Source organism: Acinetobacter sp. GG23 (assembly GCF_057766365.1).
Genome location: NZ_JBYMDJ010000002.1, coordinates 346,030 through 403,700 on the forward strand (window position 1 = coordinate 346,030; position 57,671 = coordinate 403,700).

The 57,671-nt window shown below is 40.8% G+C and carries 55 protein-coding genes (2 of these 55 only partly in view); 29 read left to right on the forward strand and 26 right to left on the reverse strand.

All coding sequences use genetic code 11. The annotated features are described in order from the left end of the window. Positions 1 to 415 carry the 5' portion of a guanylate kinase gene (gmk, locus tag AC3CAU_RS04730; protein ID WP_447053697.1) on the reverse strand. It extends 209 nt beyond the left edge of the window, so 415 of the gene's 624 nt are visible here — the first part of the coding sequence; the start codon lies at positions 413 to 415; the stop codon falls past the left edge of the window. Between the two features lie 134 nt (positions 416 to 549). On the opposite strand from gmk, the gene ispH reads away from it, so the two are divergent. The 12 genes from ispH (at position 550) to rplS (ending at position 11,650) form a co-directional block, all read left to right on the forward strand. After that, positions 550 to 1,500 carry a 4-hydroxy-3-methylbut-2-enyl diphosphate reductase gene (gene ispH / locus AC3CAU_RS04735; RefSeq protein WP_447053696.1) on the forward strand — a complete coding sequence of 317 codons (951 nt, stop codon included), beginning with the start codon at positions 550 to 552 and terminating at the stop codon, positions 1,498 to 1,500. Between the two features lie 162 nt (positions 1,501 to 1,662). Further along, a complete protein-coding gene (locus AC3CAU_RS04740) occupies positions 1,663 to 2,112 on the forward strand; it encodes a pilus assembly FimT family protein (RefSeq protein ID WP_447053695.1) in 450 nt (149 codons plus the stop codon). Next, on the forward strand, positions 2,112 to 2,615 hold the full coding sequence (gene pilV / locus AC3CAU_RS04745) for a type IV pilus modification protein PilV (RefSeq protein ID WP_447053694.1): 504 nt from the start codon (positions 2,112 to 2,114) through the stop codon (positions 2,613 to 2,615). The genes AC3CAU_RS04740 and pilV overlap by 1 nt, the downstream gene beginning before the upstream one ends. 1 nt (position 2,616) lies before the next feature. After that, positions 2,617 to 3,729, forward strand: a complete 1,113-nt coding sequence (locus AC3CAU_RS04750) for a PilW family protein (protein WP_447053693.1) — start codon at positions 2,617 to 2,619, stop codon at positions 3,727 to 3,729. Beyond that, complete coding sequence (locus AC3CAU_RS04755) at positions 3,729 to 4,511, forward strand: pilus assembly PilX family protein (RefSeq protein WP_447053692.1); 783 nt, start codon at positions 3,729 to 3,731, stop codon at positions 4,509 to 4,511. The genes AC3CAU_RS04750 and AC3CAU_RS04755 overlap by 1 nt, the downstream gene beginning before the upstream one ends. A gap of 16 nt (positions 4,512 to 4,527) precedes the next feature. Then, positions 4,528 to 8,376, forward strand: a complete 3,849-nt coding sequence (locus AC3CAU_RS04760; RefSeq protein ID WP_447053691.1) for a pilus assembly protein — start codon at positions 4,528 to 4,530, stop codon at positions 8,374 to 8,376. 13 nt (positions 8,377 to 8,389) lie between these two features. Beyond that, positions 8,390 to 8,887, forward strand: coding sequence for a type IV pilin protein (locus tag AC3CAU_RS04765; RefSeq protein ID WP_447053690.1), 498 nt, complete (start codon positions 8,390 to 8,392; stop codon positions 8,885 to 8,887). Then, a complete protein-coding gene (locus tag AC3CAU_RS04770; RefSeq protein ID WP_447053689.1) occupies positions 8,881 to 9,342 on the forward strand; it encodes a type IV pilin protein in 462 nt (153 codons plus the stop codon). Before AC3CAU_RS04765 ends, AC3CAU_RS04770 begins: the two co-directional genes overlap by 7 nt. A gap of 146 nt (positions 9,343 to 9,488) precedes the next feature. Continuing rightward, positions 9,489 to 9,749 carry a 30S ribosomal protein S16 gene (gene rpsP / locus AC3CAU_RS04775; protein ID WP_067868778.1) on the forward strand — a complete coding sequence of 87 codons (261 nt, stop codon included), beginning with the start codon at positions 9,489 to 9,491 and terminating at the stop codon, positions 9,747 to 9,749. 29 nt (positions 9,750 to 9,778) lie between these two features. Then, positions 9,779 to 10,327 (forward strand): ribosome maturation factor RimM, encoded by a 549-nt coding sequence (gene rimM, locus AC3CAU_RS04780; RefSeq protein ID WP_447053688.1) that lies wholly within the window; start codon positions 9,779 to 9,781, stop codon positions 10,325 to 10,327. A 57-nt stretch (positions 10,328 to 10,384) separates the two neighbouring features. Then, a complete protein-coding gene (gene trmD / locus AC3CAU_RS04785) occupies positions 10,385 to 11,125 on the forward strand; it encodes a tRNA (guanosine(37)-N1)-methyltransferase TrmD (protein WP_131217325.1) in 741 nt (246 codons plus the stop codon). Between the two features lie 150 nt (positions 11,126 to 11,275). Further along, entirely contained in the window at positions 11,276 to 11,650 is a 375-nt protein-coding gene (gene rplS, locus AC3CAU_RS04790; RefSeq protein ID WP_131217323.1) for a 50S ribosomal protein L19, read from the forward strand. A 229-nt stretch (positions 11,651 to 11,879) separates the two neighbouring features. On the opposite strand, the gene AC3CAU_RS04795 is transcribed toward rplS, so the two are convergent. The 4 genes from AC3CAU_RS04795 to AC3CAU_RS04810 form a co-directional block, all read right to left on the reverse strand. After that, on the reverse strand, positions 11,880 to 12,086 hold the full coding sequence (locus AC3CAU_RS04795; protein ID WP_131217321.1) for a hypothetical protein: 207 nt from the start codon (positions 12,084 to 12,086) through the stop codon (positions 11,880 to 11,882). Between the two features lie 414 nt (positions 12,087 to 12,500). Next, positions 12,501 to 13,466 carry an esterase/lipase family protein gene (locus AC3CAU_RS04800; RefSeq protein ID WP_447053687.1) on the reverse strand — a complete coding sequence of 322 codons (966 nt, stop codon included), beginning with the start codon at positions 13,464 to 13,466 and terminating at the stop codon, positions 12,501 to 12,503. A 199-nt stretch (positions 13,467 to 13,665) separates the two neighbouring features. Then, a complete protein-coding gene (locus tag AC3CAU_RS04805) occupies positions 13,666 to 14,649 on the reverse strand; it encodes an esterase/lipase family protein (RefSeq protein WP_424619382.1) in 984 nt (327 codons plus the stop codon). Positions 14,650 to 14,741: 92 nt separating this feature from the next. After that, on the reverse strand, positions 14,742 to 15,770 hold the full coding sequence (locus AC3CAU_RS04810; protein ID WP_424619384.1) for a lipase secretion chaperone: 1,029 nt from the start codon (positions 15,768 to 15,770) through the stop codon (positions 14,742 to 14,744). Positions 15,771 to 15,925: 155 nt separating this feature from the next. Here AC3CAU_RS04810 and truB point away from each other — a divergent pair, with 155 nt between their 5' ends. The 3 genes from truB to AC3CAU_RS04825 all read left to right on the forward strand — a co-directional run bounded on the left by truB (position 15,926) and on the right by AC3CAU_RS04825 (position 18,225). Beyond that, entirely contained in the window at positions 15,926 to 16,831 is a 906-nt protein-coding gene (gene truB, locus AC3CAU_RS04815; RefSeq protein WP_424619386.1) for a tRNA pseudouridine(55) synthase TruB, read from the forward strand. Positions 16,832 to 16,860: 29 nt separating this feature from the next. Then, the gene (locus AC3CAU_RS04820) at positions 16,861 to 17,631 is read left to right on the forward strand and encodes a sulfite exporter TauE/SafE family protein (protein ID WP_131217310.1); all 771 of its coding nucleotides are present in this window, start codon (positions 16,861 to 16,863) and stop codon (positions 17,629 to 17,631) included. Positions 17,632 to 17,766: 135 nt separating this feature from the next. Beyond that, positions 17,767 to 18,225, forward strand: coding sequence for a hemerythrin domain-containing protein (locus AC3CAU_RS04825; RefSeq protein WP_424619388.1), 459 nt, complete (start codon positions 17,767 to 17,769; stop codon positions 18,223 to 18,225). A 67-nt stretch (positions 18,226 to 18,292) separates the two neighbouring features. On the opposite strand, the gene AC3CAU_RS04830 is transcribed toward AC3CAU_RS04825, so the two are convergent. The 3 genes from AC3CAU_RS04830 to serA all read right to left on the reverse strand — a co-directional run bounded on the left by AC3CAU_RS04830 (position 18,293) and on the right by serA (position 21,899). Beyond that, positions 18,293 to 19,168 carry an EamA family transporter gene (locus AC3CAU_RS04830; protein ID WP_424619390.1) on the reverse strand — a complete coding sequence of 292 codons (876 nt, stop codon included), beginning with the start codon at positions 19,166 to 19,168 and terminating at the stop codon, positions 18,293 to 18,295. Positions 19,169 to 19,347: 179 nt separating this feature from the next. Then, entirely contained in the window at positions 19,348 to 20,229 is an 882-nt protein-coding gene (locus AC3CAU_RS04835) for an EamA family transporter (RefSeq protein WP_424619392.1), read from the reverse strand. 437 nt (positions 20,230 to 20,666) lie between these two features. Next, entirely contained in the window at positions 20,667 to 21,899 is a 1,233-nt protein-coding gene (gene serA, locus AC3CAU_RS04840) for a phosphoglycerate dehydrogenase (protein ID WP_447053686.1), read from the reverse strand. 356 nt (positions 21,900 to 22,255) lie between these two features. On the opposite strand from serA, the gene AC3CAU_RS04845 reads away from it, so the two are divergent. From AC3CAU_RS04845 to craA, 4 genes are all read left to right on the forward strand, one after another. Next, positions 22,256 to 23,665, forward strand: a complete 1,410-nt coding sequence (locus AC3CAU_RS04845) for an FAD-binding oxidoreductase (RefSeq protein WP_447053685.1) — start codon at positions 22,256 to 22,258, stop codon at positions 23,663 to 23,665. A gap of 109 nt (positions 23,666 to 23,774) precedes the next feature. Beyond that, entirely contained in the window at positions 23,775 to 24,155 is a 381-nt protein-coding gene (locus AC3CAU_RS04850; RefSeq protein ID WP_424619398.1) for a hypothetical protein, read from the forward strand. A 94-nt stretch (positions 24,156 to 24,249) separates the two neighbouring features. Beyond that, complete coding sequence (locus AC3CAU_RS04855) at positions 24,250 to 25,749, forward strand: AbiH family protein (protein ID WP_447053684.1); 1,500 nt, start codon at positions 24,250 to 24,252, stop codon at positions 25,747 to 25,749. A 246-nt stretch (positions 25,750 to 25,995) separates the two neighbouring features. After that, positions 25,996 to 27,225 (forward strand): chloramphenicol efflux MFS transporter CraA, encoded by a 1,230-nt coding sequence (craA, locus tag AC3CAU_RS04860; protein ID WP_447053683.1) that lies wholly within the window; start codon positions 25,996 to 25,998, stop codon positions 27,223 to 27,225. 75 nt (positions 27,226 to 27,300) lie between these two features. Here the strand turns inward: craA and AC3CAU_RS04865 are convergent, their stop codons facing one another. The 5 genes from AC3CAU_RS04865 to AC3CAU_RS04885 form a co-directional block, all read right to left on the reverse strand. Then, entirely contained in the window at positions 27,301 to 27,597 is a 297-nt protein-coding gene (locus tag AC3CAU_RS04865; RefSeq protein WP_131217283.1) for a DUF3817 domain-containing protein, read from the reverse strand. Positions 27,598 to 27,719: 122 nt separating this feature from the next. Next, positions 27,720 to 29,870 (reverse strand): YccS family putative transporter, encoded by a 2,151-nt coding sequence (gene yccS, locus AC3CAU_RS04870; protein ID WP_424619588.1) that lies wholly within the window; start codon positions 29,868 to 29,870, stop codon positions 27,720 to 27,722. Positions 29,871 to 30,034: 164 nt separating this feature from the next. Next, the gene (sodC, locus tag AC3CAU_RS04875) at positions 30,035 to 30,586 is read right to left on the reverse strand and encodes a superoxide dismutase family protein (protein WP_131217275.1); all 552 of its coding nucleotides are present in this window, start codon (positions 30,584 to 30,586) and stop codon (positions 30,035 to 30,037) included. A gap of 109 nt (positions 30,587 to 30,695) precedes the next feature. Continuing rightward, positions 30,696 to 31,826, reverse strand: coding sequence for an AI-2E family transporter (locus AC3CAU_RS04880; protein ID WP_165494051.1), 1,131 nt, complete (start codon positions 31,824 to 31,826; stop codon positions 30,696 to 30,698). Between the two features lie 139 nt (positions 31,827 to 31,965). Continuing rightward, positions 31,966 to 32,610, reverse strand: a complete 645-nt coding sequence (locus AC3CAU_RS04885) for a ParA family protein (protein WP_131217271.1) — start codon at positions 32,608 to 32,610, stop codon at positions 31,966 to 31,968. Positions 32,611 to 32,730: 120 nt separating this feature from the next. On the opposite strand from AC3CAU_RS04885, the gene AC3CAU_RS04890 reads away from it, so the two are divergent. After that, on the forward strand, positions 32,731 to 33,198 hold the full coding sequence (locus AC3CAU_RS04890) for a Holliday junction resolvase-like protein (RefSeq protein WP_424619590.1): 468 nt from the start codon (positions 32,731 to 32,733) through the stop codon (positions 33,196 to 33,198). A 48-nt stretch (positions 33,199 to 33,246) separates the two neighbouring features. Here AC3CAU_RS04890 and AC3CAU_RS04895 read toward each other — a convergent pair whose 3' ends face one another. Further along, a complete protein-coding gene (locus AC3CAU_RS04895; RefSeq protein WP_424619592.1) occupies positions 33,247 to 33,870 on the reverse strand; it encodes a class I SAM-dependent methyltransferase in 624 nt (207 codons plus the stop codon). Between the two features lie 172 nt (positions 33,871 to 34,042). Here AC3CAU_RS04895 and AC3CAU_RS04900 point away from each other — a divergent pair, with 172 nt between their 5' ends. Continuing rightward, positions 34,043 to 34,603 (forward strand): hypothetical protein, encoded by a 561-nt coding sequence (locus AC3CAU_RS04900; RefSeq protein WP_131217264.1) that lies wholly within the window; start codon positions 34,043 to 34,045, stop codon positions 34,601 to 34,603. A gap of 128 nt (positions 34,604 to 34,731) precedes the next feature. Here the strand turns inward: AC3CAU_RS04900 and AC3CAU_RS04905 are convergent, their stop codons facing one another. Next, positions 34,732 to 35,064, reverse strand: a complete 333-nt coding sequence (locus AC3CAU_RS04905; protein WP_131217262.1) for a HopJ type III effector protein — start codon at positions 35,062 to 35,064, stop codon at positions 34,732 to 34,734. Between the two features lie 176 nt (positions 35,065 to 35,240). Between AC3CAU_RS04905 and crcB the strand changes: the two genes are divergently transcribed. Beyond that, positions 35,241 to 35,621 carry a fluoride efflux transporter CrcB gene (gene crcB / locus AC3CAU_RS04910; RefSeq protein ID WP_424619595.1) on the forward strand — a complete coding sequence of 127 codons (381 nt, stop codon included), beginning with the start codon at positions 35,241 to 35,243 and terminating at the stop codon, positions 35,619 to 35,621. A gap of 118 nt (positions 35,622 to 35,739) precedes the next feature. Here crcB and AC3CAU_RS04915 read toward each other — a convergent pair whose 3' ends face one another. The 4 genes from AC3CAU_RS04915 to AC3CAU_RS04930 form a co-directional block, all read right to left on the reverse strand. After that, positions 35,740 to 35,994, reverse strand: a complete 255-nt coding sequence (locus tag AC3CAU_RS04915) for a type B 50S ribosomal protein L31 (protein ID WP_131217257.1) — start codon at positions 35,992 to 35,994, stop codon at positions 35,740 to 35,742. 103 nt (positions 35,995 to 36,097) lie between these two features. Further along, positions 36,098 to 37,396: an ABC1 kinase family protein gene (locus AC3CAU_RS04920; RefSeq protein WP_424619597.1), complete on the reverse strand. Its 1,299-nt coding sequence runs from the start codon at positions 37,394 to 37,396 to the stop codon at positions 36,098 to 36,100. Between the two features lie 223 nt (positions 37,397 to 37,619). Further along, on the reverse strand, positions 37,620 to 38,978 hold the full coding sequence (locus AC3CAU_RS04925; protein ID WP_424619599.1) for an MATE family efflux transporter: 1,359 nt from the start codon (positions 38,976 to 38,978) through the stop codon (positions 37,620 to 37,622). A gap of 38 nt (positions 38,979 to 39,016) precedes the next feature. Further along, a complete protein-coding gene (locus AC3CAU_RS04930) occupies positions 39,017 to 39,478 on the reverse strand; it encodes a DMT family transporter (RefSeq protein ID WP_131217250.1) in 462 nt (153 codons plus the stop codon). 123 nt (positions 39,479 to 39,601) lie between these two features. On the opposite strand from AC3CAU_RS04930, the gene hemW reads away from it, so the two are divergent. Further along, positions 39,602 to 40,756, forward strand: a complete 1,155-nt coding sequence (gene hemW, locus AC3CAU_RS04935; RefSeq protein WP_447053682.1) for a radical SAM family heme chaperone HemW — start codon at positions 39,602 to 39,604, stop codon at positions 40,754 to 40,756. A 740-nt stretch (positions 40,757 to 41,496) separates the two neighbouring features. Here hemW and AC3CAU_RS04940 read toward each other — a convergent pair. Both AC3CAU_RS04940 and AC3CAU_RS04945 read right to left on the reverse strand, forming a co-directional pair. Next, positions 41,497 to 42,456: a phage baseplate protein gene (locus AC3CAU_RS04940; RefSeq protein ID WP_424619194.1), complete on the reverse strand. Its 960-nt coding sequence runs from the start codon at positions 42,454 to 42,456 to the stop codon at positions 41,497 to 41,499. A 124-nt stretch (positions 42,457 to 42,580) separates the two neighbouring features. Then, positions 42,581 to 44,404 (reverse strand): acyl-CoA dehydrogenase C-terminal domain-containing protein, encoded by a 1,824-nt coding sequence (locus AC3CAU_RS04945; RefSeq protein WP_131217245.1) that lies wholly within the window; start codon positions 44,402 to 44,404, stop codon positions 42,581 to 42,583. A gap of 239 nt (positions 44,405 to 44,643) precedes the next feature. Here AC3CAU_RS04945 and AC3CAU_RS04950 point away from each other — a divergent pair, with 239 nt between their 5' ends. Further along, a complete protein-coding gene (locus tag AC3CAU_RS04950) occupies positions 44,644 to 47,079 on the forward strand; it encodes a hypothetical protein (protein WP_447053681.1) in 2,436 nt (811 codons plus the stop codon). A gap of 57 nt (positions 47,080 to 47,136) precedes the next feature. Here AC3CAU_RS04950 and aroE read toward each other — a convergent pair whose 3' ends face one another. From aroE to ribA, 4 genes are all read right to left on the reverse strand, one after another. Beyond that, positions 47,137 to 47,925, reverse strand: coding sequence for a shikimate dehydrogenase (gene aroE / locus AC3CAU_RS04955; protein ID WP_447053680.1), 789 nt, complete (start codon positions 47,923 to 47,925; stop codon positions 47,137 to 47,139). A 146-nt stretch (positions 47,926 to 48,071) separates the two neighbouring features. Beyond that, positions 48,072 to 48,278: a hypothetical protein gene (locus AC3CAU_RS04960; RefSeq protein ID WP_131217239.1), complete on the reverse strand. Its 207-nt coding sequence runs from the start codon at positions 48,276 to 48,278 to the stop codon at positions 48,072 to 48,074. 302 nt (positions 48,279 to 48,580) lie between these two features. Next, positions 48,581 to 49,522: an oxygen-dependent coproporphyrinogen oxidase gene (gene hemF / locus AC3CAU_RS04965; RefSeq protein ID WP_447053679.1), complete on the reverse strand. Its 942-nt coding sequence runs from the start codon at positions 49,520 to 49,522 to the stop codon at positions 48,581 to 48,583. 131 nt (positions 49,523 to 49,653) lie between these two features. Further along, positions 49,654 to 50,256: a GTP cyclohydrolase II gene (gene ribA, locus AC3CAU_RS04970; protein ID WP_131217234.1), complete on the reverse strand. Its 603-nt coding sequence runs from the start codon at positions 50,254 to 50,256 to the stop codon at positions 49,654 to 49,656. Between the two features lie 313 nt (positions 50,257 to 50,569). On the opposite strand from ribA, the gene dxs reads away from it, so the two are divergent. Then, positions 50,570 to 52,480, forward strand: a complete 1,911-nt coding sequence (gene dxs / locus AC3CAU_RS04975) for a 1-deoxy-D-xylulose-5-phosphate synthase (RefSeq protein ID WP_447053678.1) — start codon at positions 50,570 to 50,572, stop codon at positions 52,478 to 52,480. A gap of 112 nt (positions 52,481 to 52,592) precedes the next feature. Next, positions 52,593 to 53,423, forward strand: a complete 831-nt coding sequence (locus AC3CAU_RS04980) for an inositol monophosphatase family protein (RefSeq protein WP_131217230.1) — start codon at positions 52,593 to 52,595, stop codon at positions 53,421 to 53,423. A gap of 370 nt (positions 53,424 to 53,793) precedes the next feature. On the opposite strand, the gene AC3CAU_RS04985 is transcribed toward AC3CAU_RS04980, so the two are convergent. Continuing rightward, positions 53,794 to 53,979, reverse strand: coding sequence for a hypothetical protein (locus tag AC3CAU_RS04985; RefSeq protein WP_131217228.1), 186 nt, complete (start codon positions 53,977 to 53,979; stop codon positions 53,794 to 53,796). On the opposite strand from AC3CAU_RS04985, the gene AC3CAU_RS04990 reads away from it, so the two are divergent. The 3 genes from AC3CAU_RS04990 to mlaE form a co-directional block, all read left to right on the forward strand. Beyond that, the gene (locus tag AC3CAU_RS04990; RefSeq protein ID WP_447053677.1) at positions 53,972 to 55,897 is read left to right on the forward strand and encodes a DEAD/DEAH box helicase; all 1,926 of its coding nucleotides are present in this window, start codon (positions 53,972 to 53,974) and stop codon (positions 55,895 to 55,897) included. The two genes, AC3CAU_RS04985 and AC3CAU_RS04990, sit on opposite strands and share 8 nt — an antisense overlap. 402 nt (positions 55,898 to 56,299) lie before the next feature. Further along, complete coding sequence (locus AC3CAU_RS04995) at positions 56,300 to 57,112, forward strand: ABC transporter ATP-binding protein (protein ID WP_131217819.1); 813 nt, start codon at positions 56,300 to 56,302, stop codon at positions 57,110 to 57,112. Beyond that, on the forward strand, positions 57,109 to 57,671 hold the 5' portion of the coding sequence (mlaE, locus tag AC3CAU_RS05000; protein ID WP_447053676.1) for a lipid asymmetry maintenance ABC transporter permease subunit MlaE. 217 nt of this gene lie beyond the right edge of the window; the window shows 563 of its 780 coding nt (coding positions 1-563); it begins with the start codon at positions 57,109 to 57,111; the stop codon falls past the right edge of the window. The genes AC3CAU_RS04995 and mlaE overlap by 4 nt, the downstream gene beginning before the upstream one ends.

The following is a 57,671-nucleotide window of genomic DNA, read 5'->3' on the forward strand; positions in this document are numbered from 1 at the left end:
AGTCGGTGCCACGGTTCGATAAACGTTGACGCAAGTCATACTGGCTTGGCGGTAAAATGAAAATTTGTTTAGATTCGGGGAAAAGCTTGCGAACTTGCTGCGCCCCCTGCCAGTCAATCTCAAGTAAAACATCATGGCCTTTAGCCAGTTGCTGTTTTACTGTGGCTTGAGCTGTGCCGTAATAATTACCAAACACTTCTGCATACTCAATAAAACCACCTTGCCCAACTAAAGCAAGAAAATCTTGTTTCTGCGAAAAATGATAATGCACACCTTCGAGTTCACCAGGACGTTGACCGCGAGTTGTGTGAGAGACAGAAACATGTAAATTATTCACACGCTCAAGTAGGGCTTTAACGAGAGATGTTTTGCCTGTTCCAGATGCAGCAGAAACGACAAACAAGAGACCCGACATGATATTTTTCCTGATATGATAAAATATCTTCTCTATTTTAGAGCAGACAGCCAGTAAACTAAATAGCCGTTGGTAGGTTGTTTGCATTTATTTTAAATTATTCAGTCCAAATTCAAGTGAACATTGAGGGTCTTATGGAAATTGTATTGGCCAATCCACGTGGTTTTTGTGCAGGTGTCGACCGAGCAATTGCGATCGTTAATCGGGCACTTGAATGTTTTAATCCACCCATTTATGTGCGCCATGAAGTGGTACACAACAAATTCGTGGTCGATGATTTACGTCAGCGTGGGGCAATTTTCGTCGATGAACTAGATGAAGTTCCTGACGATAATATTGTGATTTTTAGTGCACACGGCGTCTCCAAAGCAGTTCAGGTCGAAGCTGAACGTCGTGGCTTGAAAGTCTTTGATGCAACTTGTCCATTGGTGACCAAGGTACATATTGAAGTGACCAAATATGCCCGTGAAGGAACTGAAGCTATTTTAATTGGTCATGAAGGTCATCCTGAAGTCGAAGGAACTATGGGGCAATATGACAAGAAGAATGGTGGTGAAATTTATTTAGTCGAAGATGAGCAGGATGTAGCTGCTTTAGTCGTGCATAACCCGAAGAAAGTGGCTTTTGTCACTCAAACCACATTATCTATTGATGACACTGCAAAAGTAATTGATGCCTTGCGAGCAAAGTTTCCTGAAATTCAGGGACCGCGTAAAGATGATATTTGCTATGCCACGCAAAACCGCCAAGATGCAGTACGTGATTTGGCTCTACAGTGCGATGTGGTCTTAGTGGTTGGATCGCCAAATTCATCTAACTCAAACCGTTTACGTGAACTGGCTGAGCGTATGGGGAAGCAGGCTTATTTGGTTGATAATGCAGATCAGCTTAATCAAAGTTGGTTTAATAAAAATACCAAGATTGGGGTTACAGCAGGCGCATCTGCACCGGAAATTTTGATTAAACAGGTCATTCAGCGTTTACAAGAGTGGGGTGCGGAAGCACCGCAAGAGCTGGCAGGATGTGAAGAGAATATTACTTTCAGTTTACCCAAAGAGTTGCGTATTCCTGTAACTCAGGCATAAAGCGTGAATGAGCTAACATTCTGAAAATTTTAAAAAATTGACAGATAATTGTATTTTGGCAATTATCTGTTTTTTTATGCCTTTTATCCTGTTATGTGTTTAATTTGTAATTAAGTGAGATATTATTTTTAATAGGGTAAAGTTTTGTTATCCGAGGGAGCTATGCAACAAACAAATAAAAATCAGGGATTCACTTTAATTGAGTTGATGGTCACGATTGCAGTGATGGCAATTATTGCGATGATGGCAGCTCCTTCTTTTGGAAATTTAATACAAAAACAAAATTTGAATAGAAGTACTCAGGAGTTGATAGGTCAGCTTAATAATGCGCGTTCTAAAGCTGTATTAGAGCGTAGAGAAGTCAGAGTTCAATTAAATTCTTTGGCTGCAGATACCCCAACACAATTAAATTGGGCGTCGCAAGACAAAGCAATATTAAAATCCGGTTCTCCTACCGAAATTACCTTTCTGTTGAGTGGAGGGGTGAAAAATTTTGCAGCGGATATTAATGGCAAGCCCTTCATTGTTTGTAATGAAAGTGGTGGTAATAAATCTAAAAATATTAGCATTTCTTTGATGGGAACAATACACGTGACAGAGGGGACATGTTAATGAAAACAAGAAATTATCAGAATGGTGTGGGTTTAATTGAAGTGTTGGTTGCTATGTTAATTTTGGCAATTGGGGTGTTGGGTTTTATTGCCCTGCAATATCGTGCTGTTGAGGCGACTTCAGAAAGTGGATATCGTGTTCAAGCTATTAATATTGCAAGAGATTTGGCAGAAAGAGTGCGAATAAACCGTGGTGTTGTAGATACTTATATGAGCGAAATAGGGACACCGGATAAGCAAACTGTATCAGTCAAAAATTGCTTTACTACAAATTGTAGTACGACTGAACTTGCAGATTTTGATGTAGCACAAGTTACTGTACGTGCAAGGTCAGTAGGAATGAGTATGAATGTGATGGAGTGTCAGGGAAATAGCGATGGACGTAACTGCGTTTATGTTGCATGGGGAGATACGAGTGCAACAAATGGTACGGGGCAAGGCGATTGTACCAATAGTACAGCGTATAACCCTGCCTCGACCTGTTTGATTATGGAGTTATATTAATATGACTAAATTTCACGCAGGTTTTACGCTGATAGAACTCATGATTGCACTGGCACTTGGGTTGGTGATCGCTGCTGCTGCAACAATGCTATTTCTTACAGGGCAGAAAAGTTATGTTTTACAGTCAGGTATGTCTGATTTACAAGATAATGCTAATTTTGGTTTGAACTACATTGTTAAAGATATTCGTTTAACCAACTTGAACGTGGTGAAAGCCAGTACTAATGATGAAACTCAATATGGCGGTGTGATTTTAACTTCCTCAGCGAATGCAACTTTAGATAATACCTCTAGTCCTACTAGGCCTTTAAGTAATCTGTTTAGAACCATTACTGGAAATAGTGCAGGTGTCAATTTGGTATCAAGAAGCCAAGGCATGACGGCTGGAACTGCGCCTGCTTGGACCGGTGTATCTAATGTGCAACCCAGTACAGGCGGGACACTATTAAGCGATCAACTTACTATCCAATACCGACCTCAATATATTTTAGATGATAAAGGTACAACAGTAGATACCGACGATGACTGGGTGGGTGGCTATGATTGTGAAGGTCGAGAGTTAAGATTTCGAGTGAAAAACCCAGGGGGTAATATACCTTTTGGTCAACAAATGATTGTTCAGCGTTACTTTTTACGCGTGGATGCAAATGCCGTGACTAATGAGCCGAATAGTCCGCTTGCGTTAGCTTGTGAAGCAGGGTTCTACGCCATAGCAGATACGCCAGCTGTGGTGAGAGTAGAAGGCGGCGCACCATCTCAAGCATTAAATACACGATTATTTGGCAGCACAGGCGGTGAGATTATTATGAAACGCGTGGACCATTTTAGAGTGCTGCTTGGTGTGCAAAATGATACTAGTTATCGTTATCTGCCTATTAATGAGTATATGGCAATTGCAGCGGGTTCTCGTCCACGTATTTTATCCGTACAAATTGGCGCTTTAGTGCGTTCGGGGCAGTCAGTCAGCCGTGACGAAATCATTTCGAATGATCAGACTTTTCAAGTGTTAGATCAGTTGGTTAAGGTAAAAACACCAGCGGCAAATGCGCCAAAATATGTTCGCCAAGTGATTTCACAGACCATTGCATTGCGCAATACTTTTGGGGATCGATAATGAAATCTTATTCATCTCAACGCGGTGCGACACTGATTGTAGTTATGATCATGTTAGTGGCAATTACAGTTATTGGTACTTTGGCTATTAAACAGGGTCTGATTTCTTTGAATGTTGCCACCAATAGCCAAGCACAACAGTTAGTGATGCAGAACTCTGATGCAGCGTTCTTTAATATTGAGCGGGAAGCAAATTTGATTCAGAGTTTAACCGCAAGTGGCATGTTTGGTTATATCAATGGTGCCGCAAATAAAGATAAAGAAATGGTATTTTGCTTTCGTGGTGCAGAAGCTAACTTTTTTGATATTAATCGTGCCAGTTTGATGGTATGGGAATCAGGGAATGCTCCAACCAATAATACTTTGGGAACAGAGGGGTATTGCAGTGTTTCGGCAAACAGCGGTAATTTTTTTACCAGTGGTCGTAGAGCAGCCATGACTCAAGTCTCAGTCAAGTTTTCAAGTCAGTTAGACAACGATCCCTTTTATGGCATGCAATACGGCACTGATGAAAAAGGGGTAAAGTTTGAGAAAAATAAACCTGTAAAAGTATTTGCGGTGTCTATTATGCCAACCCTCACCACAACAAGTGCTGCCAAGATAGATGCATGTTTAAATTCACATATGAGCGAAGTCACTATTCCATCGGGCGTTACACCCTCTACAGCCAAGGACGAGGATAAAGTAATGGTGGGTGATAGTGTGACAGACTGCCTCGCAAAATTAAACGTACCGTTTACCACGCAGGTGACTGAATACATGATTGCACAAGACTTTATATGAAATGGGGAATAACAAGATGAAAAATATTCAAAATAGCGAAAAAATATCCTGTCGTCATAAATTGTTTGCAGCCAGTATTGCAGCATTTTGTACCAGTATGATAGCGACCAGTGTAACTCAAGCCAGTGATATTGATATTTATCAGGAAGCTAAGTCAGGTACGATTACCTTGATGTTTATGCTGGATATTTCAGGGAGTATGAGTCGTTACAATGGTGATACAGCAGGATATGGATGTGATTTGCCGAATAAAATAACGGATAAAGGAAGAAATAGGGCAACAGAGCAACCAATAACGGGAGGACCAAAGTATGTACGTGCATGGTGTCTTGGGAGCGACGGTATAAAATATTATGACCGTATTACGCGATTAAAAGATGGAATGATGGATCTGCTCTATGGTAATAGCACAAAAGGCATAACACGTATTACTGATGATAAAGTCTTGGGTCTATCAACACTTGGGGCAGTAGATAGTAATAATAAATTTCAAAATACAGGTGCAGTTTTAGTTCCTGCAAGAAGGTTGGATGTAATTGTTGGCACAAAAACGCAAAGACAGCTATTAATTGATGCGATTGCAGGTTTTGATACGTGGACCAATACCCCAACTGCTCGTTCCTATGCGGAAACTGTTGCGTATTTAATGGGCAATACCACAGAAGCCAGACAAAGAACTGTGAATGATATGCCATATTATCAATCTTATGAATATCGTTCAAAAACGTCAAACCCATGGACATTATATGTACGAGATTGCAAGACGTATAACTCAGACTACTCTAAATGTAATACTTGGAATTCATGGAGTACAACTTTAAGCCTACCTGAGCCTAGTGGTTCAATTTATAGTTACGCTTGTACAGCTACTGGAGTGTCAGGGAGTAGCTATCAGAAACAAACTTGTTACGACTACACGGGTATAATTAATATTTCTAATAGTAATTCGGGTTTTGCTTATTCTAGTGATGATACAAAAAACAGTTCTAGAACCTTATATCAGCCACCAACATCATTGACTCAAGACGAAGAAATTAAAAAATGTAGTGGGCAGGGTGTTTATGTCTTGACCGACGGTGAACCCTCTCAAGATACTGATTCATTGCCATTAATGCAAGGTGCATTGGGTTCAAAAGGGCAAGATTTTACTTGTGATAACAGTAGTTATGATTGTCTAAATAAACTGGCGCTAAATTTACTGGATTCAACAAAAAACCCAATGAGTTTGAAATTTAAAACGGCAGTGGTAGGCTTTGGTTCAAGTTTTAATAATGTAACCTCTTATGATAAAACCAAAACACAGGCACAAAATATTGCAGCATTAGGTAGCATAAATACTGACGTGAAAAGAGCTGCTTATTGGGGAATTATTGGTGAAGGTGGTTGGTATTCAGGTAATGAATCCCAAGATATTGTGGATAGTGTAAATGCTTTCTTAGGGGAGTTGGGAACGGATATTCCATCCGTTACCACAGGCTCACCGACTATTCCAAAAGATGCATTAAACCCTGCAGTACTGCAGGATGATGCTTATTATCAACAGTTTCAGCCAACCCCTGATAAGAGCTATCGCCTATGGGTAGGTAATCTGAAAAAATATCTGGTTGGCAGCTCAGGTAAATTGCAAGGTAGAAGCAATAAAGATGTTAATGATAGTCGTGGTCGCTTAATTACACCAACTTATGACGATAATGGGAAACTAACTTCTGCAGTGTATGATTTTTGGTCATATGGTGTGGATAGTAATACGGCCATCGCTGATGCAGATGAAAATACCATCGGCAGCAGAAAATTTGCTGCTAAAGGTGGTGCTTGGTCACAGCTTAAATTGCGTGCAGCCAATGGAACTGTACAGCGTAAGTTGCTCACCAATCGCGTGGGTACAGGAACCGGTACAGCAGCAACATTTACAAGCAGTAATACTGCATTGCGCACAGTTAACCTCAATTATCTTACAGATACCACCTATAAAGATGATCCAAGTCGGGGTTATTTGATGAGTCTGTTGGGTTATAACGTCGATGCGGCTAATCCAGGCAGTATTACAACCACTTCATTAGCAGCAAGTGCAGAATTACGTCAAATGGGTGCAGTCATGCATTCCTTGCCTGTATTGGTCACCAATAAAGGTAAAGTAACTTATGATGCGACGACTAAAAAAATTGGTTCAACAAGTCGTGAAGATTATGTGCTTTTTGGTACGACACAAGGACTTTTGCATGTTGTTGATGCCCTAACAGGGCAAGAAAAATTTGCTTTTGTACCCAATGAAATGGTGGATAAGCAAAAAGAAGGCTTTAGCAACTATACTTCTACAAGTGGCGGTATAAGTAACCTTTATTACGGGGTCGATGGTCCATGGACTGTACATACCGAATATGTGATTGATGGTTCGGGTAATCTTACCGTTGGTACAGGTAAGGGCATTAATCAAAAAGGTAAACAATTAGCTTTCGGCGGCTTACGTATGGGAGGACGTAGCTATTATTCTCTGGATTTACAAAATATTGACTCTCCTAAGTTGAATTTCCATATTAATCCAGATGCTGCGAGTGCAAATACGCCACTAAGTTATATGGGAGAAAGTTGGTCTAAACCTACAGTGGCTTATGTGAATTGGGGGGGAGTACGTAAACTGGTGATGTTTGTCGGTGGTGGCTATGACCGTACTGGAGGAACAGACGGAAAAGGCTATGAAAATGATAGCTATGATCAAATTAATAAAAAAGGCGCGGGCGTGTATATGTTTAGTGCTGAAGGTTCTGATGCAGGTAGCTTACTTTGGTGGGCGAGTACCAATGCAACTACAACGACAGGAACAACCACAACATTACCGATTGGCCGAAATGATACTAACTTAAAATATAGCGTAGTGAGTGAAATCCGTGCAGTAGACCGGAATAGTGATGATTTGGTTGATCATCTGTACTTTGGGGACTTGGGTGGACAATTTTTCCGTATAGATTTAGATAATAAAGCGCCTACTTTAGCAACATTTGCCAAAGCACCAGTCAGATTACTCAATCTGCACAAGAATGATGGTAAAAGTGCTCGTTTTTACGATATGCCAAGCTTTTCAATTTATAATGAAAAAGGTTCAATATTTGCCGTTTTATCGGTAGGTAGCGGCAACCGTAGTCAGCCTTTGCAAAACTATACAGTAGGTACTGCTGGAGTCGAATATGACGCAATTTATAATATTTATGATAAGGATGTGGCACGTAAAGACTTATTGTCCGCAACCAGTTGGTATACCAAGGACATTACTGCTTTGGGATTAATAACTGAAGAAAACCGTTATAGTAATTCAACAATTATCGCACCTTATTCAACCAATGGTTGGTACTATAAATTTGATAATTGTGTTGCGGGTAGTGACGGTACAAAGACAGACTGTGATAAATATAAGTTACAAAGTGAGAAAGTCTTCGGTACACCACTTGCGATGAACTATCGTTTATATGTTTCGACATTTGACAGTAGTAAACCAGGTATATCAGGCGATTGTGGTGCAGGGGTAAAAGGTGAAAGTTTCTTGACGACGTTCTGTTTGCCTTTTGGTCAGTGTAAAGCTAAAGATCCTGTAAGTGGAGGAGGCCGGGGTACACCTATCGGTATCGGCATTCAAAATATCACTACAGGCAATGATAAACCTGCTGAGTGTACGGGAAGTAATTGTGGTGGCGGCACTGGGGGCAGTGGTGGTAAAGATGATAATAAAAAAGTTACGAGTAGTTCAAACTATTGTGCCAATACAGGTGGACGGATTATTGTCACTACAACCGGTAGTGGGGGGACGGGAGAAGCAACCCAAATGTGCCTGATTCCTCAACGCTGGTATGAAAAAAATATTCTAATCAAATAAGAGTGGGTGATACATGAAACTTGGTTTATCTACCCAGAAAGCTTTTACTTTGATTGAGTTAATGGTGGTGGTGGTGATTGTGGCTATTTTTGCCGCTATCGCCATTCCAAGCTATCAGCAATATGTACGAAGGGCGAATGCTGCACAAGCACAGCAGGAAATTCAGCGTATTGCCAGTGAACTTGAACGTTGGAAATCGCGCAACTTTAATTATTTGGGTTTTTCGACGATCCCTGATCCATTAATACTGCCGGTTAATGCTACCGGCAGCTCTATTAGATACCGGATTACTGTAAGAGATGGGGAGAATACCACCAGAACTCTTACCAATAACGCTGCTGCTGGACAGAGTTGGGTAATTCGCGCTGAAGGTACGGATACAAACAACTTTAACTTTTTGATGACCAGTATGGGAACACGTTGCAAAAATAAAACCCTTGCAAATATCACTGCAAATAATATTACAGATGCGACTTGTGGGAATACGATTACAGGACGTGAAGAATGGTAAAAAATCTAAAAGGCTTTACTCTCATTGAATTGATGATTGTAGTGGCGATTATTGGCGTTTTGGCGGCAATTGCTTATCCCTCTTATCAAGAGTCAGTACGTAAAGCAAAGCGTATAGATGCTCAGGCGGTAATGACTGATACAGCAAGTAAGCTGCAGCGCTATAGAATTGCCAATTTTACTTTCTTAAAAGCTGGGACTACTGCTGGAAGTACAGTGCCTATTACCTTGACAGATTTAGGGGTTCCGGCTGTTATTCCGACTTCAGGTCAGGCCCTGTATGATTTAAATTTATCAAATGTAACAGCCGGAACATGGACTCTAACTGCCACACCCAAAGTAAATACAACGCAAACAGGAAATGGTTCAATTGCCATAAATCATCGAGGAGAACGTTGTTGGACAAATGGTTCAACCTGCACTCCTTCAGCCACCTCTAACTGGGACGGCCGCTAAGATATAAATTCAAACTGTGGACAAGTTAAAATTTGATCTTTCTTTCGAAGTAAATATAACGTAAAATATTGCCCTCTATGAAAGGGGTTTGAAATGCTGCCGATGGTCGGCACAGGGATAATCCGTAAAAACTATAAGGTTGTATCATGGTCGTAATTCGTCTAGCACGCGGTGGTGCTAAAAAACGTCCGTTCTATCAAGTTATTGTAACTGATAGCCGCAATGCGCGTGACGGTCGTTTCATCGAACGTATTGGTTTCTTTAACCCTACAGCTCAAGGTCAAGCAGAAAAACTTCGTTTAGATGCTGATCGTTTTGCTCATTGGGTTGCTCAAGGCGCTCAACCGTCTGAACGTGTTGCTTCTTTAGCTGCTCAAGCTAAGAAAGCTGCTGCAGCTACTGCATAATTTATTGCGAATTAAGTAGTAGGTAACCCATGACACCAACACAGAATGTTCCCGAAGATCGTATTCAGATTGGACAGCTACGTTCAGCATATGGATTAAATGGGTGGCTCTGGGTCTATTCCAATACAGAACCCATGAGCAACATCTTTGACTATCTTCCTTGGTATATTGAGACCAAAGAAGGTTGGCAAACAATAGATGTAAAACGCTGGAAACCGCATGGTAAAGGCTTGGTTGTCAGCTTAAAAGGTGTGAGCGATCGCACGGCAGCGGACAGCCTGGTTGGCACAAATGTCTGGATTTCAAAATCGCAACTTCCGAAAGCAGGAATGGATGAGTTTTACTGGACAGATTTGAAAGGCTTAACAGTGTTAGGTTTGGACGATGCTGAACAAGAAGTAAATCTCGGTAAAATCCATGAGTTGTTTGAGACTGGTGCCAATGATGTGATGGTGGTTCACGCAACACCAGACAGCGTTGATGCTGAAGAGCGTATGATTCCATGGCATAAAGATGTGGTGCAGCGCGTTGATCTTGAAGCTGGTCGTATCTACGTTAATTGGGGCGTAGATTACTAAATATTTAAAAGTTCGTCCTTTAAGGATGAACGCAGCAGGAAAATAGAGGAGTCTGCGATGTTTTTTGCAGTCATTACGCTTTTTCCTGAAATGTTTGAAGCGATTACGGCCTACGGTATTAGCGGGCGTGCAGCAAAACGTGAAATTGTACAAGTGACTTGTATTAATCCACGCGATTTTGCAACGGGCAACTATAAACGGGTGGATGAACGTCCATTTGGCGGTGGTCCGGGTATGGTGATGATGGCTGAGCCTTTGTCTCAGGCAATTCAGCATGCCAAAGAGCTTGCAGCGCAAGCGGGATGTGTTCAGGTTCCTGTGGTGTATATGTCGCCACAAGGCAAAACTTTAAACGAACCTGCGGTACAGCAATTTGTCGAATATGACGGGCTGATTGTACTCTGCGGACGTTATGAAGGTGTCGATGAACGTTTGATCCAGCACTATGTTGATCAGGAATGGTCGATTGGCGATTACGTTTTATCTGGCGGTGAACTACCTGCGATGGTTTTATTGGACAGTATTATTCGGAGACTTCCGGGTGCCATGTCCGATGAGCAATCACACGTTCAAGATTCTTTTGTGGATGGTCTTTTAGACTGCCCACAATATACCAAGCCAGACCAGTTTGAAGGTTTGGATGTGCCTGAGGTGTTAAAGTCTGGGCATCATGCAAATATTGAAAAATGGCGGTTTTTGCAGCGCTATCAACGAACCCTCGATCGCAGGCCTGAGCTTGTTGAGAAAGTTGAGTTGACCAAGCAGCAAAAAAAATGGCTAAAAGATTCGAATACTTAAAGTCGACTTTAAGTATTTTTAAACAGGCTCTTTATCGACCGAAGTGAAGACTGAGGTGGTAAAGGGAAAGATAAACGGGTCGATATGCGCTTTAGCCTCTGTCCCCAGCGGTAACAGACCTCTTCTGTCCCGCACATTGGAGATTCCCACATGAGTGGTAAACATCCTTTAGTTCAAGTTATTGAAAATGCTCAATTAAAAACTGATATCCCTGCTTTTGCACCAGGTGATACAGTGATTGTATCTGTAAAAGTAAAAGAGGGCGATCGCGAACGTCTTCAGGCTTTTGAAGGCGTTGTAATTGCAATCAAAAACCGTGGTTTGAACTCTGCGTTCACAGTACGTAAAATTTCTAGCGGTGTTGGTGTTGAGCGTGTATTCCAAACTCACTCTCCAATCGTTGCTAAAATCGAAGTTAAACGTCGTGGTGACGTTCGTCGTGCTAAACTTTACTACCTACGCGAATTGTCTGGTAAAGCTGCACGTATTCGTGAAAAATTACCAGCTCGTAAAGTTAAAGCTTAATTTTAAGTTTTATACGAGTAAAAAAAATGCGCCTTTTGGCGCATTTTTTATGGCTGATTTTTTTAGTTTTATCAACCTTGCAGTTTTAAGCAGTTGGGATGCTGAGGGTAAATTGCCACAGGATCTTGAACGAACATGCGTTGTAGAGCAAAGAAATGACTCACCTCATCTGTACTTAAGGATTACATTGAAGTTTCATAATTGATTGTGAGTTTAGGCTTCAACTGGATTAGCGCCATTCGTCTACCGAATAAACCAAAATCACTTTTGCAGGCGGCTCGAGAAACTTATTTTCTTCAAACCCATTTGCCAATTTTGTATTTTTTATTGCTTCCACGCCTCCTATCATGGCGACAACTTTATCGGATGTGATAACTTCGATATATTGAATGGGGGAATCGTCTTGACTAGGAGCAAGTAGATTTAATTTCTCCACACCTGCAAGCGCTAAAAACTTTGTAGACTGGGATTAACAGCTGTTTAGGAGGGAGTTCATTGGAAGTCACGGTTGAAAGTTCCGCAGCAAAACCTGTTATCCCATTTCAATCTCAATCTTATAGAATTTGATATCAATAATTTAAATCCATACTGTCTATCATTAATGCAGTTAAAATCCAGCTCAAACCCATGCCTAAGACTATGCAATAACAGATCTCGGCATAATTCGATACAGTAAAATTAGTGTTCTATTATAAGACTGGCATCGAATTAGAATAGGCTAGTTGCAGTATCTTCATGCTAAATACGGTCAAAGCGAGAAAGAATTTATTCATACCTGCTTTTCAGAATCGAATTATTTTTAAAGGATAAAAAAAGGGATTTACACAATCACGCATAAATCCCTTATTTTTTATAACCCTTGTAATTTTAGCCGGTTCACATGTTGACGATAGACATCAACAGGATCGGGTGCGAAGAGAGCTTTTAGACCGAGTACCTGATTCACTTCATCTAAATGATTCCAGTTGTAATTGTCACGAATGGTTTTACCAAATTTCGCGCTACAGCGTGACACCAAACCATCATTTTCTTTGCCGCCATCAATCAATAAACTGGTGACTTTTAAGGCTGAATCAGGATCTAGGATATTGGTCACGTCACCAATACCGGTAAACGAGTAGTTATAGATCCCGTTCTCCAGTGCTTTGCCTTCGGCGCAGGCTTTTGTTGGCAGGCCGAGTGGAAATTGACTGTTAAATTTGGCTGAACCTGCAAGAGTAAGGCTTTTACCACCGGCCAATGCGTCATGTGGGAAGCTTTTGGGATTGAGTCCTTGTGCCCAAGTTATGGCTTTAGAGAAAAAGTTGACTAAACCTACTAAAGGACCTTCGATACCTGTACCTTGAATTTTCAAAATTAAATCGGCAACAGGTGAGCCTGCATTCGGCGAGCCGACACCAGTTAACGATGCCACCAATTGTGGCGCAACACCCGCCACATAGCGAATCGTAGGCCCACCATGCGAGTGACCAATCAGATTGACCTTGCTGGCACCGGTAATGGCGGTAATTTCTTGAACCTGTTGTAAAAGCTGCTCACCACGAATTTCCGATGAGTTAAATGGAGAGACACGTGTTGCCCAAACATTGGCACCATTACGTGCTAAATCGGGAAGGATTTGATAAAAATAATCCAGTCCAAAGTCGTCCGTACCGACGGTAATAAAACCTGACATACCGTGTGAAAAAACCACCGGGTATTTGGTTTTAGCGTAGCTTGAGCTTGAGCTGCTCGTGACTTGGGTGGCGTTGCCTGCTTGTACTTGGCTAAAAGCACTGAGCGACATTAGACCTGCAATGAAGAATCCGTATTTCATATTAAGTACTCAAAATATTGTTGTTTTAAACCAGTCGTTTTATCTGACAATTTTAGTTGTCAAATTTAATTATTCAATATAAAGGGCTTGATTCCTAAATTTAATAGACCGGTGCAAGATAGAGTTGTAACAAGGTGTGGATATGAAAATGCCCATAAAAAATGGTGTCTTTATGGGCATGAATGGAAGGTAGTCAGATTTATAAGCCTTGAAGCTTTAAGCGGTTGGCATGTTGTCTAAACAAGGCCACTGGATCAGGAGCAAATATTCCTTTTAAACCAAACAGCATGTTGGCAAGGTCAGTATGATTGAGGTTGTAATCATCACGAATGACTTGACCGATATGGGAACTGCACCGGGCAACCATACCATCATTGTCTTTATTGCCATAAGATAATGGCCCGAGTTGCATCAGAATGGTATCAATGTCCAGAAGATTAGTCGTTTGGGCTGTTCCGCCCCAAGAATAGTAGTAGATTCCCTTATCCACTTTAGCACCGCTCTTGTTACAGTCAGAAGCTAAGGCAGCGGTCGGGAAGCGTTTATTGAATTTTGCCGATTCTACTTCGGTTAATGACTTCATCGAAGCATCAAAGTCAACCGGGATGTCAGGATTGGCTTGAGCCCAGGTCAGGATTGGTCCAACCATATATTGTCCCACAATATTAAACACGGTACGGCTGGCTTGATTACTCTGAATATCATCAGCGACTTTAGAACCACGATATGTTCCGCCCACGCCTGTTACCGATGCGACATAGCCGGGTTTTACTGCTGCTACATATTGCACGGTTGGACCACCATGACTGTGACCAATCAGGTTTACTTTGTTCTTACCGGTAATGGCGAGTACTTCTTCTACTTGAGTGATCAGTTGTTCACCACGAAACTGGGTGGTATTGGCCGGTGATAGCTGTGCAGCAAAAACAGTCGAACCATTACGTGCCATATCGGGCAAAATCTGATACCAATAATCAATATTGAAACTATCATTGCCGATACGTGACCAACCCAGCCAGCCATGCGTCATCACAATGGGATATTTGGTTTTTGCATAGTCAGATTTGACCGTTTCTTTGATTTGCAAAACTCCTTTTGCTGCGTGTATTTCAGCGGTAAAACCTGTTGTCAGAGTCGTTATCACCGCAAGCATGAGCGCTTTTTTGTTTTTTAAAGTTTTCATCAACTTTTCCTTATCCTTAAATACTTTTGTTTTTATTCATATAAGTACATCAATCAGATGATCAATCTAATCACCTGATGGCTACATTGCGATTACTCGCTATATGGTAATTTCCCTCCCTGATCATGAATTGATTCAAATGTTCCTACCCGAAGTTGTTCTTCGGGTTTACTAAAATGCTGCGTCCGTAATTGTTGCACTGCTTGTTGTTTGGCATCATCGCTCAAGCCGCTTTTGATAATATTGTCGCGTTCTTTCAGATAACTATTGACCTTGTTTTTCCAGTCACTACGTTGTCCGTCTAAGCTTTCTAAACGCTGTGTGGCTTCCGGGCCAACCAGATTCATCCGCATCTGGTGAATTTCTTCTGTAGAACCACCGCGTGCTTTAATGGCTGCGGTAAGTTTGCGCAAGTCTTCGAGTTTATTGAGCTGCTCTAAGTTTTCTTTCCAGTCTTCGGGTAATTGATTGAACAAATCTTTTAGTTTTTGGGCTTTTTGTGCTTCGCTTAGATTTTTATCATCCATGACAGTCATGCGGCTTAATGTATATTCATGATAAGTATCTTCTATGCCGAATAAGCCTTCAATTTCGTAATCAGAAAAAAGTTGTTTACGCAGATTTTTCATATTGGCAAAGATGCTTTGATAATATTTGGGGTCATCTTGAGCTATATCCGGTGCCGACAGATCACCCAGTTTTTCGCGGTAATCGATATAGCGATTCCATAAATCTAGAATTTGTGCGAGGGCAGGCGCTTTATAAGCTTGCTGGATATAAGCCTGGAAATCAGTTTTAATCTGCTTGAGATCTTTTTCCCCATATTGGGTAATGAAATATTCAAAACAGTTCCTGGTTTGCTCATTCACAATTAAACGATGGGCGCCATCGAGGCGTAACTGACAGTTCACTTCAGTGTCTTGTTGGCTTTTACTCATGAAAGCCCCGCCTTGAACCAGGTTTGCGGGCGTCGTTGCCGTTAAGCTATTAGCGTGAGGACCGGGCGTTCGTACTGTACGTATTTTTTCTGCAATAGATTGCGAGGGCGCGAGCCAAAATAATAATGCGCCAATACCTACAATAATAAGAGCCAAAATAATCCATAACTTATATTTCTGCATTTCCTATGCAACCTTTTTGCCTGTATTTGTTTTTATAAGTCTAAAAATAGAACTTAAATTTGCCATTAAAGATGCAAAACTAACGTAGAAAAGTTGTAAATCATGACAAGCGGTTGTTACCATGTCATCCGTTTCAACTTGCTTGCTCTTTCGCTATGAAAAAGACTTCACCTAAGATTCAACGCCGGCATATTAGCGGTGTGTTTTTATTGAACAAACCTTTGGGGATTAGTTCTAATGCTGCTTTACAGAGAGTGCGTGGCTTATATCGAGCGCAGAAAGGTGGTCATACCGGTGCTTTAGACCCTTTAGCGTCGGGATTGTTGCCAATTTGTTTAGGTGAAGCGACTAAATTTTCCCACTATTTACTCGACTCGACCAAGCGTTACCACACCACCATTTATTTAGGTCATAGTACAACCACGGGTGATGTTGAAGGTGAGCGGTTATTAGAGCAAGCTGTTCCGGCACTGACAGAAGAAAAAATCCAACAGGTTTTAGCGGGTTTTGTAGGCGATATTCAGCAAGTTCCACCGATGTATTCCGCTTTGAAAAAAGAAGGGCGTCCATTGTATGAATTGGCGCGTCAAGGGATTGAGATTGAACGTGAAGCACGCCCAATTACCATTGAAGCGATGGAATTATTGTCCTTTACGGAAAATAGCCTGACTTTAGATATTACCTGTTCTAAGGGAACTTATATTCGGGTGTTGGGTGAAGATATTGCCAAAGCCTTGGGGACATTCGGTCATTTAACTTATCTGCACCGGATTAAAACCGGTCAGTTTGACCTGATTCCAAGCTATACCATTGAGTATTTGGAAAGCTTGACTGAACAAGAGCGTGAGGCTTTATTGTTGCCTGTTTATGCACCTGTGGATCATTTTCCTAAAGTTCAGGCACCTGAAGGTCGTGCAGAATATTTTAGCCGTGGTATGGAAAGCAATATTGAGCATGAAGCTACCACAGAAGTATTGGTTTTTGATGGTGAGAAATGTTTGGGTTTAGCTGAAATTACCGATAAAAAACGTCTGGTTCCTAAACGGGTTTTAAATCTCTAATCATTATTTCAAGATAGGTATAAAGCTACATGGATATTGAGATCATTCTCAGCCTGATTTTTTTTGCATTTTTTGCAGGTGCGATAGATGCAGCAGTTGGTGGCGGTGGTCTGATTCAGATTCCAGCTCTCATGAATGCTTTTCCGCATATGAGTACAGCAACACTGTTTGGCACCAATAAAATGGCTTCCATTTGTGGTACTGCCTCAGCGGCATGGTCGTATTTACGCCGTGTCAAACTGGCTTGGAAATTACTGGCAGTGATCGGTGTCACTGCCTTTATCAGCTCTTTTGCAGGAGCGGCTTGTGTCACCCTGATTCCACAAGCAGTACTCAGACCTTTTGTGTTATTTATGCTGATCGTGATTGCTATTTATACTTTTATGAAGAAGCAGTTCGGTCAAGTACATTTTCAGCAAAGTATCACCAGAAAAACTCTGATTTTGGCCGGAATTGGTGGATTAGCCATTGGATTTTATGACGGTATTTTTGGTCCTGGTACCGGTAGTTTTTTTATTTTCTATTTTATTCGGTATTTAAAAGTCGATTTTTTGCATGCCTCTGCTTTATCTAAAATTGGCAATTTTATGACCAATTTCGCTGCCTTAAGTTTCTTCATTCCAACCGGGCATGTGCTGTTCAGTTTAGGTTTGATGATGGCGGTTGCCAATGTCGCGGGTTCAGTGGTGGGGGTGAAGATGGCCTTAAAGTATGGCAGTGGCTTTATCCGAATTCTTTTTCTTGTCTTAGTCTCAGTTTTGATTTTGCGCTTAAGTTATCAGATGTTGTTTGCAAGTTAATAAAAACATTCACAAAAATTAACAGTATTAGAGCATGTTCCTGCATAAGAATAAGCAATCGGCATGGGCATAATTGCCCATTTTTATCAGAGTTTGCCCTGATCATATAGCATAAAGCCAGAGGTCATTAGCATAATGAATATTTTTGAAGCATTACGTCAGAGTCATGAAATACAAAGAGAACTGTCAGAAAAATTACTGCAAACTTCTGGGGATACCCCAGAACGTCATGAGTTGTTTAAACAACTCAAGAATGAATTATTTGCCCATGAAACGGCTGAAGACCGTTATTTTTATATTCCGCTCATGATGACAGATTCTGGACTGAATATTACCCGTCATGCTTTGGCAGAACATCATGAAATGGATGAGATGATTGAAGAACTGACTGAAACTGATTTCAGCAATCCCGGCTGGATCGCAATAGCCAAAAAGCTTTCTGATAAGGTGCATCATCATCTGAAAGAGGAAGAACATAGCTTTTTCCAGCAAGCGGGTAAAATTTTGGAGCAGAAGCAAAAAGAAAGCTTAGCCCAGCAATATTTAGCGGAATATAAAAAATATAAAAATTTGAATAAAGACAGTTTGACTTAAATTCCTTCAAACAAGATCAACATAAAAAAGATGGTTTGAAGCCATCTTTTTTATTTAGACCTATTGATTAGTCAGGTTGAGGATTTTTATTTTTACTTGCCCTAAATGTTACACCGACCGAAGCAAGCATGATGCAAAGCAAGGCAACACTTTGTAAAAGCGTAATTTGTTCTTTCAGCAATAACCAGCCTGCCAAAGCAGCTAGTGCAGGAGATAAACTGGACAGGGTGCCGTAACTGAGTTTACTTAAGCGCTTGAGTGCCATCAGGTCCAAAGCATAAGGAATCGCGGTTGCAAGCAGGGCAATGACCAAGGCCTGTCCCCAATATTGAGTCTGAATCAGCGCTGCTGGATTATGCACTGCACTGATCGGTAACATCACCATGGCGGACAGCACAATAGCAATACTCAGCGCATGCATGCCAATATTTTGCCGCACTACCCGTTGCCCAAAATAAATATAAATGGCCCAGCAGATACCGGCACCTAAAGCGAATGCTGCACCCAGATAAGAGAAGTTATCGGCTGATGCATCTTGCCACGGCACCATCAGCGCAACCCCTAAAATCGCCAGGCCCACCCACAGATAATCAGTTTTTTGTTTGATCGAAAGCAGAGCCAGGGTCAGTGGTCCTAAGAATTCTAAGCCGACTGCAATCCCTTGAGGTAATTTGCCTAAAGAGGCATAAAACAACACATTCATTAAACAGACAGAACCACTATAAAACAGCAAGTCTTTCCATTTTAGGTAGGGCAGGCGTTTGATGATTTTCCAGGAACGGAACATCAGCACAATTAAAATAGAGGCAAACGAAAGACGTAATGTGACCACAGTCAGTGGATCAAGCACTTCAAACAGTTGTTTGGCAAATGATGCACTGATCTGATAGGCGACCATGGATAAAACCATGAACAATACGGCAGTAAGTTGGGAGTTAGGCATGGTGCACGCAGGATCACCGATTCAGATGAATCCGCTGGGAAAGATGGCGCCAGTATAACAATTCTGTTTGATTTTTGAGGAGTTGAAAGGCCTTAAATACTTTGAATTTAGAACTTTGAATTTAAAAAATAAGCGCGTAAATTCAGCCTGACTGATTTGAATTTTAAATAATGAATTTTCTATTTTTCTTCAGTCTTGTTCTTGGCTTGTTGCGTAGTATAGGTACAACCAATCGAGGCGCTAATAATGGTCGCAAGTGCCAACCACTGATTCCATAACAACTGTTCACCTAAAAATATAAATCCTGATAATGCTGCAATCGCCGGTTCCACGCTCATCAGTGTGCCGAAACTGAGCGCAGTTAAATTACGCAGTGCAATCATTTCCAGCGTAAAAGGCAGGGCACTGGCAAGCACAGCCAAGGCGACAAAATAAATCAAGTTTGAAGGTTCAAAAACGTTGACTGACATTCCTGAAAATAGGGCGATAGGCATCAAACACAGCATGCCGATAAACATGCCTAAGCACACCGTATGATTACCTGAAATGCCCGAAGGTTTTTGTCCGGCAACGATATACAGCGCCCAGCAAGCCCCTGCACCTAGTGCAAAAGCAATCCCGATTAAGTCGAGGCTTTGGGAAACCTGATCGAACGGAAACAATAAAATGAGACCAAGAATAGCCAGTCCGACCCAGATAAAATCAAATTTTTGTCGTGCGTAATACAGCGCGACGCTGAGCGGACCAATGAATTCAAAAGAAACGGCAATGCCAAGCGGCAGGCGATTAATCGACAGGTAAAACATGGCATTCATACCAGCGAGCGCGATACCGTAGCTGATAATGGCTTTCCACTTCACCTGTCTAAAATTAATTTGCCAAATTTTAAAAATAAGCGCCAAGATTGCAGCGCCAACGAGCATACGCATGGCGGCAACGGTCAAAATCGGAAATTGACCGAACAGGATTTTGGCAAGCGAGCCACTGCTCTGCACGCTGATCATTGCAATCAGCAATAACAGCAGTGCCTGAACATGCGATGTATTTTTAAAATTTAACATTTATTAAATGAACTAAATTTGTTTTCGATTTCTCGAATAGCGGGAGATCAGCAATAAAAGCCTTAAAATACTCATAGCCTTTGTTTATATTCAAAAACATGGAATAAATTTCAAGACGGAATCTTTCCATTGAGAAGGGTAATCCTTCTTGAAAGACTTTATTACTTTTGTTTCGACATGAGCAGCAAAACTGCGCAAGAACAAAACCACTTTACGAACATTTGAAACATGTTTCAAATGTTCTCATCGTAAAACTCGTCAAATGTTTCCATCTAATTTTGTTTATCGCAGAAAAATAATTTACTGAACTGTCTGTCTGCCTCGAACATTTGCGAATGGCTTTGTCACGAAATTCAATTCCGTTCAGGATATTAAATTCTGGGCTTAAAAAAATAAAAAACCACAGCAAGAATGCCGTGGTTTTTTTAAATCTTAAATTAGAACAATACACGAACGCGGATGGTACCTTCAACTTCTTGAAGTGTATCCAGCGCTTCTTTAGAAGCAGTTGCGTCAACGTCCATTACCAAGTAACCCACATCACCTTTAGTCATTAATGACTGACCAGAGATGTTGATACCGTGTTCAGCAAACAGGTTGTTGATTTTAGAAAGCACGCCAGGAATGTTTTTATGAATGTGAAGTAAACGGTGTTTGCCTTCAGTCAACGGCAATGCAATTTCCGGGAAGTTCACCGCAGATAAAGTCATACCTTTATCTGAGTACGCAACAAATTTTTCTGCCACTTCTAAACCGATGTTGGCTTGCGCTTCCATAGTCGAACCACCCACGTGAGGAGTCAAAATCACGTTGTCCAGGCCACGAAGCGGAGAAACAAATTCTTCACCGTTTGCTTTTGGTTCTTTCGGGAATACGTCAATTGCAGCGCCAGCAATGTGACCCGATTTAATCGCATCAGCCAAATCTTCAATCAGTACACATGTACCACGTGCAGCATTAATGAAGATAGAACCTTCTTTCATTTGTGCAAACTGGTCTTTGCCAAAGAAATTACGTGTTGATGGCACGTCAGGAACGTGTAGAGATACTACGTCAGCATTTGCAAGTAACTCAGCAAGAGAACCCACTTGACGTGCATTACCCATAGGAAGCTTAGTCACTGCATCGTAATAAATCACATGCATACCCAAGCTTTCAGCAAGAACTGAAAGTTGAGAACCGATTGAGCCGTAACCCACGATACCTAAAGTTTTACCACGAGTTTCAAATGAACCCACTGCAGACTTGTTCCAACCACCACGGTGAGTAGAAGCAGATTTCGCAGGAACACCACGAAGTAAAAGAATTGCTTCAGCAAGTACCAGTTCAGCCACTGAACGGGTATTTGAATACGGTGCGTTAAATACTGGAATACCACGAATCATCGCAGCATTGAGATTAACCTGGTTGGTACCGATACAAAAACAGCCAACAGCGATGAGCTTGTTGGCTGCTTCAAATACTTCGTCAGTCAACTGAGTACGTGAACGAATACCGATGAAGTGAGCATCTTTTACCGCTTCTTTCAACGCTTCACCCTCAAGCGCAGTTTTACGGGAATCGATGTTGGTGTATCCAGCAGCATTTAATGTGTCGATTGCGTTTTGATGAACGCCTTCTAACAACAAGAAACGAATTTTATCTTTAGGTAGAGAAAGATGTTGGCTCATTACGGCTCCGCTACAAAGGCCAAATTTAGTCGCGATATGATAACATACGAGAAGGGTCTATATACATTTCCTTTATGACGGAGAGCATAGGTATTTTTGCCATACATACTGCCGCGCACTACAGATTTTGGTCTAACTAAGGCTGTAATATTTAAGGCGAGATTGTCAAAATGCTTATTTCCGCAGGGTTTCAGTGGAAAATGCCTTATAATGCTGCGCAGTGAAAACCGCCACAGCCATGCTGTTGCTTTTATGGTCACGCCAGTCTAAGACAACATTCTATTGTTAATCTTTTTATAAATGAATGATCTATAGACCATCCACCACTTGTATATTTCTTGCTAGGTCTGCAAACGATGAATGCTTCAGTCGCTTTAACACCTGAGTTATTAACCCAATTGACAGCCATTGTCGGTGAAAACCGCATTAAAACTGATGCTGCTAGTCTCGATGCCTGGGGCAGAGACTACACCAAGCATTTTGATCCAAATCCATCAGTCATCGTTTTTCCATCGAGCACGGAACAGGTGCAGGCGATTGTTAAATTTGCGAATGAACATTATATTGCCATCACGCCATCGGGTGGCCGTACCGGTTTATCTGCCGGTGCTGTTGCATCGAACGGTGAAATTGTCGTTAGCATGGACAAGATGAACCAGATTCTGGAGTTCTTCCCGGCAGACCGTATGGTACGTGTGCAAGCGGGTGTCGTGACTGAACAATTGCAGAACTATGCTTCCGATCAAGGTATGTATTACCCGGTCGATTTTGCATCTTCAGGTTCTTCGCAAATTGGCGGCAACATTGGTACCAATGCTGGTGGTATTAAAGTGATTAAATACGGCATGACCCGTAACTGGGTGCTTGGTTTGACGGTTGTGACAGGTAAAGGTGACATCCTGCGTCTGAACAAGGGCATGATCAAGAATGCAACCGGTTATGCACTGCAACACTTATTCATTGGTGGTGAAGGGACTTTAGGTTTGGTGACTGAAGCTGAAATCAAGCTTGAGCGTCAACCGCATAATTTACAAGTGATGGTTTTAGGCGTACCAGATTTTGATGCGATTATGCCGGTATTGCATGCATTCCAAAATAAAATTGATTTAACTGCATTTGAATTCTTTGGTGAACTCGCAATGCAGAAAGTATTGGATCATGGTCATGTACAACGCCCATTTGAAACGGCGTGTCCTTTCTATGTATTGCTTGAATTTGAAGCGCCATTTGAACCGATTATGGATGCGGCGATGGAAATCTTCGAGTATTGCATGGAACAGGGTTGGGTACTTGATGGCGTAATGAGCCAAAACCTTGACCAGGTACATAGCTTATGGCGTTTACGTGAAGATATCTCTGAATCTATCGCGCCGTTCACCCCATACAAAAATGACATTTCAGTGTTGATTACCCATGTTCCTGCATTTATTAAAGAAATTGATGCAATTGTGGAAGCCAATTATCCTGACTTTGAAATTTGCTGGTTCGGTCATATTGGTGACGGTAACTTGCACTTGAACATTTTAAAACCAGAGAACTTGTCTAAAGATGAATTCTTTGCCAAATGTCAGGTAGTGAACAAATATGTATTCGAAACTGTGAAAAAATATGACGGTTCGATTTCTGCTGAACACGGTGTAGGTATGACTAAAAAGCCATATCTTGATTACTCGCGTTCTGCTGAAGAAATTGAATACATGAAAGCTTTGAAACAGGTATTCGATCCAAACGGCATTATGAACCCGGGCAAATTATTTGATCTTTAGTATTTGATCTAATAAGTTGTTTTGTCGGTGACTACATAACTGTTATCGAGTCAGAAAAAAAGACATGGCATCATATGTGCCATGTCTTTTTTATGGGGAAGATTTCCTAATGTTACGTTTATTATCTACCTCTATAATCTGTTTGGGCTTAATGACGACGGGTTGTGCAACAACAAAAAAACTAGCATCTAAAGTCAGTCTTGGTTCATCAGATACGCCTTTGCAACAAGTCTTGAAAGAAAGACCTGACTTGCGTAAAAACTCGGCAACGGTTGAGATTCGTCAATTTTTTAATAGTGTAGAGTCCCCAACTGCTGCACAAGTGAAAGTGACTGAAACTGGGTTAAAGGATGATTCGGTTCGTTCGATACGTACGGTATATAGTTTTAAACTGGTGAATGGCGACTGGAAGAAGGTTGATACAGAGAAGTCGTATCAATGTATGCGCAGCAAAAATACCAAGTCTTTTCAGAAAGCAAAATGCTCTTAATAAATCTTTGATTTATGGTTGAAAGTTTGGCTGTAATGCCTCATAAAAAGCGTATCGATTGATGCGCTTTTTTGCGTTTGGGGGAATAATAACAATGAATATTCTAATTGTGGGTAATGGTTTTGATTTGTCGCATTACTTGCCGACCAAATATGACCATTTTATGTTGGTTATGAAGGCTATTGAGAAAAAAGATTTAGAAAAGCCAATTAAGGATGTTTTGTATTCTCCATTCGAGCACCCAATACATCTTTTTACTAAGTATTTCCAAATTGCACGAGCGATGGATAAAAAAACATATCAAATGAATTTTGATGATCTATTTTCTGAACTTAAAAAACCACAAGATATTAATTTTATAAAAAATACTAAAAGAAATTATAAAACCTCAAAAATCAATTTAGCAGAAGAAAAAATTAAACAAATACAGAAACAATTAAATAAAAATAATTGGTACCAATATTTTAAAAATCATGTTGAAGAAATAAAGACTTGGATTGATTTCGAGCAAAAAATTGACGAGTGTTTACAGGTGGTTAATAATTTTTTTGAGATAAATAATAAAAATTATGAAAAGCAAGGATGGCAAAATTTAGCTATACGTCATGATAGGAAAAATGAAGAAAGTTGTATGTTTCTATCTAAAAAGAATTGTGAAATATTAAATTTTTTTGGATTGGTACAAAATCTTCATGATTTAGAGCAAGATGATGATTTTTTACAATATTCGTATTTAGGTGCAAGTTATGTGATTAACAAATGTTATTTATATTCTAATGATGCTAATCATAATTTAAATTACCAAGATATTATTCATAAATTATATTTAGAACTTGAAGAATTTATAGATATATTTAATTTTTATTTGATTGAAATTGTTGATAATTTTATTCCTGTCGAACAATTGGAAATAATTCATTCTGACTTTGATTTTATAAGTAAAATTTATTCATTTAACTATACAAATACTTATGAAAAATTTTATGGAAAAACTAAAGATATAGAATTTTTACATGGAAGAATAGGACATTCTCATAATTTAGTATTAGGCATATCAGACATAAACTTAGATTTTTTCAAAAAATTTAAAGCATATGGATTTTCTAAATATCATCAAAAATTACATAAGGATACGCAATATCAATTCTTGACCCCTGAAATTGATACTATAGAAGTCATTAGAAAAGAATTAAATCAATTAAAGGAAAAAATTAATGAACCAATAGAATTAATTCTTGGGGAATCTAGTGAAAAATATGAAATAAATAGATTTAATGAATTAGTTTATGATTTACAAAAGAAAATAAAGAAAATTTATATTTGGGGGCACTCACTTGATAGATCAGATGCCTCTTATATTAAAGAAATTTTTTCCTTTAATTTTGAAAAAGTTGCACATTCTATAGAAGTTATAATTTTTTACTATGACGAATGGGCGAAATTTGAATTATTAAATAACCTTTTAGATATTTTAGGGAAAGATATCGTGGAAAAGTGGATGAAAAAAGGTTGGCTCAAATTTGAACAAAATCCTGATATAGCTAAATTGAATAATATAGAACCTGTTGAGCTGTCTAAATTAGCTGAGGCCTAATTTCGCACCTAACTTTCTATCTGCTAAACTACACCTACTCAATCAAGTAGATGTACTTGATTGAGATCAACCATTCTCACGAATTTTTTATTTAAACACCTTGTGAATACGGTGTTTTAAGTCACTATGCACTAAGTGTATTTCCCAAACTTTAATTTAAACACTCAATGCTTGGCATTGGGCTGACGCATCTCTCCCTAAAAATAGTGTGTAGCCCCACAAGCCTAAAATATATGTAGAAAAACAATGCAAAAAGTTAAAACCGCCACCTTAAACCGTGCCACGCTAATGTTCCCATTGGCATTGGTGCTGTTTGAATTTTCCGTCTATATCGGGAACGACTTGGTTCAGCCTGCCATGCTTGCCATTACCAAAGACTTTGGCGTGACCAGTTCATGGGCACCATCTTCCATGTCGTTTTACTTGTTGGGCGGAGCATGTGTCGCATGGTTACTCGGTCCATTGTCCGACAGACTTGGAAGAAAAAAAGTATTACTTGCTGGCGTAATATTTTTTGTACTGTGCTGCTTACTAATTTTACTGACGAAAAATATTGAAAGCTTTTTGGCGCTGCGCTTTTTACAAGGCATTGGCTTAACGGTTATTTCCGCCGTCGGTTATGCGGCTATTCAGGAAACCTTTGAAGAACGCGACGCGATTAAAGTCATGGCACTGATGGCCAATATTTCATTGCTTGCACCCTTACTGGGACCTGTGATCGGTGCATTTCTGATTGATCATATCTCTTGGCATTGGGGTTTCGTTGGTATCGCATTTTTGGCCTTTTTAAGCTGGTTTGGGTTAAAGGCAAAAATGCCGGAGACTAAAGTCAGCATTCCAAGACAGCCGATCAGTTATATTCTGGATGACTTTAGACAAGTTTATAAAAATAAACGCTTTTTGGGAATGGCTTTGGCATTACCGATGGTCAGTATACCGTTGATGCTGTGGATTGCACTTTCACCAGTCATGTTGGTGGAAGAGTTGGGCTTTAGCAGCATGCAATATGGCTTGGCACAGTTTCCGGTACTGGGTGGATTAATCCTTGGTAATATCGTGCTGATTAAAATTATCGATAAACTGGCTTTGGGAAAATCAGTTCTCATGGGTTTACCGATTATGCTCCTCGGAACCGTGGTTTTACTGGCTGGAGTGATCTGGCAGGACTATCTGATCTGGTGCTTAATTGCAGGCATGACTTTAATCAGCTTTGGTGAAGGCATCAGTTTTTCGGTGCTGTACCGTTTTGCGCTGATGTCATCGGAAGTTTCCAAAGGTACAGTCGCAGCCGCCGTTTCAATGCTGTTGATGTTCAGCTTCTTTATTATTATTGAACTGGTTCGGATAATGTATGAGCAATACCATCTTTGGGCTTATGCAGTGGCCTGTTTTATTTTAATTGCACTGTGGTTTAGTTTTCCTCGAGCGATGCTTAAACAAATTTTACAAGAACGTAAACAGCGTGGCGCGTTTTAAACATTAAGGTCACACCGTCTTCTCCTTCAAAAATGCAGGAGAGGACGAATGCACTTGAACTTAAAGAAATAGTTTTTATTCAGCGATTGGCTGTTCAAAGTTCTTTAATTTGCGATCGAAAACAAAAGTGCCAAACGGTAAAATAGATGCGATTAAACCCAATATAAACATGGTAATCGACCATTTCTGTCTTTCGCAAACGGTAAACAGAACAATCAAAAACAGGATAAACAGTACGCCGTGTCCCATGCCGACATATTTCACTAAAATCGGATTATCCAGCATATATTTCATCGGCATCGCGATAAACAAAAGCAGCAGAAAGGAAATACCTTCTAAAAGACCAATGACACGTAAAGTTTGAATATTCATGCTCATGCTTAAATTAATCAGAATCAAGCATGAGTTTACTGAGTATTGCCGCGGTAGGGAATTAAAAAATAAATATATTTTTAAAATATATCAAATACTTATAACCAACTATTTAACTCGGATTATTTAATTTCCTGCTTCAGCAGTTGGCTGTGTAAATCTATAAATTCAGGCAGCGTTTCCAGTAATAAACTGATCTGTTTCAGTGCCAATAATAAATTTTCAGACAAATTTTCTTGTGTGCTCATGTGTTGAATGTCTTGCAGCTTGTGCTGAATTTTGTCTATATCCAAAGCTTGTTGCTGTAACAGTACGGCAAATAGCGTGTCTTTACACCACAGCATTAAATCCAGCACTTGCACGTCTTGCACCTGTTCACGGTGACTGCCCAGAGCCGAAACATAACTGAGTTGACTGTGGCTATAGACCAGATAGCGAAAGGCCGCATGAATCAGCGCCTGATTTGGATTAGGTTCGGTACTTAAACTGGAAATCATGCTCGATAATTCAATTTGCGCATTGTGTGCGGTACGACGTGCCTGACGGTAATCCAGGCTGTTGTTTTTGCCAAACTGATATTGTTTCACCACCGCATCGAAATAGTTCAAAGTGGCTTGGTTGCTTTTTTTGATGGTGCTAGAAATATTACGGAAATTCCAGTCCGGCCAGATAAAACTGACCGCAAACCAGGCAATCAGACAGCCTAAAATGGTGTCTACAATTCTAGGCAAAATAATGGCATAGCCTGCGCCTTTTAAATTAAAAATCAGCAGCACCATTAAAGTGGCCATAAGGGTTGCCATGGCATATTTTTTGGAACGCAGATAGAAAAAACACACGCCAGAAATAATGGTCAGAACCAGTTGCCCTTCAATACTTGGAACAAAATATAAAATCGGCATACCTAAAAGGACACCTAAAAGAGTACCTAAAGTACGTAGTTTTAAGCGGCTTTTGGTGGCGAAATAACTGATCTGACAGACGAATAAACTGGTCAATAAAATCCAGTAACCATTTTTGGCGAAGGGCATTAATGAGATGGCATAACCGACCGCAAAAACAAAGGCAATCCGTACTGCATGCCGAAACAACGCTGAATTGGGCGTAAAATGTTGTTTCAGTTTTAGCCATAAATCCGGGATATCCTGAATATCATCATCCAGTAAATTTAGATTTTCCTGATGCTGCAAATAATTTTGACGATAATTATTTTGTTCATGACTCAAATTTAAAAACTGTTCCTGAATTTTTTTCAGATTACGCAAAATCAGCAGCAGATTTTTCACTTCCAGATTCTGCGGATTTTCTTCAATCCATAATTGAATCGAATTTTCCAGATTGGCAATCGCAAGATCGGTGTCCGGATTCGACTGATAAGTCTGATGGGTCAGAATATCGTGCGCCAGTTTCTGACACGATAAGGCATGCAGCTTTACATTTTTTTGAATCCGAAAAATCAGGTCGGTACGGCTAAAGTTTTGATGAATATTTTCATAATGCAGATAGTTTGATGTCGCCTGTTCATGAATATCTTGCGCTAAAAAATAAAGATTGAGCCAGTAAATGGTATTTTTATTGGCACGCGATGCCTTTAAACGGGTCAGTAACGATGCTTTGGTGATATTTAGACTTTGTACCACTTCACTGTTCTTTAAGGAAAGCTCATACAGTAGCGGTTCAATATTGTCGGTATTATCGGGATCAAACAGACGGGCTTTAGCCAACAGTAAGTCAGCAATGGCATTGAAATTGGCGGCTAAATTGTCCTGGACTGCTTGAGTCGGTTTGAGTAAATAAAAGATGATCGAAGTCAGACCATACCACAACGCACCCAGTACAAAATAGCTGGGTTGCTGATACCACTGGCTGTATTCCCCCAGTCCAAACATGGTGTAAATGGATAATAAAATCGTGCCAAAAGAAATGGTGGCATAACGCTGTCCCAGTGCACCCATTAAAATAAAAGCGGCACTCGATAGCGATAAATACAGGATAAAAAGCAGTTTATAAGGATAGAGAAATTCAAGAATGCTGCTGACGCCAAAAAACAGGATACAGACATAAATCAGATTGCGCAGACGAATACTCAGGCGGTCATCAAAGTCGGTCAGGGCAGTGGCAATAGCACCCAAAGTCACTGGAACAATTAAGGACTCATAACCTAAAAACACTAAGCCTAAGGTGGTTCCGGTCAGGACAATAAAAATCTGCAAGCAATAAATTAAAATGGAATTGGATTTAAAGCGTTGAATTAAGTCTTTCAGGCTATTCACGATTTTTCTAAAGATCAATTATTGTGAATATAGCCTGAGCTTTTTTAGGGGCTGTGTCAATTTATGCTGGTGTTAAAGAGCATTGGTTTTTTAAGGATGTAGCAAGGTATGAAGCAAAAAGCAGGGTTTTGACCTGCTTTTTTTCTTTATATTTTTTAGGCTAATTATTTAATCAAGCCACAGGCAATACGATCGCCACCACCGCCCAGAGGTTTAGGTTGATCGGCATAGTTATCGCCACCGGCATGAACCATAATCGCTAAACCTTGAATGTCGGCCAGTTTTAAACGCGGTGCAACCAAAGTCACCTTCGCGTGTCCTTGAGCATCCACATTTAATAAAGGTAAATCACCTAAATGACCGGTAAGTGGCGTTCCGTGATGAGGCGCTTGGTTCGGGTTAAAGTGACCGCCCGCTGCAATGGCCGCACCGATTTTTCCATCTTTTTCAGCCGGGTCACAAGAACCTTTTTCATGAATATGGAAACCATGTGGGCCGGGTGGCAGTTCAGCCAGGTCAGTCGTAAGCACTAAACCTGCTGGACTGTCTTTGAATTGAATCGTACCAATGGCTTTACCTACACCTTGGGCCGATACCGCATGAACAGTCGTCTGATGAGGAGCCTCATGAGATGAGCTCGGGGAGTTTGCACAGCCCACCATTGCAAAACCAGCAACGGTACAGAGTGTCGTTAATTTGAATAGTGAAGAAGACATTAAGTTGCATCCTTATGTTTTATTATGACCTTGACCATTCAAACAAGGGGACGGATGCAACTCAATGCTAATTAAGTATTTGAATGTATGAGTTTCTTAAACTTTAAGCTTAAGTTTTATCTGGGGTGGACTCGTCTTTATCATCATCCAGATCATACGCCATAGTGGATTTTGGCAGCATGAAAGGCCCAAATTCATTGGTTTCATGCAACCATTCACGCCAAATCGCCAGCAACACCGCAAGAATCACCGGACCAATAAACAGGCCCACCAGACCAAAACTGGCAATCCCCCCTAATACCCCGAACATGATCAGCAAGAATGGAATTTGGGTTGCACCCGAAATTACCAGTGGACGAATCACGTTATCTGAAGTACTGACAATACAGACACCCCAGACCATGACTCCAATGGCTTCCATAGTCTGTCCTTGAGAGAACAGCCATAAGGCAACTGAACCGTAAGCAATCGGTGTTCCAAACGGAATCAGTGCCAGGATGAAGGTCACAATGGTCAGTACCATTGGGTTGGGTACGCCGGCAACAAAATAACTTAAACCAGCTAATACTGCTTGCGCCACCGCAGTTAAACCGACGCCATAAACCACAGCACGTGTCGTTTCAGAAATGGTGTCTAAATAATGATGAACCCGTGGGCCAATGATCATTTCCAGTGCCTTGCTGACCTGGTTTAAAATAGTTTGACCATCACGGTAGAAAAAGAACAGCGAAAGTACCGCAAAACACAGCTTAACGATATTTTTGCCAATCTCATTGAGAACGAAACGACCATAATTGAGATGACCCTGAATCCAGATGGAAACACTCTGTATAATACTGTTCGGATCAGTATTGATATCCTTTAAGGTTCGGCTGACTTCCTTGCCTATAAACGGTAAATCGCGAATAAATTGCGGAACATTTAAATGACCTGAGAACACCTGTTTTTGCAATTCATAATATAAATTTCGACCTTCATGTTGCAGCATGAAAATACCGAAGGTCAGTGGAATACCGATCAGCAAAATAATCAGACTGATCATGATGGTTGCACTTAGGGTGGCACGTGAACCAGACTTACGATAAATCCATTGATACCAAGGCCAGGTCATATAGGCGATAATGGCTGCCCAAAGTACAGGCACAATAAAGTATTTGAGGACGTTAAAGCTCAAGAAAAGGAGGATGAAAAATAATCCAAATAATAATACTTTTTGTAATGTTGGCGCGTACTGTTGCACTGCATTCACTGATTTGTTTCTAAGGTCCATGCCATCTTAACTGAAAAAAAAGCTCGCGAAAATGAATGCCGAGTAAGTTCTCGTGAATAATCAATAAGCAAAGACTGCTTCTGGACGGCAAGCTAGACCCTGTAAGCCCCTAAAACCATTTTGTCGGATCATCGATAATGGCATTTAAAACCGGTTGCCACTGGTTTTGCATGCTTAAATAATTTTTTTGTGTTTTATCAAACACGGTGAGTCCCTGCATAGCCAACTGACTATAAGCAGTGCGTTCAGAAATCCAGGCCACCGGTTGCTGTTCAATTTTATTGAAAAAATCTTGAATCTCTTTCGTGCTGGCACTGTTGGCTTTAACACGATTGGCAAGCAGTAAAATTTGTACTTTGCCTTTACGAATACGCTTGATGTCCTGTAAATGTTTTAAGAAACGGCGCGTGCTGTCGATATCGAAAAATGAAGGTTGTAAGGGCGTAATAATGGCGTGAGCTTCCCCAATCAGTTGTTCTGCATGCTCACCAGAAAGTGCACCCGGCGCATCTATAATCAGATATTCAATATTTTTAGGGGCATCACCAATTGATTTTTCATGTCGCCAGTCCAGGCTTTGAATTGGGGCAGCATTGTCAGGGCGATGTTTGAGCCATTGCAAAGTCGATTTTTGGTTGTCGGCATCTGCCAGTGCAACACGGTAACCTTTTTGTGCTAAAGCCGCAGCCAGACTGATCGCGGTAATGGTTTTACCACATCCACCTTTTTGATTTGCAATTAAGATTGTTTTCATGACCCTGACGATTTTATTCTGCTCCGCCCTAGCATATCATTGTTTGATGCGACGAATATGACACATGACAAAAGTCTTAAAGACCCATGTGGCGGTACTTTTTTGGATTAGGAAAAAATAATGTCCATTTGGATGGCAATGTTGATTGGTGGGTGTATAGGCGTGGTATTAACCACACTAATTTTAAGCAATACTCGAAATGGACGAGTCAAAGCAGAGTATGAACAATATATTGCCGAGCTGGAGTTAGAGCATCAACAGGCTTTAATCCATGCACAAAAGCGTAGTGTAAATACCAGTCGCGCCGTGTTGAAAGGAAAAATGGCAGAGCAAATGGCACCGATTATGCCCGAGTTTCAATACCTGCCCAGTGATGCCAAATTCTTGGGTGATCCGGTCGATTATGTCGTGTTTGATGGCTATACCGACTTACGCGATGGCGAAGGTCGGGCAGAAGATATAGAAGTGGTGCTAATTGATATTAAAAGTGGCGGGGCACGACTCACCAAAGGGCAACAAGCGATTGCCCAAGCCATTCGCGATGGCCGGGTTCGTTTTGAAACCATTCGTATCGATTTTGATGATTAATATAGTGTAGCTAAACAGGTTGCCCAGATTCAATCCGGGCAACAATCACTATGCTTTTTCAGTCCGGGCAAAGAACATGCGTCTGCCAATTTTAGGAATCCCAGTGGCATCAAAATAATGCTGTTCTTTAAAGCGAAAATTTGCATCCAGCAGGGCTTGCTCAATATTGCGATTCAGGTGACACCCATCTGCCAGACGTTTTTGCAGCGGAGTCAGCAAATTCTGTAAATGCTTAAGTGTCTTGTTGTCCTGATATTGAACATGCTCAATCAAATGTAAAGTACCAGTCGGTTTGAGTACCCGATGCAGTTCATTTAAAGCTGGGGTTAAATTTTCAATACTGCATAAAGTCCAGGTGCTAACAATGTGTTCGATACTGTTATCTGCAAAAGGCAGCTTTTCTGCACTCGCCTGAACATGCTGCACATGTATCGCACTTTCATGCACACGTTGAATAGCGAGTTGATAAATATCTGGATTCGGTTCGAGTGCGTATAGCGTATCGATGTTTTGATAAAAGGGCAGATTTATCCCGGTTCCAAAACCAATTTCTAACACTTCACCTGAAATCGGTAACAGTAATTCACGACGCTGATCCATCAAGCTCGGCGTTTGCATCACTTGATTAAGCAAATGTGGGAAAATATGTTGCTGATAAAATTTATAAATCATTGATCGCTTAATTTTTCTTTATATCTATTTAGATTAATAGAAATTTCCTTCAATTAATAAGACAAAAAAGTGACTGAATATATCTATATTGTTACCAAGTCCATATGGTGATTTAAGTTTCATGATTTAAGATAAAAATTGAAAATAAAGAAATTCGCTTTGAGGTACACAGATGACTAGACAATTATTATTTAGTGTTTTACTTGCAACCACCATGTTACAAGTAAGCGCCAGCGCATCTGTCGATCATAATATTGCTAAGGGTTTAGCGCCGGTTGCTAAAGACCAATCAATTAAAAAGCTACAATCTTTTAGAGGTGATTTTCGTATTTTAGGCTCAAAAATTTATACCAGCGATGAGCAAGCCAAGTTTTCTCCAATTGATTATGCGGTAAGTTGGGGCTTATTTGCGGAGCCTGAAATTGCACGACATATATCGGTTAATCAGTATGACCGTTACCTGAACTGGAAGATTGACCGTTTACCGGTACCAAAAGAGCAAGCCATGCAGATGGTGTCAAATATGCATATTATTCCGGCAAACCCACAGATTGCCAAACAAATTAAAAATGTAAAACGGGGTGATCTGGTACGTTTAACCGGGGAGCTGGTTGAAATTAAAGATAAAGATTTGGTCTGGACTTCATCTCTAACCCCGACCGATACGGGAGATGGTGCCTGCGAGTTATTTCGCGTCAGTTCAATTGAATGGATTGAAAAAGTAAAAGGTTAATCCTTTTTAAATCGCTTTCTTGCGTACTCGAAAGATTTTTCGAGAATACTCACCTTTTTCTAAGGGGTGAATAACAAGCCCACTTAAGTAAAGTGGGCTTGTTATATTCTAAGACTTATATCAGAAACTTATTTCGCTGTTAAAGCTTGACCTTCGAACTGAATGCCATCCCAACCATTTTGCATAAACTGGCGAATATTCTGGTGATCGGTTGAATCAGGCGTCGCTAATACAGCAGCATAGTGTTCAGCGAATAAACTTAAGGTTTGGGCCTGATCTAAACCATTCAGTTGAGCAAAAGAAAATACTTTGGCACTGCCCTGATTTTCAGTCGCAGCATTGGCTTGTTGCCCATTTTTGAATGCGGTTGGCGCATGGTTATAACGGGCTTCAATATATGCAATCACATCTGCAAATTTCGCTTCGCCTGCTTGAAGTTGTGCCAATAAATCTTGAGCCATAATTTTCTCAATCCATACAAATAGTCAATTTAACCGCCAGACTATAACAATTTTTATGTGTTTTATTCAGCATTATTTCTTTGTAAAAAATACAGATTCATGCAAAAGTATTGTTCAATGAAAACAGGGTTGTGTAGATAAGACATGTTATACACATCCGATATTGGACGAAATAAATGAGCTGGTTATTGGTGGCGATGGGTGGGGCGATTGGCGCAAGTTTGCGTTATGGTGCAGGGGTATTTTTGCTTAAACCGACCAGCGTATTTCCCTGGACCACATGGTGGGTCAATATTTTTGGCTGCCTGCTTGCAGGAATATTCTTTGCTTATAGTCAAAAATTTCCCAGCTTACAAAATGAAGCACGGCTGTTTTTGATGGTCGGAATTTTAGGTGGCTTCACCACATTTTCCAGTTTTGGTTTAGAAACCTTTCAGTTATTGAAACATGGCCAGACCACACTCGCTTTAGGCTATGTGATCTCAAGTGTCATCATTGGAGTGATGGTTTTGGCATTGGGTTTTTATTTGTTTCAATGGTTATTACACAGCAAATAAAAGCTGAACGTTTTTGATAAAAATACAATAGATAAAAAAAAGAAGCCTAAGTGGAGGAGGAGGCTTAGGCTTCTTAATAATGAAAAAAATAACAACATCAGCTTAACTGAATATTAACTTATTGTGTGCGTTTGAAACGCGCAAAACGTTTATTGAAGCTTGCCACACGTCCTTCATTACTGGTTTGACGTTGTTCACCTGTATAAAACGGATGCGATGCACTGGAAATATCTAAAGTTACATAAGGATAATCCTGACCTTGATAACTCTTGGTGTGTTGGCTTTGTAAGGTGCTACCAATAATGAAATAGGCATCCGCATTGGTGTCATGAAACAGGACTTCACGATATTCTGGATGGATATTAGCGCGCATAGTTGACTCCAAAACTATTATTGATTTAATTATGTTATAACATAACATCCGCTTTGGCAAATAAAACCCAAATCAGAAACTTTATTTGGGTTGTATGAAAGGTTTATTGACGCGGTGGTACCAGTTCATCAAACAGGTCATTGAGATTGTCATGCATTTTTAAATGAATCATATTCCAGTAATGACCAGATACGGTACGATTAACCATCAATGTTTCTGGCGAAGGCTTGAATACATCCCAATATTTCAATGAAGGCTTAAGTAGTTCCATGCCATCATGATGTGCGGAATTTTCTTCAAAATCGTACATGGTGCTAAGGGGGCGCATTAGGACTTCTAACCAATGCCTGTAAAGGTCAGCCGGGAATTTTCCTTGTTCTGAAATGGCATGCAGGGCATCCAGCTGTTGTTCCATTTCCGCAATATTGCCTTCACGGGCAGACTGAATCAAATGCTTAAAGTGCTGTACAGTTTCACCGGATAATACTTTTACACCACCATAATCGTAAATAACCACGGTGCCATCTTCACGAAACGCAAAATTGCCCGGATGCGGGTCGCAATGAAAGCGTTTTAAATAGAAAATCTCTTGCCCAATGGCACGAAATAAACGGCGACCCAGTTCATTACGGGTGTCTTGGGACCAGGTACTTGCAGTTTCAATACTTTCACCTTGCTCTAGGCTCAAGGTTAAAATATGTCGTGAAGAATAGTCTTTATAGACTTGCGGGATAATAATCTTATTGTCCAAAGCTTCATGAAATGTACGCGCCACTTCTAAATTTTGCGCTTCAATTTCATAATTCAGTTCATTGTCTAAACTTTCCTGAATTTCCTTGAAAAGTTGATCTTGTAATTTACGATCAACCTTCAATACACCCATTAAACGTAAAGCCAAACGGACTTGTTTCAGGTCGCTTTCGCAGGCTTCATCGACACCCGGATATTGTACTTTAACCACAACTTGTTGCCCGTTCGGCAAGAAAGCTTTATGCACTTGGCCAATAGAAGCTGCGGCAAAAGGTTGTTCATCAAAGTGTTTAAAGATTTGATCGAGCGGTTTACCCAACTCTTTTTCGACTTGAGCTTTAATTTCAGCAAAAGGCATTGCAGGGGCCTGACGCTGTAATTTGCTAATGGCACGCGCGACTTCAGGCGGGAAAATGTCTTTATATTGTGACGCAATTTGCCCCACTTTCATGACTGCACCCTTCATTTCGCCAAGGGTGTCTGCAATTTGTAGACCTATGTCTTGAAAAAGTTTACTGCGAGAGGCATTTTTTTGTTCTTCATCGGCATTAAAATTTTTGATTGAATTTGAGACGGTTTTAGTTGCAATGCTCGCCGTCATACTGGCAAGTTTTAGAAAACGACGACCGGGTGTGCTAGCCGTTTTTGCCATGCGATATTCCTCAAGATCATCATAGAAGTGTTTTAATGATCATAGGCGTTAAACTTGATATTGCCTACTTTAAATTGTTAAAAGCTGCATTTTTACTGTGCAATTTTAAAAATTAAAAATATTTTTTGTAGCTTAAATGGATGGAATGGTTGTGATTATCTTTTATTCATATTGTTATTCATCTCATTCCTTTTTCATGAGAAAAGGAATGAGATCGAGATGTTTAAGCAGTTTTGATCCGGTGATTAATCCGATATAAACGGGTCAATAACAACACACAGGCAACAGTTAGACCAACAATCAAACCGACCCACACTCCAGCCGCTTTCATTTCTGTAAAGCGTGCCAAGTAAATACCCACAGGCAAGGCAATCACCCAGTAAGCGATCATAGTGATCCACATTGGTCCTTTGGTATCTTGCATGCCACGCAGGCAACCTGCTGCACTGACTTGCCATGCATCCATTAACTGATAGGCAATCGCAAATAACAGCAGATACATTGCCACTTGTGCCACCTCATAATCAGAAGTGTAAATCGAGACAATTTCAGGCCGGAAAAACCAGATCAGAGCCATAGTGGCAAGCGCTAAAATTGTCCCGGTCAGTAATCCCAGATACTGAACTTTACGCATCGCCTGCCAGTTTTTCTCACCATAATAAGTACCAATACGAATGGTGAGCGCAATTGCGAGCGACATTGGAATCATAAACAATTGCGAGGTCACGGAAATGGCAATCTGATGCGCTGCCACCAGGGTTTCGCCCAAAGGGCTTAAAACTATTGCTGCGGTACTAAAAATACTGACTTCAAAGAAGATGGCTAAACCGATCGGGAAACCGAGCTGTAAAATACGTTTTACCCAGTATGGATCAATTTTTTCCCATGCGGCAAAAACTTGGGTTTTACGGTAAGCTTTATTTTTAAAAACATAAGTAGCCAAAGCAATAAACATCAGCCATTGCAAAATAGCGGTGGCGAATCCACAGCCGGCACTGCCCAGTTCAGGAATCGGGCCTAAGCCATACATAAAAATTAAGTTCAGTGGAATCAGTGCAACCAGTGCAAGCAGACTAATGACAGTAACCGGGCGTGGATAGCCCAGTGCTTCAGAGTAACCGCGTAGCGCTGCATACATGGTGACTGCCGGCATACCTAAACCAATGGCATGCAAGAACAAGCTGGCTTTTGGCAATAACGCTTCAGGTACGCCTAAAATAGGCAACAAAAATGGCATGACTTGTAAAATCAGTGCTGCAATGATTCCGAGAATAAATGCCACCCAAAGCGACTGCCGTGCAATGGTGGCAATTTTTTCAGGGGTGCGCGCTCCATTGGCTTCTGCAACCAAAGGGGTGGTCGCAATCATAATGCCACTGAATAACAGCATCACCGGAATCCATAAACCTACACCGACTGCAATGGCAGCAAGGTCAGTTGGGGAGAGATGTCCCGCCATAATGGTATCAATTAAACCCAAACCTGCTTGGGAAAATTGGGTGATTAAAATGGGAATCATCAAATGAAAGAGTTGCTTTAATTCAAAGCGGTTTGTTGTCGTTAAAGCAGTGACATTAGACACAAAAAATACTCATTATTTATTAATAAAGATCATGACCGTTAGCGTTGCAAAGTAAGCAGTACGCCAACGAAAATAACCATACTTCCTAAAAGGCGTTGCCAGTTAATTGGGGTTTTTTCAGTCCCAAACCAGCCAAAATGGTCCAGTAATATCGACATGGCAATTTGCCCAAAAATAACCAGTCCGGTCAGGATGAGAAAACCCAGTTTAGGGACAGCATAAATACTCAAACTGATGGCATAAACGCCTAAAAAACCACCTAACCAAAGAAACCAGGGAATTTGGATTAAAGTTGCAAAATGAGGTTTTTCTGCGGATTGAAAAAAAACCAGTATGGCAAGTACTATTGTACCAACCAAAAAAGATAAAAGGGCAGCTTGCAAGGGAGAATGTAAATATTCACGTAATTGATTATTTAAGGCGTTTTGCAAACTCATCGCAACACCGATACCCATTGCAAGCGGTAACAGAAAAAGTAACTGACTGGATATTTTCATCATATTAAGTATGTATTCTTGTTGAGTTTTTCTCAGTCTAAAACAATCATCCACAGTATTCTTTAGCGTCTTGATGCAGTCATGTTAAAATATATTTCCCGTTTTCTGTTGTTTTGAGCTTATTCCTTGGTTGAATTAAATCCTGCACTTGTTCCATTGTCTTTATATATCCATATGCCTTGGTGTGTGCGTAAATGTCCGTATTGCGACTTTAATTCGCATGCCGTGCCAGACGGGAAACTGTCTTTAGATTTAGAGCAGGAATATTTACAGGCTTTGGTGGCAGACTTTAACACCCAGGTTGAATTTGCCCAAAATCGCAAGATTCATAGTGTTTTTATTGGGGGTGGGACGCCGTCACTGATTTCTGCCAAAGGTTACGTGTGGTTATTCGAGCAACTTAAAAGCATTATTGCCTTTGAAGATGGCTGTGAAATTTCCTTGGAAGCCAATCCAGGAACCGTGGAACATGATCCTTTTGCGGAGTATTTAGAAGCAGGGATTAACCGTCTTTCGATAGGAGTACAAAGTTTTAATACGGATCACCTAAAAAAATTAGGTCGTATTCACAGTAATAATGATGCGATTAATGCGATTCATTTAGCCCGTGATGCCGGTTTTGAACGTGTCAATGTGGATTTGATGCATGGCTTGCCGGAACAGACGCTAGAGCAGGCTTTACTGGATTTAAAACTGGCGGTAGAAAATGGCGCAACGCATGTATCGTGGTATCAACTCACCATTGAACCAAATACGGTATTTTTTCGTACCCAGCCGGTTTTACCTGTAGAAGATGTTTTGGAAGATATTCAGGAACAGGGCGAGGCATATTTAAAAACCAATGGTTTTGTGAATTATGAAGTATCGGCCTGGCGTAAGGAAAAGCCTTCTGCACATAATCTCAATTACTGGCAATTTGGTGATTATCTGGCAATTGGCGCGGGAGCGCATGGCAAAGTAACACAGCCTGATGGTGTGTATCGTTTTCAAAAGACCCGTTTGCCAAAGGATTATTTGGCTAAAGTTCCCGCTGAGCATCTTCAGTTTAAAAAAATTGAAAATGAAGACATGCCGTTTGAATTTATGATGAATGCCTTACGTTTAAATAATGGCGTAGACGCAAAACTTTATCACGAGCGTACAGGTTTAGACTTGATTACTTTAAATGAACTTTTAAATTCATTACGTGCTAGAAAGCTCATGGTTGAAGATCAAAACCGTTTGTCTTGTACCGAGCAGGGGCATGTGTTTTTAAATTCAGTGCTGGAAGAGTTTCTTTAATAAGATACTGCTCTCTAAGAAAAAATTGGATACACGATAAAGCCCTCGATAACTGTTTGAGGCATGAGATGCATTGCACTGCAAGATTAAAAGCTTAATGTCTCTGCCAGGAACAAAATAATTAGACGGTATTTGACGAGTTTTGCGATGAGAATATTTGAAACATGTTTCAAATATTCATAAGGTGGTTTTGTTCTTGTGCAGCTGCTTTGCTGTTCATAATGAAACTAAAGTAATGAATGAGCTTCAGCTATAGAATTACCTAAAGTAAAAGTGTTCACAGCGGAGTCTTACTATTTGTGCATCGTATAAAAGGAGTTCGTTTGTTTCTTTTAAAAAAGAAATAAAAACTTCCGCCATTCACAAAACCTGTTCTACTTCCTCAATTGAACTATTCTCTCGCAAAAACATTATTTTCAAATTTAGAGTAGCTTGTGAAGGGTATTTACGCGTATCTATTTAATGAAATAAAAATAGTGGATAGAAATCAAAATTTTGAAAACTCATAGAGTGTGAATTTGAAGTTTGAAGCTTGATAAAAAGAATGTCTTAGTGCTCTTTTTTATTAACGATATTTGCGGGTATCTGGAGCAATTTGAGGTGCGAACCATTGTTATGGTGCTTATTTTTTAAAAAGAAACCTGTGTGGTCTTTAATTTATGTCTAAATGCTGAAGTACTTAAATTATTTCTGAAGGATGACTCAATTGAAAATATTCAGCTTTTATCAAATTTATTTTTTTATATATTAATTTTCATTCGGTAAATACGGCCTAAGAATTGGCCGTTATTGCCTATGGTATATAAAATGTAGAGCTGATAGTTTTGACTATCTACCGTTAGGCCTTCTGGCTCCCAATATTGAATGGCAGGATTGGATAAGATATCAAAATGACCGAGTGTCACATGATCCATTTTTTGAATCAATTTGCCTGTTAGGTTATAAACATAAATTCTTTTAGGCCCTTTATTTTTATTTCCACTTAACAGATACACATATTTTCCATCGGTAGTTAGACCTTGAAATGCAGATTTGTCATGAGTGAAACCTGAATCAATAGGCCATTCATCTTCATACAAGAAACGAATATCAGTTAAGTTTTTTTGGGTAATCAAATCTAATTTAAAAATACGTATCACATTGATTCTATTTTTATTTCCCCGCATCAACAGATATTTTCCATCGGGGGTGATGGAAGGCATGGTATTGGTCATCTGGTTATATGTTTTATCAAATACCTGAATCACTTGAGTATTGCTGGGTCCTGCATTAGACATATATTGAAATTTGACCATATACCAACCCTTATTGGGAATGGCAGAGCCAGCAGAAGCAAAAATACAATCACTCAGCGGATCGACAGCAATGCCTTGATGACCAAGCAGGGCTGAAGGTTTCTGAGCATCTTGTGCAGTCCATAAATTGGAGCTGTGGATTTTAAATCTGTTAATCACGCCTTGTTCAGGAGTGCCCTCGACATGCGTGGTGTACAAAAGCCCGTGCCTATGATCGAGCGCTAAGCCTTGAATAATATGATCATTACCCAGTCCTGTTCTGATCAGGGTAATCGACTGGGCAGTATCACCTAGGTTGGGAGGAGAAGAAGAATCAAAATTTTGTTCAAGATGATGAGTGTTTAGAGGGATAGTTGCACTATATCTCTGATAAAAGCGACTTAGAATCGAAAATATTTTTTTCATCTTCAAGACCAGCGGATTGATTTTTTATTATTCTATGCCTTTGAAAATTGAGCTTGCATTGAGATTATTGTAGCGTATAAAAAAGAGCACCGAAGTGCTCTTTTTTTAATTCAGACTTTACAACTTAGTAGTCAAAGCTGAAGTGTTCAGGTGCTAAAGAAATCATGGTTTTCGATGGATTCACCATGGCTTCGGCATGACCTTGGGTACGAGGTAATAAACGCTCAAAGTAGAAATCGGCCACTTTGATTTTTGCTTTATAGAATTCAGGCGTTTCTGTGCCGTTACCCGCTTCCAATTTCTCAGAAGCAACTGCAGCTTGTTGAGCCCAGTAATATGCCATCATCGCATAACCCGAAAACATCAAGAAATCTGTAGATGCTGAAGAGACGATATCACGGTCTTTACGTGCTGCAAGCATAATGCGTACAGTTAAAGCGTTCCATTGTGCACAAATCTTGGTTAAGTCCCATGCAAAACGGCGCATGTATTTGTTACGTGCATGACGACCACAGAAACGTAAAATTTCAGCCGTATAGTCACGAACCACTTTGCCTTTAGAAGAAAGCAGAACTTTACGACCAATCAAGTCGAGCGCCTGAACACCGGTTGTACCTTCATACAGGGTAGCGATACGCGCATCACGGACAATTTGTTCCATGCCATGTTCTTTAATATAACCATGACCACCGAACACTTGCATACCGTGGTTCGCTGCTTCAAGACCGAGTTCAGTCAAGAAACCTTTCAAGATTGGAGTGTAGAAGCCCAGTTTGTCATCATATTCCTCAAACTTTGCTTGGTCGCCTTGAGTCAGCGCATCCGTCATTTTGTCAGCAAGCTGTGCAGCATGATAAATCATGGCACGACCACCTTCAGCAATGGCTTTTTGCGTCAGCAACATACGACGCACGTCAGCATGGTGAATGATTGCATCAGCCACTTGGTCAGGGTCTTTCTTGCCTGATAGCGCACGCATAGACATACGCTCTTTGGCATACGGTAATGCACCCTGAAATGACAATTCTGCATGTGCAATACCTTGAACTGCTGTACCGATACGTGCAGTGTTCATAAAGGTAAACATGGCATGCAAACCTTTGTGTGGTTCACCAATCAGGTAACCTGTCGCAGCATCAAAATTTAAAACAGCAGTTGCAGAAGCACGGATCCCCATTTTGTGTTCAATTGAGCCACAAGTCACAGGGTTACGTTCACCCACTCCACCATCAGCATTCGGGGTAAATTTAGGCACGATAAACAGCGAAATACCGCGCGTACCTGCAGGTGCATCTGGAAGGCGAGCAAGCACAATATGGACAATATTTTCAGTCAGGTCATGTTCACCTGCAGAGATGAAGATTTTTGTCCCGGTAATTTTATAGGTGCCATCTGCTTGTGGTTCAGCTTTGGTTTTGACTTGACCTAAGTCTGTACCACATTGTGGTTCAGTCAAACACATGGTGCCCGACCAGGTTCCCGCAGTTAAATGCGGCATGTAGGTATTTTTTTGTTCTTCAGTACCAAATTGCATGATGGTATTCATACAGCCCATGCTCAAACCTGGATACATGGTGAATGACCAGTTGGCTGTCCCCATCATTTCAGATTTGATCAGGTTAAGCGACATCGGCAAGCCTTGACCACCAAACTCTTCAGGATAAGACAGACCTTGCCAGCCACCTTGTACAAATTGGTCATAGGCTTCTTTAAAGCCTTTTGGGGTTTTAACTTCGCCATTTTCAAAATGACAACCTTCTTCATCACCCGACTGGTTTAAAGGAGAAAGGACGTTTTCACAAAAATCTGCTGCACCTTCAAGAATCATATCTACAGTGTCAGCGTCGGCCAATTCGCCATTAGATAAAGTTTTATAATGTTCTGGGTAATTAAAAACTTCATTCATTAAAAAGCGAATGTCGTGTAAAGGAGCTTTATAAGCTGGCATAGTGTTAATCCTAATTTAGAAATAGTTTTGGATTACGAATCGATAGTTTGATTATTCACATTGTTCATCAAAATACATTGATGGTGGAGCCTTAGAAAAATGTCAGAAAAGCGAATAACAATGAGAATTAAACGGCTTAGAAAATCTTTTTTTGTTAAAGTATAAACTTTGATTTTGATCAAAAATTTACATTGATCAGTATTTAAGTATAAATAACATAAGGTATTTAAAAAGAAATCATGCAAATAAGATATTTAACTTTATGCTTAATGGCCTTAAGCCTAAGTGCTTGTTCACAACATGTCATTAAATCCAATGCTAATACTGGACAGAGCTTAGAGCAAAAAGCCGTTACAGGTTTAAATACCATGTTTGAAACGTCGGGCTATGATTATCAAGGAAAATTGAATTTTCGGGCAAATTCAGCTTCAAATACGACAAAAACCTCGAAAGTGACTCAACAGGCAGTTGCGCCACAATTAGATCCTATATTACAGCGTCAAATTGAACAATATCTTAATGTTCAAAAGGTAGGTTTAAGTCATCAGGAAAAGCAGCATTTATATACTGCCTTGGCAAAAGAACAGCTTCCATATACCGATCGGTCTGCTGCAAAAGAGGGATATGGTAGTAACTTTGATCAGTTTGCTTTGAACTTATTAAGTAATATTCAGTTTAGTTACACTGGTTCAGTGCATTATCGGCAAAAACTAGCCTCTTTAAATTTAGAGGCGAAATATGAAAAACCAACGCTTTTGGTGCATGCCAAAGTCCCGATGGTGGTTGATTTTAATGATTATAAATTCTATATCAATTATTTTTCACTCATGCCTTATTTAGTCAATAAAGATAGTCAGGCAAGTTTTGCCTATATTGATTTTTCGAAATATAAAAATGAAGTCAATCGTGTTGATTTTAAAAAATTGGCAAATTATTTAAAGCAAGTGAATGCACTGTCTTATGTATTGGCTGAACCGAAAGGGATTCAAGCTTTGCCGTTGAATGCCCAAGATAAAAATTTGGCGGTGGTGGAGAAGATTCGTTTAAGCACCACCTTGGAAAGACTCCAGCTGCAAATGGCTTTATATGAACAAGTCAACCGCCCTTATTTTCTGAATTCAGTGGTTGGAATTAAGGCGACAGATGCAGCTGCGGAGCAAGCAGTGACAACTGTAGCAGTACAGGATTCGACCCAGACTCAGTATAAAGCTGTCGCTTTAGCAGGGGATGCCAACGATGTACTGAGTCCTGCTAAAGATGAAGCAACTGAATCAAGTTTGCAGTTAAGCCAATTAATCGATACGCATTTTAGTGCTTTAGGGCAAGGTGATACAGCAGAGCCAGCTCAAGCCGCGCAATCACAGTGTTCGACAGAGGGTGGGTCTGAGCACTGTGCTGAAACGGCTGCGGCAGCGGATACGGTTGTAACAGAGCAACGCGAAGATAGGAACGTAGCGGATGCAGTGCAAACCACAGATCAAGACGCGGATGAATATTTAAATCAGCAACAGTGTCAAGAATTGATCAGCCAGCCACAGCGTGCCACGATGGGCGCTTTAACCTTCTGTCAGCATAAATATGATTTAAATGCTTTTGCCAGCAAAGACAAAGAAGTCGATCAGCCAAAATTGATCGATGCACTAAGCAGCTTGAGTCCTATTTTTGAACAATATGCGTCAGATCAATTGATGGATGTCAAAACATTTTCAGGCTTATGGGCGAAGCATCAAGCTGAAATTCAGCAAGTACTGAAAGCCAGTGCACAGCAGATACCACTGGTTATGGATGTCGGACTGGATGATCAAGGGCGCGCTACGCGGGTAGATTATGATATACAAATCGCCAGTAAAAAATATGGCACAGTCAATATTCAGGCCGATTTTAATATTCAGAATTATGGTCAGGCCAGCACAATTGACCGTACTCAATTACGTCAAGCCAAGTCTTTAGCAGAAATCTCTAAAGGGTCGGTAATTGAAAATATGGTTCGTGGTTTTTCTACTGCAGCAGAGGGAAAAGAAACTGAAACGGATATAGCGACAACCGTGAAAAATAAGCTGAGTTTTAATGAACAACTCAAGCAATTGGCAGAAAAAACGTATCAGCAAACCCATTCTTATACACAGACTTATCAGGCATTGTGGGGAATGCAAATGGCAGCCCAAAATCGTGATTTGCTTAAAAACTACAATGCACAAAGCCTGCAAGAAATTGCACAGGTCTATGCCTATTGGTTTGCCAATGAACACGTTTATAACCCTACAGGTCAAGCGCTGAAACAGATTCAAGCATTGCAGAAAAAACATGATTTAGAACTGGATCAGCAGTTTAATCATGAGTTAGGCAAAGCGGTGTATCAAATTGTCAGCGCTGTGGTTGCAAAGGATGCTGAGGATCAGGCATGGCAGCAACTGGTTAAACAATATAAACAACCCAAAGCTATTTTTGCTCAGCACTATATACAGAACTTTAAACAAGAATACGATGTAGATCAGCCACAACACTTGAAAGCCGTTGCAGATATTTTGGCACAAGCCTACGTGGATTCAACCCAAAATCGTCTGTCTTTAAAGTCGATAGAAAAACTGACTTTAGAACAAGACAGCTATATTGATTTAGAGCTGTATCAAAAAAGCTATACACTGTTAAAGGAAAAATTACACCCTAAAAAATAAGTATTAAAAAGAACCTCAGATGAGGTTCTTTTTTTGGGACATATTTAAAGAACAGATTTAAAGAAAATCTTTTAGCGCGGGTTTAACTCCATTCCAAATCGAAAAAGACTCAATCGCTTGACCCACCAGCATGCCGTAGCCTTCAGAAGTCGGAATACCTCGGGCTTTGGCCTGATCTAAAAAGCTCGATGGTTTGCCATAGGCCATTTCATAGGCATATTTAAACTGCAAGGATTCAGGTAAAACCAGAGCATCACCACTTAGGCTGGCAGAAGTGGCATTAATCACAAGATCAAAATTACCTGCTAAATCATCTAAAGAAATCGCAGCAAGTGTGGCTTGGGGAACCGCCACCTTTAAATCGGCAACCAGCTGTTCGGCACGGGCAAGGGTACGATTGGCAATCACGATTTTTTTTACACCTGCCTGAACCAAAGGGTAGACTACACCGCGTGTTGCGCCACCTGCACCAATAATTAAAAGGTCAGTATTTTCCAGATTCCAATCCAAGGCTTTAATCGCATCGACCAAGCCCTGACCATCAGTGTTGTCACCATACAGCTTGCCATCTTGCATCCAAAGCGTATTCACCGCTTTGGCAATTTTGGCCCGTTCTGTCAGCACTTGGCATTGTGCAAATGCTTGTTCCTTAAAAGGCACCGTCACATTCATGCCCATACCGCCCTCGGCAAAGAATTCTTTGATATTGGCTTCAAAACCATCTAGAGGGGCAAGACGTTTGCTATATTGCAGGTCAATTCCGGTTTGTTTAGCAAAAGCATGATGAAGTTCTGGTGAACGTGACTGTTCGATTGGATGACCAACCACCGCGAATTGTTTGCTCATTTCACAAGGCCCATGTGCGGAAATGGCATTCAATATACGTGATTTTCAACCCTAGCTAAAGTCGGGAAAAGAAACAAAATCAAAAGTAAAGCATCTATAAAGAGTAAGGGTATAAGCGGAAAAAATTAAAGTGTATTAAAATAATATCAAGGATTACAGATTTCGTGAACCATGTCTTCTAGCCACATTGCTGCGGTAAAGAATAAGGCAAATCCCGCAAATACACTGAATGTAATGGATAAGCTATCAGAAAGCGTATTATCTGAGGATAAGGTAATGGCAATAGAACAGAGAATAAGGGTGAAAATCGACCAAAATAGCATTACCTTATGATTTAAAATTTTATCTAACATTATCTGCTCCCGAAAGCACGATTTTTTAATTGATATATGCTTTTCAATATGTGTGAATAGTAAATTTAATTTCTTAGTCTAAACGATTTTATAAAATCTACAGAGTCTAGTGCTGTAAGGAAATATGTCAGTAGAATTATTATGAATAAAATATGATGAATCTTTTATGACACAAAAATATTGATTTAAAAAGGTTTTATTATTCTAAATTTTTAATTTTAGCTTCGAAGAAAATTATGAATATAAAAAAGTCCCTTTATCCAAAATAGAAAAAGGGATGAAAGTTTTTAAATATATTTAAATTATTGAAGTTCAGTTAACCAGTCCTGTGGTTTTAAATAATAGTCAGTTAAGCGTTTTTCAGCAGAATCTTCATCCCATTCCGGACGATATGACCACGCGGCAAGCGGCGGCATACTGACTAAAATTGATTCAATCCGACCACCGGTTTGCAGACCAAATAAAGTGCCGCGGTCATAAACCAGATTATATTCCACATAACGGCCATGACGGTACAGTTGGAAATCGCGTTGCGCTTTGGTATACGGTTGATTTTGATGGCGCTGGAAAATCGGCAAGATCGCTTCTAAATAACCATTGCCGACAGCTTGAATGTATTTAAAGCAGGTTTCGAAATCCCACTGATTTAAATCATCAAAGAATATTCCACCCACGCCACGCTGTTCATCACGGTGTTTCAAATAGAAATAATCATCACACCACTGTTTGTGTTCCGGATAAACCGTGTCACCAAATGGCGCGCAAAGATCATGCGCTTTTTGGTGCCACGCCAATACGTCTTGATCATCTGGATAAAAGGGGGTTAAGTCAAAACCGCCACCGAACCACCATACTGGATCTTGTCCTTCAGGCTCTGCCACAAACAAACGCACGTTGGCATGTGAAGTCGGAACATGCGGGTTTTTGGGATGAATCACCAAAGACACACCCATGGCCTGAGCTTTGGCACCGGCAATTTGTGGATGACGTTCAGTTGCTGAAGCCGGTAAGTTTGAAATATTGATGTGAGAAAACATCACACCGCCTTTTTCAATCACGGTACCATTTTGCAAAACACGTGAACGACCCCCGCCACCTTCCGGGCGCTCCCAATCATCAATTTCAAAATGAGCAGTGCCGCCACTCTCTAATTCTCGTTGTTCTAAACCTGCACAAATACGTGCCTGTAAATCGAGGAGAAATTCGCGAACGCGTTGAATATCAGCTGAAGTTGGGTGCTGCATAGATGACCTCTATTGCCTGATTTTAAGGACTGAATACATCAAAACACAAAGTCATAAAAAAAGTAAGGGATTTTTTAACATCTTGTAAAAAATCCCTGAATACTATGATTTATAAAGCTTTGTAAAGTGAATTAGAAGTCACCTTTTTTATACATGTGTGCCATACGTTCATGTTTGGTTTTTAGATATTCTGCGTTGAAGGGATTTAAGCCAACCGTAAGGGGAACACGATCAACCACATCAATACCCAGTTCTTCTAATGCGGCAATTTTTGAAGGATTGTTGGTCACCAGTTTGACCTGTTTAACCTTTAAATGATCCAGCATAATTGTACACATGTCATAACGTCGCGCATCGGCTGGCAAATTCAACATAAGATTGGCATCGACGGTATCATGCCCCTGATCTTGCAGGGCATAGGCGCGAATTTTGTTGGTCAGTCCAATACCGCGACCTTCTTGGCGCAAGTATAAAACCACGCCTTGACCCACTTCATTTATTAACTTGAGTGTTGCCTGGAGTTGGGGCCCACAATCACATTTCAGTGAAGCAAAGGCGTCACCCGTTAAACATTCAGAGTGAATACGAACCAGAACCGGATCAGTCGGTGCAGTATCGAGTCCTTTAGAAATTGCGACATGTTCTTCACCGGTTTGAGGATCTTGAAATACCGTGATTTTAAATTCACCAAAAGTGGTTGGTAATCTTGAAGTTGCGACAAACTCTATAGGCACTGCTTAACCCGTCAAATAGTTCATTAATTGGCTAAAGTATAGCGTAATGCTTGGACATTGGTAGAATTGCTACGCTGAAATTATGCAGAAGATTTTCTTTTTTGTATAAAGCGAACGATAATGGTTGATAAATAGTAAGATTATTCAGGATAATCTCGCTCATGAACAAACACCCAGTGTAGAGATTTGCCTCTAAACTGCATCGCTAGAAATGTGGCTGATTTAAAGGTGATACAATTCGACCATTGTATAGGCTCGAATAACCCATTTACCTAGCTTAGGATTTGCCAGGCTTTAGAAGGCTTTGCCATTTATGTTGTATACAGAAATACCGACTCATCGCCCTGTAACACCGTTGCTAGATACGATTGACCATCCGCAACAATTAAGATTGCTCGAGCGCAGCCAATTAGAAAAAGTGGCGGATGAGTTGCGTCAGTACATTTTGTATGCAGCAGGACAAAGCGGGGGGCATTTTGGTGCCAATCTGGGCGTGATCGAACTGACGGTGGCTTTGCACTATTGTTTCAATACCCCGCATGACCGTTTAATTTGGGATGTCGGTCATCAGGCCTATCCACATAAAGCCTTAACCGGTCGCCGTGAACAACTTAGCACTATTCGTGCTAAAGACGGTTTAGCGGCTTTTCCTACCCGTGAAGAATCGGTATTTGATACCTTTGGAGTGGGGCATTCCTCAACAGCAATTTCTGCTGGACTGGGTATGACGTTGGCACGTCGATACCAAAAAGACCCGTGTGAAGTAGTCTCCATTATTGGGGATGGCGCGATGACTGCGGGTATGGCTTTTGAAGCCATGAATGATGCAGTGGCCCATAATGCTGATTTAATCGTGGTGCTGAATGACAACGATATGTCGATTTCATGCAGTACCGGTGGTTTTGCTAAGCATCTGGCGGCAATCTGGCAAAGTGGTCAATCGGTTAATATTTCAGAAACAGGCGAGGCTTTTCTCCAGCCGCATCCTGAATGGCTATATAACTCACGTTTACACAGTGCAGCTACGGATGCAGCGGATAACTTATTTAAAGCGATTGGATTTGACTACTTCGGTCCTTTTGACGGTCATGATGTCAAGCAACTGGTACAAGTCTTCGATGCAGTAAAAAAACGTAAAGGTCCGCGTTTAATTCATGTCTATACCAAAAAAGGTAAAGGCTTTGTTCCTGCTGAAGCCGATCAGATTAAATACCATGCCATCAGTAAATTAAATACGGCCTCTTCAAGCAATACAGCACCAAAATATTCCGATGTTTTTGGACAATGGCTGTGCGATGAAGCTGCACAAGACGAACGTTTGCTGGCGATTACACCTGCGATGTGTGAAGGTTCAGGCATGGTACAGTTTGCTAAACAGTTTCCTGAGCGCTTTTTTGATGTTGCAATTGCTGAACAGCATGCAGTCACCTTGGCTGCCGGTATGGCATGTGAAGGTTTAAAACCTGTAGTGGCGATTTACTCGACCTTTCTGCAACGAGGTTATGATCAGCTGGTGCATGATGTCGCTTTACAAAATTTAGATGTGACCTTTGGGATCGATCGTGCCGGTTTGGTCGGTGAAGATGGTCCAACCCATGCCGGTGCTTACGATTATGCCTTTATGCGTACCGTACCGAATATGGTGATCATGGCACCTAAAGATGAAAATGAATGTCGCCAGATGTTGCATACGGGCTATTTATATAATGGTCCTGCTGCAATTCGTTATCCGCGTGGCAATGGCATCGGTGTAGAAATTCAACAACAATTGACTGCTCTGGAAATTGGTAAAGCGGAAATTGTGGCCAGTTTTAATGAACAGCAAGATGAACAGATTAGTATTCTAGCTTTTGGTAGTCGTGTAACTGCGGCAATTGAAGCAGCCCAATCATTGACACAATTGCATGAGGTGGGTGTGCGCGTAGTGAATATGCGTTTTGTTAAACCTTTAGATGAACAGATGATTACAGCACTTGCCAGCACAACCAGTTTATTCGTCACTGTTGAAGAACATGCAGTGATGGCAGGCGCGGGGAGTGCGGTCAATGAATATCTGGCACAAGCCCAAATTGTTAAACCGACTTTGAATCTAGGTTTACCTGATATTTTCATGCACCAGGCTTCACATGCACAAATGTTGCAACAGGCTGGGCTTGATGCAAAAGGTATTGAAAAATCAATTGAATTAGCTTGGCTAAAGCTTGTACAAACCGTTTCATCTTGATTCATTAAATTTTAGCAACATTTTTTCCCTAAAAGCCCGCATATTTGCTAAAATATGCGGGCTTTTATGCATTATTCTTTATCAGTATCTTCAAATTTGTAGTGGGTGTTCAATGGAACCTATGGTGGTTATGGCTGCGCGTGCGGCTCAATTAGTTGGTCAAGAGCTTTTAAAAGCGCATCAAAATCGTCATAAACTCGATCTACAAGTCGAAGAAAAAGGGATTGATGGCCCGGTAACGCGTGTAGACCGTTACTTGGAACAGTTGACTATCGATACTCTACGTAAAAGCTATAAAAACCACAGCTTCCTTGGTGAAGAGTTTGGTATGCAAGAAGGTAAAGGTCACGACGCCGATTGGTGTTGGGTGATCGATCCTTTGGATGGTACTTTAAACTTCATTAACGGTTTTCCGCATTTCTGTATCTCAATTGCAGTTCAACATAAAGGCGTAACTCAACACGGTGTTATTTATGACCCTGTGAAAGATGAGCTTTTCTCTGCAAGTCGTGGTCGCGGTGCCATGATGAACCAACGTCGTATTCGCGTAAATATTAAAGACAGCCTGGAAAATACCTTCTTGGCTGTAGGCCATGCTTACCGTAATAAACGTAACGGTGAAGTGGTTTCTTATGCGAAAAACCATTTTGATTCATTATTAAACGTGACTGAAGGCGGCGCACAATTCCGTCGTTCAGGTTCTGCTGCCTTAGACTTGGCTTATGTTGCTGCTGGTCGTCTTGATGGTTACTTCGAACTTGGTTTGAAACCTTGGGATATCGCTGCAGGCGAGTTACTGGTAAAAGAAGCGGGTGGTACTGTAGTGGATGCACGTGGTGGTGCCGATTCTATGGATAATGGTCAAGTCATTGCTTGCTCTATGAAAATGCTTAAACCTCTAATGCAAGCTGTTGTTCCAGCTTGGGGCGAAGCTGCAAAGTAAGACTGCTTGAATCGAGTGATATGACAAAGAAAAAGCTCTCCAAGTGAGGGCTTTTTTATTGCTGGTCAAAGTTTATTTCTATCTTTAATGTTCATTTTAAATACTTTTAAAGTGATTAAGTTAGAAAATGGTATAGCCGATTAGAAGATTTTGCTTGAAAAATAAGCAAAATTGAGTGGTAAAATAGACTGTTACTGAAAAAAACAGTATCTATGCATAATTTAATCGAAAAAAATGATTACTTTTTAAAATGATTCTGTTATTATGCTGCCACGCACTTAAATTTCCGTTCTTTACCTGAACATTATCTTCTAATCATTGTATGCGCGTTCTGTCCATAGAGAGGACATATCCTTCGCGCCCCAATCGCTTAAGCGATTCCTTCAGGTTTGCGGCCGTAATCATATACGTGCGTTATATCCACATCGACGTTATTCGGATCGCTGCTGAATCCTAAATTTTTCAGCTCTATTTGCTGTGCCGCTTTTTGCCGATGTCCATATTGTAATTTATTTAATGGAGCACCCACTTCAGGGTGAACACTCTCTATGAGCAAAACTTTTGCTGATTTTTCCCTCGATGAGACTTTAACACAAGCGATCGAAGGTTTAGGCTTTACTACGCCAACTCCTGTACAAGAACAAGCGATTCCAGCTGCACTTGAAGGTAAAGACCTTCTTGTATCAAGCCAAACAGGTTCTGGTAAAACTGCTGCATTCTTGCTTCCTACCCTAAATGCGCTAGCGAACCAAGATACTTTAGTACCGTTTAAAGACCGCATGAAAGCGGTTACTCAACCGAATATTCTGGTAATTTCACCAACACGTGAATTAGCACAACAAGTATGTCAAGACGCAATCGCGTTTGTACGTCATATGAAAGGTGTGCGTGTTGCTGCGATTATGGGCGGTATGCCTTTTGGTAAACAAATCCAACAATTAAAAGGTGCACAAGTTGTTGTTGCGACTCCAGGTCGTTTACTTGATCTTGTAAACCGTCGTCAAATTAAACTTGACATGGTTGATGCACTAATCGTCGACGAAGCTGACCGTATGCTTGACTTAGGTTTCTCTGAAGACCTAGAAGCGATTGGCGATTTAGCGGCTAACCGTAAACAAACCTTGATGTTCTCTGCAACGTTTGCACCGCGTATTATTACGCTTGCTGAACGCATGATGAATAATCCTATGCGTATTGCGATCGAAACAGGTCACTCTACAAATACTGACATCACTCAAACATTGCATTGGACTGATGGTTTTGAACACAAGAAAAAATTGCTTACTCACTGGTTATCTGATGAATCAGTAGATCAAGCAGTTGTGTTTGCAAGCACTCAAGAAGATACAGACATGTTGGCTGAAGAGCTTGCTGAAGCAGGTCTATCAGTTGTCGCACTTCATGGTGCTATGCCACAGACTGTTCGTAACCGTCGTTTACGCAGCATCCGTGAAGGTCGTGCAAAAATCCTAGTTGCTACAGACGTAGCGGCTCGTGGTCTTGATGTACCAACAATTTCACACGTAATCAACTTCGGTTTACCGATGAAAAATGAAGACTATGTACACCGTATCGGTCGTACAGGTCGTGCTGGTCGTACAGGTAATGCAATTACTTTAGCGACTTACCGTGAACGCGGTAAAATCCGTGCGCTTGAAGACTTTTTGGATGCACGTTTAAACGTGTCTGAAATTGAAGGTCTTGAGCCATCTCCACCTCCTGCACGCGGTGCTCGTGATGGCGGCGGTCGTGGTCGTGATGGCGGTCGTGGCGGTTTTGGCGGTGGTCGTGGTCGTGATGGCGGTGGTCGTAGTTTCGGCGGCGGTCGTGGCGGTGATCGTCCACAACGTAGTTTCGATGACAAGCCACGTGGCGAACGTCCTTCTTATGGCGATGATCGTCCTAAGCGTGATTTCGGTGATCGTCCAGCTCCACGTCGTGAAGGCGGTTTTGGTGATCGTCCACAACGTTCGTTTGATGACCGTCCTAAGCGTGACTTCGGCGATCGTCCACAACGTTCTTTTGACGACCGTCCTAAGCGTGATTTCGGTGATCGTCCAGCTCCACGTCGTGAAGGCGGTTTTGGTGATCGTCCACAACGTTCGTTTGATGACCGTCCTAAGCGTGATTTCGGTGATCGTCCAGCTCCACGTCGTGAAGGTGGTTTCGGTGATCGTCCACAACGTTCGTTTGGTGACAAACCACGTTCAAATGATGACAACCGTGGTAATCGTGTAGATTACAAACCAGCTCGTGAGGGCGCTGATCGTCCTAAGCGTGATTTCGGTGATCGTCCAGCTCCACGTCGTGAAGGCGGTTTCGGTGATCGTCCACAACGTTCATTCAGCGATGATCGTCCTAAGCGTACTTTTGGTGGCGAAGATCGTCCACGTCGTAGCTTTGATGATAAACCACGTGGTGAGCGTCCAGCTTTTGGTGGTGAAGATCGTCCACGTCGTAAATTTAACGACTAATTTAATCGTTAGATTTAGATAGAAAAAACCGGTGGAAACACCGGTTTTTTTATGGATTAATCTTTGATCTTTTAGGATAAAAATGTATACTCAATCATGTTTTGTCTTAAAATCGTTAAATATGAGCAATGAATCTGCCAACTATATTTGGAATTTTAATCAAGAGGTGATTATGCCTTATATGGGTTTGACCTTATTGTTATGCAATATTGTGTACTTTATCTATCACTCTTTTCTGTAACGCAGTGTCCTGTTTTTATACCTGTTTTTTATAAAAAATAGAATTACAATTATATTCATTAGAAAGTTCACTGGATTGGTTACCTTTTATCTAAAAGTAACATTTTAAACTTTAATCCTTTATAGTATGCATGCTGAAAAAATGTAGGAAAATGCTCAGCTATGAATAATCAAATACCCTCTCGGTCTCTGATTGAGATTAAAAATCTGAGCTTTAAACGAGGGGAGCGTATCATTTATGACAATATCAGCTTAACGATTCGTCGTGGTCAAATCACTGCCATCATGGGGCCTTCCGGTACAGGTAAAACCACATTACTTCGTCTGATTGGCGGGCAGCTAGTGCCAGATCAAGGACAAGTTCTCCTGGATGGAAAAGATATTGCGACAATGACACGGTCTGACCTGTTTGCTGCACGGGCGCGTATGGGCATGCTTTTCCAGAGTGGGGCTCTGTTCACTGATATGACTACCTATGAAAACGTAGCATTTCCCCTTCGTGCCCATACCAAATTACCTGAACACCTGATTGCTGAAATTGTGGCATTAAAATTAGAGTCGGTGGGTTTACGCGGTGCAGAGCAACTGATGCCGTCCGAGCTTTCGGGGGGGATGAACCGTCGTGTTGCATTGGCGCGTGCCATTGCGCTTGATCCAGAACTAATTATGTATGATGAACCATTTGCAGGTCAGGATCCGATTGTAATGGGCGTTTTGAGCCGTTTAATTCGTTCGCTCCGTGAAGCTCTGGATTTAACCACCATTATTGTCTCGCATGATGTGGCTGAGACATTATCAATTGCTGACTATATTTATGTGGTGGCTGAAGGCAAGATTCAGGGGGAGGGGACGCCTGCTGAACTCAGAGAACATGCTTCACCTTTTGTTCGTCAATTTCTCACTGGTTCAATAGAAGGTCCAGTCGATTATCAATTTAGCCATCAAGCTTATTTAAGTGATGAGGTGCGTTCATGAATGCCATTGCCTTATTAGGTAGACGCGTTATTGAACGTGTACGTGGTATCGGTGTGGCAACAGTGATGTTACTGCAAATTTTATTTTCTATGCCGACCAGACTGGGCGTAACGCTATTTATTTATCAAATGCACCGTATTGGGGTCATGTCCTTATTGATCATTGGTGTGTCTGGTCTGTTTATTGGCTTGGTGCTGGGTTTGCAAGGTTATTCAATTTTGGTGAATGTTGGTTCTGAAGCCATGCTCGGAACCATGGTATCACTGACTTTATTACGTGAACTTGCACCTGTAGTCGCTGCCTTATTATTTGCAGGGCGCGCCGGTTCGGCACTGACCGCTGAAATTGGCCTAATGAAAGCCACGGAGCAACTTTCCAGTATGGAAATGATCGGTGTTGATCCGCTAAAACGTATTGTTTCACCACGTTTGTGGGCAGGTATTGTCAGTTTACCCATGCTAACTGTGATTTTTGCAGCCATTGGTATCTTGGGTGGTAAAATGGTTGGGGTCGATTTTTTAGGTGTTGATGAAGGTTCTTACTGGAGTGGTATGCAAAA

What these genes read in the sequence shown, in the direction of transcription:
- ispH (WP_447053696.1), top strand. Translation starts at nt 550, where the DNA reads ATGGAAATTGTATTGGCCAATCCACGTGGTTTTTGTGCAGGTGTCGAC.
- AC3CAU_RS04740 (WP_447053695.1), top strand. Translation starts at nt 1,663, where the DNA reads ATGCAACAAACAAATAAAAATCAGGGATTCACTTTAATTGAGTTGATG.
- pilV (WP_447053694.1), top strand. Translation starts at nt 2,112, where the DNA reads ATGAAAACAAGAAATTATCAGAATGGTGTGGGTTTAATTGAAGTGTTG.
- AC3CAU_RS04750 (WP_447053693.1), top strand. Translation starts at nt 2,617, where the DNA reads ATGACTAAATTTCACGCAGGTTTTACGCTGATAGAACTCATGATTGCA.
- AC3CAU_RS04755 (WP_447053692.1), top strand. Translation starts at nt 3,729, where the DNA reads ATGAAATCTTATTCATCTCAACGCGGTGCGACACTGATTGTAGTTATG.
- AC3CAU_RS04760 (WP_447053691.1), top strand. Translation starts at nt 4,528, where the DNA reads ATGAAAAATATTCAAAATAGCGAAAAAATATCCTGTCGTCATAAATTG.
- AC3CAU_RS04765 (WP_447053690.1), top strand. Translation starts at nt 8,390, where the DNA reads ATGAAACTTGGTTTATCTACCCAGAAAGCTTTTACTTTGATTGAGTTA.
- AC3CAU_RS04770 (WP_447053689.1), top strand. Translation starts at nt 8,881, where the DNA reads ATGGTAAAAAATCTAAAAGGCTTTACTCTCATTGAATTGATGATTGTA.
- rpsP (WP_067868778.1), top strand. Translation starts at nt 9,489, where the DNA reads ATGGTCGTAATTCGTCTAGCACGCGGTGGTGCTAAAAAACGTCCGTTC.
- rimM (WP_447053688.1), top strand. Translation starts at nt 9,779, where the DNA reads ATGACACCAACACAGAATGTTCCCGAAGATCGTATTCAGATTGGACAG.
- trmD (WP_131217325.1), top strand. Translation starts at nt 10,385, where the DNA reads ATGTTTTTTGCAGTCATTACGCTTTTTCCTGAAATGTTTGAAGCGATT.
- rplS (WP_131217323.1), top strand. Translation starts at nt 11,276, where the DNA reads ATGAGTGGTAAACATCCTTTAGTTCAAGTTATTGAAAATGCTCAATTA.
- AC3CAU_RS04800 (WP_447053687.1), bottom strand. Translation starts at nt 13,466, where the DNA reads ATGAAATACGGATTCTTCATTGCAGGTCTAATGTCGCTCAGTGCTTTT.
- AC3CAU_RS04805 (WP_424619382.1), bottom strand. Translation starts at nt 14,649, where the DNA reads ATGAAAACTTTAAAAAACAAAAAAGCGCTCATGCTTGCGGTGATAACG.
- AC3CAU_RS04810 (WP_424619384.1), bottom strand. Translation starts at nt 15,770, where the DNA reads ATGCAGAAATATAAGTTATGGATTATTTTGGCTCTTATTATTGTAGGT.
- truB (WP_424619386.1), top strand. Translation starts at nt 15,926, where the DNA reads ATGAAAAAGACTTCACCTAAGATTCAACGCCGGCATATTAGCGGTGTG.
- AC3CAU_RS04820 (WP_131217310.1), top strand. Translation starts at nt 16,861, where the DNA reads ATGGATATTGAGATCATTCTCAGCCTGATTTTTTTTGCATTTTTTGCA.
- AC3CAU_RS04825 (WP_424619388.1), top strand. Translation starts at nt 17,767, where the DNA reads ATGAATATTTTTGAAGCATTACGTCAGAGTCATGAAATACAAAGAGAA.
- AC3CAU_RS04830 (WP_424619390.1), bottom strand. Translation starts at nt 19,168, where the DNA reads ATGCCTAACTCCCAACTTACTGCCGTATTGTTCATGGTTTTATCCATG.
- AC3CAU_RS04835 (WP_424619392.1), bottom strand. Translation starts at nt 20,229, where the DNA reads ATGTTAAATTTTAAAAATACATCGCATGTTCAGGCACTGCTGTTATTG.
- serA (WP_447053686.1), bottom strand. Translation starts at nt 21,899, where the DNA reads ATGAGCCAACATCTTTCTCTACCTAAAGATAAAATTCGTTTCTTGTTG.
- AC3CAU_RS04845 (WP_447053685.1), top strand. Translation starts at nt 22,256, where the DNA reads ATGAATGCTTCAGTCGCTTTAACACCTGAGTTATTAACCCAATTGACA.
- AC3CAU_RS04850 (WP_424619398.1), top strand. Translation starts at nt 23,775, where the DNA reads ATGTTACGTTTATTATCTACCTCTATAATCTGTTTGGGCTTAATGACG.
- AC3CAU_RS04855 (WP_447053684.1), top strand. Translation starts at nt 24,250, where the DNA reads ATGAATATTCTAATTGTGGGTAATGGTTTTGATTTGTCGCATTACTTG.
- craA (WP_447053683.1), top strand. Translation starts at nt 25,996, where the DNA reads ATGCAAAAAGTTAAAACCGCCACCTTAAACCGTGCCACGCTAATGTTC.
- AC3CAU_RS04865 (WP_131217283.1), bottom strand. Translation starts at nt 27,597, where the DNA reads ATGAATATTCAAACTTTACGTGTCATTGGTCTTTTAGAAGGTATTTCC.
- sodC (WP_131217275.1), bottom strand. Translation starts at nt 30,586, where the DNA reads ATGTCTTCTTCACTATTCAAATTAACGACACTCTGTACCGTTGCTGGT.
- AC3CAU_RS04885 (WP_131217271.1), bottom strand. Translation starts at nt 32,610, where the DNA reads ATGAAAACAATCTTAATTGCAAATCAAAAAGGTGGATGTGGTAAAACC.
- AC3CAU_RS04890 (WP_424619590.1), top strand. Translation starts at nt 32,731, where the DNA reads ATGTCCATTTGGATGGCAATGTTGATTGGTGGGTGTATAGGCGTGGTA.
- AC3CAU_RS04895 (WP_424619592.1), bottom strand. Translation starts at nt 33,870, where the DNA reads ATGATTTATAAATTTTATCAGCAACATATTTTCCCACATTTGCTTAAT.
- AC3CAU_RS04900 (WP_131217264.1), top strand. Translation starts at nt 34,043, where the DNA reads ATGACTAGACAATTATTATTTAGTGTTTTACTTGCAACCACCATGTTA.
- AC3CAU_RS04905 (WP_131217262.1), bottom strand. Translation starts at nt 35,064, where the DNA reads ATGGCTCAAGATTTATTGGCACAACTTCAAGCAGGCGAAGCGAAATTT.
- crcB (WP_424619595.1), top strand. Translation starts at nt 35,241, where the DNA reads ATGAGCTGGTTATTGGTGGCGATGGGTGGGGCGATTGGCGCAAGTTTG.
- AC3CAU_RS04915 (WP_131217257.1), bottom strand. Translation starts at nt 35,994, where the DNA reads ATGCGCGCTAATATCCATCCAGAATATCGTGAAGTCCTGTTTCATGAC.
- AC3CAU_RS04920 (WP_424619597.1), bottom strand. Translation starts at nt 37,396, where the DNA reads ATGGCAAAAACGGCTAGCACACCCGGTCGTCGTTTTCTAAAACTTGCC.
- AC3CAU_RS04930 (WP_131217250.1), bottom strand. Translation starts at nt 39,478, where the DNA reads ATGATGAAAATATCCAGTCAGTTACTTTTTCTGTTACCGCTTGCAATG.
- AC3CAU_RS04940 (WP_424619194.1), bottom strand. Translation starts at nt 42,456, where the DNA reads ATGAAAAAAATATTTTCGATTCTAAGTCGCTTTTATCAGAGATATAGT.
- AC3CAU_RS04945 (WP_131217245.1), bottom strand. Translation starts at nt 44,404, where the DNA reads ATGCCAGCTTATAAAGCTCCTTTACACGACATTCGCTTTTTAATGAAT.
- AC3CAU_RS04950 (WP_447053681.1), top strand. Translation starts at nt 44,644, where the DNA reads ATGCAAATAAGATATTTAACTTTATGCTTAATGGCCTTAAGCCTAAGT.
- aroE (WP_447053680.1), bottom strand. Translation starts at nt 47,925, where the DNA reads ATGAGCAAACAATTCGCGGTGGTTGGTCATCCAATCGAACAGTCACGT.
- AC3CAU_RS04960 (WP_131217239.1), bottom strand. Translation starts at nt 48,278, where the DNA reads ATGTTAGATAAAATTTTAAATCATAAGGTAATGCTATTTTGGTCGATT.
- hemF (WP_447053679.1), bottom strand. Translation starts at nt 49,522, where the DNA reads ATGCAGCACCCAACTTCAGCTGATATTCAACGCGTTCGCGAATTTCTC.
- dxs (WP_447053678.1), top strand. Translation starts at nt 50,570, where the DNA reads ATGTTGTATACAGAAATACCGACTCATCGCCCTGTAACACCGTTGCTA.
- AC3CAU_RS04980 (WP_131217230.1), top strand. Translation starts at nt 52,593, where the DNA reads ATGGAACCTATGGTGGTTATGGCTGCGCGTGCGGCTCAATTAGTTGGT.
- AC3CAU_RS04990 (WP_447053677.1), top strand. Translation starts at nt 53,972, where the DNA reads ATGAGCAAAACTTTTGCTGATTTTTCCCTCGATGAGACTTTAACACAA.
- AC3CAU_RS04995 (WP_131217819.1), top strand. Translation starts at nt 56,300, where the DNA reads ATGAATAATCAAATACCCTCTCGGTCTCTGATTGAGATTAAAAATCTG.